Annotated in this window: 58 protein-coding genes, 1 tRNA gene and 2 riboswitches (2 of these 61 only partly in view); of the genes, 41 read left to right on the top strand and 18 right to left on the bottom strand. The window is 61.8% G+C overall.

Features of this window, described 5'->3' with window-relative positions:
• On the top strand, positions 1-430 hold the end of the coding sequence (locus LJE98_RS16775) for an anhydro-N-acetylmuramic acid kinase (protein ID WP_229576362.1). It extends 707 nt beyond the left edge of the window; the window shows 430 of its 1137 coding nt (coding positions 708-1137); its start codon lies off the left edge, out of view; the stop codon is at positions 428-430.
• Between the two features lie 3 nt (positions 431-433).
• On the opposite strand, the gene LJE98_RS16770 is transcribed toward LJE98_RS16775, so the two are convergent.
• The gene (locus tag LJE98_RS16770) at positions 434-1300 is read right to left on the bottom strand and encodes a patatin-like phospholipase family protein (protein ID WP_229576361.1); all 867 of its coding nucleotides are present in this window, start codon (positions 1298-1300) and stop codon (positions 434-436) included.
• Between the two features lie 122 nt (positions 1301-1422).
• On the bottom strand, positions 1423-2100 hold the full coding sequence (locus LJE98_RS16765; RefSeq protein WP_229576360.1) for an alpha/beta hydrolase: 678 nt from the start codon (positions 2098-2100) through the stop codon (positions 1423-1425).
• 205 nt (positions 2101-2305) lie between these two features.
• On the opposite strand from LJE98_RS16765, the gene LJE98_RS16760 reads away from it, so the two are divergent.
• The 13 genes from LJE98_RS16760 (at position 2306) to LJE98_RS16700 (ending at position 12910) form a co-directional block, all read left to right on the top strand.
• Positions 2306-3472, top strand: coding sequence for a cysteine desulfurase family protein (locus LJE98_RS16760; protein ID WP_229576359.1), 1167 nt, complete (start codon positions 2306-2308; stop codon positions 3470-3472).
• A 141-nt stretch (positions 3473-3613) separates the two neighbouring features.
• A complete protein-coding gene (gene sufB, locus LJE98_RS16755) occupies positions 3614-5083 on the top strand; it encodes a Fe-S cluster assembly protein SufB (protein ID WP_229576358.1) in 1470 nt (489 codons plus the stop codon).
• 69 nt (positions 5084-5152) lie between these two features.
• Positions 5153-5908 carry a Fe-S cluster assembly ATPase SufC gene (sufC, locus tag LJE98_RS16750; RefSeq protein ID WP_229576357.1) on the top strand — a complete coding sequence of 252 codons (756 nt, stop codon included), beginning with the start codon at positions 5153-5155 and terminating at the stop codon, positions 5906-5908.
• 30 nt (positions 5909-5938) lie between these two features.
• The gene (gene sufD, locus LJE98_RS16745) at positions 5939-7216 is read left to right on the top strand and encodes a Fe-S cluster assembly protein SufD (RefSeq protein ID WP_229576356.1); all 1278 of its coding nucleotides are present in this window, start codon (positions 5939-5941) and stop codon (positions 7214-7216) included.
• Positions 7209-8453, top strand: a complete 1245-nt coding sequence (locus LJE98_RS16740) for a cysteine desulfurase (protein ID WP_229576355.1) — start codon at positions 7209-7211, stop codon at positions 8451-8453. The genes sufD and LJE98_RS16740 overlap by 8 nt, the downstream gene beginning before the upstream one ends.
• An 11-nt stretch (positions 8454-8464) precedes the next feature.
• Positions 8465-8839 carry an SUF system Fe-S cluster assembly protein gene (locus LJE98_RS16735; RefSeq protein ID WP_229576354.1) on the top strand — a complete coding sequence of 125 codons (375 nt, stop codon included), beginning with the start codon at positions 8465-8467 and terminating at the stop codon, positions 8837-8839.
• Positions 8840-9067: 228 nt separating this feature from the next.
• Entirely contained in the window at positions 9068-9454 is a 387-nt protein-coding gene (gene sufA, locus LJE98_RS16730; RefSeq protein ID WP_229576353.1) for a Fe-S cluster assembly scaffold SufA, read from the top strand.
• A 134-nt stretch (positions 9455-9588) separates the two neighbouring features.
• Complete coding sequence (locus LJE98_RS16725) at positions 9589-10038, top strand: Lrp/AsnC family transcriptional regulator (RefSeq protein WP_229576352.1); 450 nt, start codon at positions 9589-9591, stop codon at positions 10036-10038.
• A 1-nt stretch (position 10039) separates the two neighbouring features.
• Complete coding sequence (locus LJE98_RS16720) at positions 10040-10663, top strand: LysE family translocator (protein WP_229576351.1); 624 nt, start codon at positions 10040-10042, stop codon at positions 10661-10663.
• A 141-nt stretch (positions 10664-10804) separates the two neighbouring features.
• Complete coding sequence (locus LJE98_RS16715; RefSeq protein ID WP_229576350.1) at positions 10805-11545, top strand: helix-turn-helix transcriptional regulator; 741 nt, start codon at positions 10805-10807, stop codon at positions 11543-11545.
• A gap of 74 nt (positions 11546-11619) precedes the next feature.
• Positions 11620-12321 (top strand): acyl-homoserine-lactone synthase, encoded by a 702-nt coding sequence (locus LJE98_RS16710; protein WP_229576349.1) that lies wholly within the window; start codon positions 11620-11622, stop codon positions 12319-12321.
• 1 nt (position 12322) lies between these two features.
• Entirely contained in the window at positions 12323-12625 is a 303-nt protein-coding gene (locus LJE98_RS16705; protein ID WP_229576348.1) for a hypothetical protein, read from the top strand.
• Between the two features lie 27 nt (positions 12626-12652).
• Entirely contained in the window at positions 12653-12910 is a 258-nt protein-coding gene (locus LJE98_RS16700; protein ID WP_229576347.1) for a hypothetical protein, read from the top strand.
• A gap of 176 nt (positions 12911-13086) precedes the next feature.
• On the opposite strand, the gene LJE98_RS16695 is transcribed toward LJE98_RS16700, so the two are convergent.
• The 6 genes from LJE98_RS16695 to gcvT form a co-directional block, all read right to left on the bottom strand.
• Positions 13087-13464 carry a tudor domain-containing protein gene (locus LJE98_RS16695; protein WP_229576346.1) on the bottom strand — a complete coding sequence of 126 codons (378 nt, stop codon included), beginning with the start codon at positions 13462-13464 and terminating at the stop codon, positions 13087-13089.
• A 157-nt stretch (positions 13465-13621) separates the two neighbouring features.
• Positions 13622-13948: a flagellar basal body protein gene (locus LJE98_RS16690; RefSeq protein WP_229576345.1), complete on the bottom strand. Its 327-nt coding sequence runs from the start codon at positions 13946-13948 to the stop codon at positions 13622-13624.
• Between the two features lie 193 nt (positions 13949-14141).
• Positions 14142-14468 (bottom strand): DUF1236 domain-containing protein, encoded by a 327-nt coding sequence (locus tag LJE98_RS16685; protein WP_229576344.1) that lies wholly within the window; start codon positions 14466-14468, stop codon positions 14142-14144.
• Positions 14469-14602: 134 nt separating this feature from the next.
• Entirely contained in the window at positions 14603-17461 is a 2859-nt protein-coding gene (gcvP, locus tag LJE98_RS16680; protein WP_229576343.1) for an aminomethyl-transferring glycine dehydrogenase, read from the bottom strand.
• Positions 17461-17823 (bottom strand): glycine cleavage system protein GcvH, encoded by a 363-nt coding sequence (gene gcvH / locus LJE98_RS16675; RefSeq protein ID WP_229576342.1) that lies wholly within the window; start codon positions 17821-17823, stop codon positions 17461-17463. The genes gcvP and gcvH overlap by 1 nt, the downstream gene beginning before the upstream one ends.
• 21 nt (positions 17824-17844) lie before the next feature.
• Positions 17845-18984 carry a glycine cleavage system aminomethyltransferase GcvT gene (gcvT, locus tag LJE98_RS16670; protein WP_229576341.1) on the bottom strand — a complete coding sequence of 380 codons (1140 nt, stop codon included), beginning with the start codon at positions 18982-18984 and terminating at the stop codon, positions 17845-17847.
• Positions 18985-19134: 150 nt separating this feature from the next.
• Positions 19135-19223: riboswitch (glycine riboswitch) on the bottom strand.
• A 185-nt stretch (positions 19224-19408) separates the two neighbouring features.
• On the opposite strand from gcvT, the gene LJE98_RS16665 reads away from it, so the two are divergent.
• Complete coding sequence (locus LJE98_RS16665) at positions 19409-19780, top strand: hypothetical protein (RefSeq protein ID WP_229576340.1); 372 nt, start codon at positions 19409-19411, stop codon at positions 19778-19780.
• Between the two features lie 71 nt (positions 19781-19851).
• Entirely contained in the window at positions 19852-20907 is a 1056-nt protein-coding gene (locus LJE98_RS16660; RefSeq protein WP_229576339.1) for a DUF1775 domain-containing protein, read from the top strand.
• 81 nt (positions 20908-20988) lie between these two features.
• On the opposite strand, the gene LJE98_RS16655 is transcribed toward LJE98_RS16660, so the two are convergent.
• The gene (locus tag LJE98_RS16655; RefSeq protein ID WP_229576338.1) at positions 20989-21264 is read right to left on the bottom strand and encodes a hypothetical protein; all 276 of its coding nucleotides are present in this window, start codon (positions 21262-21264) and stop codon (positions 20989-20991) included.
• A gap of 195 nt (positions 21265-21459) precedes the next feature.
• On the opposite strand from LJE98_RS16655, the gene LJE98_RS16650 reads away from it, so the two are divergent.
• The 12 genes from LJE98_RS16650 (at position 21460) to cobO (ending at position 33354) form a co-directional block, all read left to right on the top strand.
• Complete coding sequence (locus LJE98_RS16650) at positions 21460-21996, top strand: flavodoxin domain-containing protein (protein ID WP_229576337.1); 537 nt, start codon at positions 21460-21462, stop codon at positions 21994-21996.
• Between the two features lie 60 nt (positions 21997-22056).
• Positions 22057-22434: a fluoride efflux transporter CrcB gene (gene crcB / locus LJE98_RS16645; RefSeq protein WP_229576336.1), complete on the top strand. Its 378-nt coding sequence runs from the start codon at positions 22057-22059 to the stop codon at positions 22432-22434.
• 96 nt (positions 22435-22530) lie between these two features.
• Positions 22531-23520, top strand: coding sequence for an RluA family pseudouridine synthase (locus LJE98_RS16640; RefSeq protein WP_229576335.1), 990 nt, complete (start codon positions 22531-22533; stop codon positions 23518-23520).
• A complete protein-coding gene (locus tag LJE98_RS16635) occupies positions 23517-24170 on the top strand; it encodes an HAD-IA family hydrolase (RefSeq protein WP_229576334.1) in 654 nt (217 codons plus the stop codon). The genes LJE98_RS16640 and LJE98_RS16635 overlap by 4 nt, the downstream gene beginning before the upstream one ends.
• 9 nt (positions 24171-24179) lie before the next feature.
• Entirely contained in the window at positions 24180-24986 is an 807-nt protein-coding gene (locus LJE98_RS16630; RefSeq protein WP_229576333.1) for an ATP12 family chaperone protein, read from the top strand.
• A gap of 63 nt (positions 24987-25049) precedes the next feature.
• A complete protein-coding gene (locus LJE98_RS16625) occupies positions 25050-25871 on the top strand; it encodes a hypothetical protein (RefSeq protein ID WP_229576332.1) in 822 nt (273 codons plus the stop codon).
• Positions 25872-25937: 66 nt separating this feature from the next.
• A riboswitch (cobalamin riboswitch) is annotated at positions 25938-26310 on the top strand.
• A gap of 184 nt (positions 26311-26494) precedes the next feature.
• Positions 26495-27025, top strand: a complete 531-nt coding sequence (gene cobU, locus LJE98_RS16620; protein WP_229576331.1) for a bifunctional adenosylcobinamide kinase/adenosylcobinamide-phosphate guanylyltransferase — start codon at positions 26495-26497, stop codon at positions 27023-27025.
• 3 nt (positions 27026-27028) lie between these two features.
• Positions 27029-28105, top strand: a complete 1077-nt coding sequence (cobW, locus tag LJE98_RS16615) for a cobalamin biosynthesis protein CobW (protein ID WP_229576330.1) — start codon at positions 27029-27031, stop codon at positions 28103-28105.
• A gap of 3 nt (positions 28106-28108) precedes the next feature.
• Complete coding sequence (gene cobN / locus LJE98_RS16610; RefSeq protein WP_229576329.1) at positions 28109-31870, top strand: cobaltochelatase subunit CobN; 3762 nt, start codon at positions 28109-28111, stop codon at positions 31868-31870.
• Complete coding sequence (locus tag LJE98_RS16605; RefSeq protein ID WP_229576328.1) at positions 31863-32282, top strand: GFA family protein; 420 nt, start codon at positions 31863-31865, stop codon at positions 32280-32282. The genes cobN and LJE98_RS16605 overlap by 8 nt, the downstream gene beginning before the upstream one ends.
• The gene (locus LJE98_RS16600) at positions 32279-32725 is read left to right on the top strand and encodes a GNAT family N-acetyltransferase (protein ID WP_229576327.1); all 447 of its coding nucleotides are present in this window, start codon (positions 32279-32281) and stop codon (positions 32723-32725) included. The genes LJE98_RS16605 and LJE98_RS16600 overlap by 4 nt, the downstream gene beginning before the upstream one ends.
• Positions 32722-33354, top strand: coding sequence for a cob(I)yrinic acid a,c-diamide adenosyltransferase (gene cobO, locus LJE98_RS16595; protein ID WP_229576326.1), 633 nt, complete (start codon positions 32722-32724; stop codon positions 33352-33354). The genes LJE98_RS16600 and cobO overlap by 4 nt, the downstream gene beginning before the upstream one ends.
• Positions 33355-33392: 38 nt before the next feature.
• Here the strand turns inward: cobO and LJE98_RS16590 are convergent, their stop codons facing one another.
• The 3 genes from LJE98_RS16590 to LJE98_RS16580 all read right to left on the bottom strand — a co-directional run bounded on the left by LJE98_RS16590 (position 33393) and on the right by LJE98_RS16580 (position 35462).
• The gene (locus LJE98_RS16590; protein ID WP_229576325.1) at positions 33393-34211 is read right to left on the bottom strand and encodes a helix-turn-helix domain-containing protein; all 819 of its coding nucleotides are present in this window, start codon (positions 34209-34211) and stop codon (positions 33393-33395) included.
• The gene (locus tag LJE98_RS16585) at positions 34208-34573 is read right to left on the bottom strand and encodes a nuclear transport factor 2 family protein (protein ID WP_229576324.1); all 366 of its coding nucleotides are present in this window, start codon (positions 34571-34573) and stop codon (positions 34208-34210) included. The genes LJE98_RS16590 and LJE98_RS16585 overlap by 4 nt, the downstream gene beginning before the upstream one ends.
• Positions 34574-34676: 103 nt before the next feature.
• Positions 34677-35462 carry a TSUP family transporter gene (locus LJE98_RS16580; RefSeq protein WP_229576323.1) on the bottom strand — a complete coding sequence of 262 codons (786 nt, stop codon included), beginning with the start codon at positions 35460-35462 and terminating at the stop codon, positions 34677-34679.
• A gap of 347 nt (positions 35463-35809) precedes the next feature.
• Here LJE98_RS16580 and LJE98_RS16575 point away from each other — a divergent pair, with 347 nt between their 5' ends.
• The 8 genes from LJE98_RS16575 to LJE98_RS16540 all read left to right on the top strand — a co-directional run bounded on the left by LJE98_RS16575 (position 35810) and on the right by LJE98_RS16540 (position 44799).
• Positions 35810-37126 (top strand): sirohydrochlorin chelatase, encoded by a 1317-nt coding sequence (locus LJE98_RS16575; protein WP_229576322.1) that lies wholly within the window; start codon positions 35810-35812, stop codon positions 37124-37126.
• A 926-nt stretch (positions 37127-38052) separates the two neighbouring features.
• A complete protein-coding gene (locus tag LJE98_RS16570; protein WP_229576475.1) occupies positions 38053-38694 on the top strand; it encodes a precorrin-8X methylmutase in 642 nt (213 codons plus the stop codon).
• On the top strand, positions 38687-39928 hold the full coding sequence (gene cbiE / locus LJE98_RS16565) for a precorrin-6y C5,15-methyltransferase (decarboxylating) subunit CbiE (protein WP_229576321.1): 1242 nt from the start codon (positions 38687-38689) through the stop codon (positions 39926-39928). The genes LJE98_RS16570 and cbiE overlap by 8 nt, the downstream gene beginning before the upstream one ends.
• Complete coding sequence (gene cobI / locus LJE98_RS16560) at positions 39925-40662, top strand: precorrin-2 C(20)-methyltransferase (protein WP_229576320.1); 738 nt, start codon at positions 39925-39927, stop codon at positions 40660-40662. Before cbiE ends, cobI begins: the two co-directional genes overlap by 4 nt.
• Positions 40662-42500 (top strand): precorrin-3B C(17)-methyltransferase, encoded by a 1839-nt coding sequence (cobJ, locus tag LJE98_RS16555; protein ID WP_229576319.1) that lies wholly within the window; start codon positions 40662-40664, stop codon positions 42498-42500. Before cobI ends, cobJ begins: the two co-directional genes overlap by 1 nt.
• Positions 42497-43282: a precorrin-4 C(11)-methyltransferase gene (gene cobM, locus LJE98_RS16550; RefSeq protein WP_229576318.1), complete on the top strand. Its 786-nt coding sequence runs from the start codon at positions 42497-42499 to the stop codon at positions 43280-43282. Before cobJ ends, cobM begins: the two co-directional genes overlap by 4 nt.
• A 34-nt stretch (positions 43283-43316) precedes the next feature.
• The gene (locus tag LJE98_RS16545) at positions 43317-43769 is read left to right on the top strand and encodes a GFA family protein (protein WP_229576317.1); all 453 of its coding nucleotides are present in this window, start codon (positions 43317-43319) and stop codon (positions 43767-43769) included.
• Between the two features lie 64 nt (positions 43770-43833).
• On the top strand, positions 43834-44799 hold the full coding sequence (locus LJE98_RS16540) for a nucleoside hydrolase (protein ID WP_229576316.1): 966 nt from the start codon (positions 43834-43836) through the stop codon (positions 44797-44799).
• An 88-nt stretch (positions 44800-44887) separates the two neighbouring features.
• Here LJE98_RS16540 and LJE98_RS16535 read toward each other — a convergent pair whose 3' ends face one another.
• Positions 44888-45034, bottom strand: a complete 147-nt coding sequence (locus LJE98_RS16535) for a DUF1127 domain-containing protein (protein ID WP_229576315.1) — start codon at positions 45032-45034, stop codon at positions 44888-44890.
• Between the two features lie 571 nt (positions 45035-45605).
• On the opposite strand from LJE98_RS16535, the gene LJE98_RS16530 reads away from it, so the two are divergent.
• The 4 genes from LJE98_RS16530 (at position 45606) to tig (ending at position 49182) form a co-directional block, all read left to right on the top strand.
• Positions 45606-46715 (top strand): DUF2157 domain-containing protein, encoded by a 1110-nt coding sequence (locus LJE98_RS16530; protein WP_229576314.1) that lies wholly within the window; start codon positions 45606-45608, stop codon positions 46713-46715.
• Positions 46712-47287, top strand: a complete 576-nt coding sequence (locus tag LJE98_RS16525) for a GDYXXLXY domain-containing protein (RefSeq protein WP_229576313.1) — start codon at positions 46712-46714, stop codon at positions 47285-47287. Before LJE98_RS16530 ends, LJE98_RS16525 begins: the two co-directional genes overlap by 4 nt.
• Positions 47288-47434: 147 nt before the next feature.
• Positions 47435-47519: transfer RNA gene (locus tag LJE98_RS16520), tRNA-Leu, on the top strand.
• Positions 47520-47703: 184 nt separating this feature from the next.
• A complete protein-coding gene (gene tig / locus LJE98_RS16515; RefSeq protein ID WP_229576312.1) occupies positions 47704-49182 on the top strand; it encodes a trigger factor in 1479 nt (492 codons plus the stop codon).
• 221 nt (positions 49183-49403) lie between these two features.
• On the opposite strand, the gene LJE98_RS16510 is transcribed toward tig, so the two are convergent.
• Entirely contained in the window at positions 49404-50615 is a 1212-nt protein-coding gene (locus LJE98_RS16510; RefSeq protein WP_229576311.1) for an MFS transporter, read from the bottom strand.
• Positions 50616-50709: 94 nt separating this feature from the next.
• Positions 50710-52134 carry a Si-specific NAD(P)(+) transhydrogenase gene (gene sthA / locus LJE98_RS16505; RefSeq protein ID WP_229576310.1) on the bottom strand — a complete coding sequence of 475 codons (1425 nt, stop codon included), beginning with the start codon at positions 52132-52134 and terminating at the stop codon, positions 50710-50712.
• A gap of 309 nt (positions 52135-52443) precedes the next feature.
• On the opposite strand from sthA, the gene LJE98_RS16500 reads away from it, so the two are divergent.
• Entirely contained in the window at positions 52444-53592 is a 1149-nt protein-coding gene (locus LJE98_RS16500; RefSeq protein ID WP_229576309.1) for an acyltransferase family protein, read from the top strand.
• Between the two features lie 51 nt (positions 53593-53643).
• Here the strand turns inward: LJE98_RS16500 and radC are convergent, their stop codons facing one another.
• The 3 genes from radC to sfsA form a co-directional block, all read right to left on the bottom strand.
• Positions 53644-54417, bottom strand: coding sequence for a RadC family protein (gene radC, locus LJE98_RS16495; RefSeq protein WP_229576474.1), 774 nt, complete (start codon positions 54415-54417; stop codon positions 53644-53646).
• 209 nt (positions 54418-54626) lie between these two features.
• Positions 54627-55451, bottom strand: coding sequence for a type I methionyl aminopeptidase (gene map / locus LJE98_RS16490; protein WP_229576308.1), 825 nt, complete (start codon positions 55449-55451; stop codon positions 54627-54629).
• Positions 55452-55491: 40 nt separating this feature from the next.
• Positions 55492-55724: the 3' portion of a DNA/RNA nuclease SfsA gene (gene sfsA, locus LJE98_RS16485; protein ID WP_229576307.1), read on the bottom strand. 487 nt of this gene lie beyond the right edge of the window; 233 of the gene's 720 nt are visible here — the last part of the coding sequence; its start codon lies beyond the right edge, outside the window; its stop codon occupies positions 55492-55494.

The following is a 55724-nucleotide window of genomic DNA, read 5'->3' as shown; positions in this document are numbered from 1 at the left end:
CCTCGACAATACCTTCTTCACGGCCAAGACCCGGCGCGCGCTCGACCGCAATGATTTTCGTCCGCCGCAGGGCCACGAGGCCGAGCTTTCAGATGGTGCCCGCACGCTCGCCTATGTCTCGGCAGCCGCGATCCTCAAATCTGCAGGCCATCTGCCGGGTTTTCCGAAGACCTTCGTGATCTGCGGCGGCGGCAGGCTCAATCGCACCATCATGGGTGATCTGTTGCGTCTCGCCGGCGAACGAGGAGCGATGGTGCTGTCCGCCGAGCAGGCGGGTTTCGACGGTGACGCCATGGAGGCGGAGGCCTGGGCCTATCTCGCCGTGCGTTCCGCAAAGGGGCTCCCGCTCACCTTTCCCGGGACGACGGGCGTGAAGTCGCCCGTGGGCGGCGGGGTGCTCGCCCGCGCAGCCGGGACGCAGAAGGTCTGATCGTCAGGAGACGGTTAGGGAGGCGAGCCCTTGCTTTGCAAAATCCAGCCCGTCCCTTAGCCCCACCTCATAGGCGTGCCGGATACCGGCGGCGTCGCCCACGGCAAACTTGCTCACCGGAATGTCCTCGCTCGGGCCAACAACGATCCGGTTGGGGGCCGATGGCGGTTTGCGGCCGTAGCGGGTGGTGAGCAGGAGCGTGTGCCAGCCCTTGTCCTCGACCTCGCGGAGTTTCATCAGCGGCGGATTGTCCACAAGTCCGCCGTCGAGATAGGCGCGGCCCCTGACGCGGCCGACCGGCATGAAGGGCGGCACAGAAGACGTGGCCATCAACGCGTCGACGAGTTCGGCGGGATAGTCGATGTTGTGCGTCGAGACCCAGACGGGGCGCAGTCCCATGCGAGCGCCGGCCCGCGAATGTGCGCCGTCGGTCAGGAGTTTTTCGACCTGGTAAGCGCCGATCGATCCGATTGCGCCCAGCGCGCCCGGCATCCAGTCGGGCACACCGGACAACTGGATCAACATCGGCGGTGCGGCCTTCAGCGTTTTCAGTTCCTCGTCGCCGAATTCGCTCGCGAGCAACTGGCGAAAGAGCGATCCGACGACCAGCGGCGATTCCCGCCGTCTGATGGCACGCCAATCCAGGCCGCGAAGTCCCTTTTCGGCAAAGGCGAAGGCCGATGCACGGATACGGTCCCCGACGCCGGCGAGAAACATGGCGCCGTGATAGGCTCCGGCAGAGACGGACACGTAGAAGCGCGGGCTGAGGTTCTGGTGCTCGCTATAGGCCTTCAGAAAGCCGCTCTGCCAGTAGCAACGGTTTCCACCGCCCGCGAGGCCCACGGCATCAAAGTTGGGGGTTGAGGTCATGGTCGGCAGCACTCCATGAACGCCGCATGCGATACATCGCCAGACAAATTGACCGAGACCGCACGTGTTGAAAACCAAATGGCGCGGAAGTGATCCGCGCCATTCGTTTGAGGCTCTTGAATTTACCGGATCCGCTTGGCGGCCGGCTCGGGGACCAGTTCGCCGTCGAGGCGGCGGTCGAGATAGTCCTCGCATTCGGCCATCAGCGTTTCCACCTGGCCGTTGAAGAAGTGGTTGGCACTCGGTACCGTTTTATGGGTGATCAGAATGCCCTTCTGCGTCTTGAGCTTGTCGACGAGTCCGAGCACATCCTTTTCCGGCGCAACCTTGTCGCCGTCGCCGTTGATGATCAGGCCGGATGACGGGCAGGGGGCGAGGAAGGAGAAGTCGTAGATATTGGGCTGCGGCGCGATCGACATGAAGCCTTCGATCTCGGGGCGGCGCATCAGAAGCTGCATGCCGATCCAGGAGCCGAAGGAATAGCCGGCGACCCAGCAGCTTTTCGAATCCGGATGCAGGCTCTGCACCCAGTCGAGAGCGGAGGCGGCGTCGGAGAGCTCGCCCGCACCATGGTCGAACTCGCCCTGACTGCGGCCGATGCCGCGGAAGTTGAAGCGAAGCGTTGTGAAGCCCCGCTTCTGGAACATGTAGAACAGCTGGTAGACGATCTGGTTGTTCATCGTTCCGCCGAATTGCGGATGCGGATGAAGGATGATCGCGATCGGTGCGCTCTTTTCCTTGGAGGGTTGATAACGGCCTTCGAGACGACCCGCGGGGCCGTTGAAAATCACTTCGGGCATAAGGTTCCGGTCCCTGACATTTTTGCGGTTCGTCAACACCAAATCAGAAAGCTGACTTGACGAAGTCAGTCAGCTTTTCTAGAACGAAGTTTAGAACCGTTCGAAACTGGATGGCATCGCATCCGGGGTGAAGGTGTCATAAGGCAAGCCCGGCGGAAATTTCAAGGAAAATGCGCCGCCGAACGCAGGGGAGACCAAAGCCAGGATGGCTGTTGAGCGCATCTATCTCGACTGGAACGCCACCGCACCCCTTCTGGGCGCGGCGCGCGAGGCCGTGCTCGATGCGCTCGCCATGCCCGGCAACCCCTCTTCCGTGCACGCCGAAGGGCGTGCGGCCCGTGCTGTCATCGAGAAGGCGCGCCGCGATGTGGCCGGCCTTGTGGGTGCCGAGCCGGCCCATGTGACCTTCACGGCCAGCGCCACCGAAGCCGCAAACCATGTCCTGTCTCCCTTTTACCGCATGGGTAAGGCCCGGGTAGCGATCGGCCGGCTCTTTGTCTCGGCGATCGAGCATCCTGCCATTCGCGCCGGCGGGCGTTTTCCGGCGGACCGGGTGAGCGAAATTCCAGTCATGCGCTCGGGTGTCATCGATCTTGAGGCGCTTGCTGCGTTGCTGGCCGATCATGATCCGGCGGACGGGCTGCCACTGGTGGCGGTCATGCTGGTCAACAACGAAACCGGCATCGTCCAGCCGATCCAGGACGCGGCGGCCATCGTAAAGAAGTTCGGTGGGCTGCTGGTGGTCGATGCCGTACAGGCGGCAGGCCGTATTCCGCTGTCGATATCCGAACTCGGCGCCGACTTCCTGATTCTGTCGGCCCACAAGCTCGGCGGTCCCAAAGGCGTTGGTGCGTTGGTGTCGCGAGGCGAGACCTTGATGCCGGAACCGCTGGTGCGCGGCGGTGGGCAGGAGAAGGGCCACCGGGCCGGGACGGAAAATCTCGCCGCGATCGCCGGCTTCGGTGCTGCGGCACGGGAGATGACAGCGGATCTGGTGAAGCGCAATGTAATGATCACCGCGTTGCGTGACCGCGCCGAAGCGGGACTGCGTGCGGCCGCTCCGGACGCTGTCATCTATGGTGACGGCAGCGAGCGGGTCGGCAATACCAGCTTCTTCCATCTGCCGGGGCTCAAGGCGGAAACCGGACAGATTGCCTTCGACCTTGAAGGTGTTGCTCTGTCGGCCGGAGCCGCATGCTCGTCCGGCAAGGTCGGCGCGAGCCATGTGCTGACCGCAATGGGCGAAGATGCCGCGACAGGTGCACTGCGCCTGTCGATCGGGCCGTCGACGACGGAGGCGGAAATCGACCGCTTCGTCTTGACCTTTGCCAAGATCGCGGCACGACGAAAATTGGCGGGAAAGGCCGCCTGAGGCGGTAAAAATACGCGCCGACCATCGTTTTTCCCTTGCCAAGAGGGGTGAAAAGATGGCTCGGGAACCTTAAGTATGGCGGATCACCGCCCAACGTTAACAAGCTGCCGGAATTTGGCCCGGCAAGATTGGAGAACGACCATGGCTGCTGTGCAGGAAACGATCGATCAGGTCCGCCTCATCGACGTCGACCAGTACAAGTACGGTTTTGAAACCACGATCGAAGTCGACAAGGCCCCGAAGGGTCTGTCGGAAGACATCGTCCGCTTCATTTCGGCTAAGAAGAACGAGCCCGAATGGATGCTCGAATGGCGCCTCGACGCCTACCGGCGCTGGCTGACAATGGTCGAGCCCACCTGGGCTCGCGTCGACTATCCGAAGATCGACTTCAACGACATCTATTACTATGCGGCACCGAAGACGGCTGCCGGTCCGAAGTCGATCGACGACGTCGATCCGGAACTTCTGAAGGTCTATGAGAAGCTCGGAATTCCCCTGCGCGAGCAGGAAATGCTGGCTGGTGTCCAGACCTCGAAGATCGCCGTCGATGCCGTTTTCGATTCCGTCTCGGTCGTGACGACCTTCAAGGCCGAGCTGATGAAGGCCGGCGTGATCTTCATGTCGATTTCGGAAGCGATCCGCGAATATCCGGATCTGGTGAAGAAATATCTCGGCTCGGTCGTCCCTGTCACCGATAACTATTATGCGACGCTGAACTGCGCAGTCTTCACGGACGGATCCTTCGTCTACATTCCGAAGGGCGTTCGCTGCCCGATGGAACTGTCGACCTATTTCCGCATCAACGAGAAGAACACCGGCCAGTTCGAGCGTACGCTGATCGTCGCCGAAGAAGGGGCCTATGTCTCCTATCTCGAGGGTTGCACGGCACCCCAGCGAGACGAGAACCAGCTGCATGCAGCCGTGGTCGAACTCGTTGCCATGGACGACGCCGAGATCAAGTACTCGACCGTCCAGAACTGGTATCCGGGCGACAAGGACGGCAAGGGCGGCATCTATAACTTCGTCACCAAGCGTGGCGATTGCCGTGGCGACCGCTCCAAGATTTCCTGGACCCAGGTCGAGACCGGCTCTGCGATCACTTGGAAATACCCGTCCTGCATCCTGCGCGGCGACGACAGCCAGGGTGAGTTCTACTCGATCGCCGTCTCCAACGGCCACCAGCAGGTCGACAGCGGCACCAAGATGATCCACCTCGGCAAGAACACCAAGAGCCGGATCATCTCGAAGGGCATCTCGGCCGGCGTGTCGCAGAACACCTATCGTGGCCAGGTCTCGATGCACCGCAAGGCGGAAAACGCCCGCAACTTCACCAATTGCGATTCGCTCCTGATCGGTGACACCTGCGGCGCGCATACCGTGCCCTACATCGAGGTGAAGAACTCGACGGCCAAGGTGGAGCACGAGGCGACGACCTCGAAGATCTCCGAGGACCAGAAGTTTTACGCCATGCAGCGCGGCATCCCGGAAGAAGAGGCAATCGCCCTGATCGTCAACGGCTTCGTCCGCGACGTCATCCAGCAGTTGCCGATGGAATTCGCGGTTGAAGCACAGAAGCTGATCAACATCTCGCTCGAGGGTTCGGTCGGCTGAGGTCGACCACCCGCTCACTTATTTCGCTGCGCCTGGCGCGTGACCCCATTCGTCCGAAAGGATTTGTCCATGCTTGAAATTCGCAATCTCCATGCCCGCATCGCCGAAGACGGCACCGAAATCATCAAGGGCCTGAACCTGACCGTGAAGGCCGGCGAAGTCGCTGCCATCATGGGCCCGAACGGCTCTGGCAAGTCGACGCTGTCCTACATCCTCGCAGGCCGCGAAGACTACGAAGTCACCGAAGGCGATATCCTTTACAACGGCGAGAGCATTCTGGAACTTGACCCGGCCGAGCGCGCCGCCAAGGGCATTTTCCTTGCCTTCCAGTATCCGGTCGAAATCCCGGGCGTTGCCACCATGCAGTTCCTGAAGGTCGCGATGAATTCGCAGCGCAAGGCGCGTGGCGAGGACGAATTGACGACGCCGGAGTTCATCCGTCGCGTCAAGGAAGCCGCTGGCGAACTGAAAATCAACCCTGACATGCTGAAGCGTCCGCTCAATGTCGGCTTCTCCGGTGGCGAGAAGAAGCGCGCCGAAATCCTGCAGATGGCGCTGCTCGAGCCGAAGCTCTGCATCCTCGACGAAACCGATTCCGGCCTCGACATCGACGCCCTGAAGATTGTCGCCGATGGCGTCAACGCGCTGAAGCGTCCTGATCGTGCGACCGTCGTCATCACCCACTACCAGCGCCTGCTCGATTACATCGTGCCCGATAGCGTGCATGTTCTCTACCGGGGCCAGATCATCAAGTCGGGCGACAAGAGCCTGGCGCTGGAACTCGAAGCCAACGGCTATGCCGACATCACCGGTCAGGCGGCCTAAGCGGTTTCAAGTTTTAAAGGAGTTGCAACGATGACATTGCAAGCGGCCAACCGGCTCACCGTAGCCGAGACCCAGATCATCGACGCCTATAACAACCAGATCGGCAGCCTCCCCGGGGATGGCGCCGTTGTTCTGAAGCGCGATGGTCTGTTCGACGCGCTGAAGCGTCAAGGTCTGCCGACGCGCCGCGTCGAGACCTTCCACTACACGGATCTGAAGGCGCTCCTGCGTGCGCTTCCGGCCGAAGAGCTGCAGGGCGTTGCCAAGGCGGTCAAACCGCTGGTGGCGGGCGCAACCGTGCTCAATGTCCTGCAGGGCGTGGCCCAGACGCCGGCATCCTTGCCGGAGGGGGTGAGCGTTTCGCTTTATCGCGAGGCTCTGTCGAATGGTGCTGCGGCTGCGGGTCTGACCGCCTTCAACAGCGACGACACGATCGGTCGCCTCAACGGCGCCTTCGTGCGTGACGGTTTCACGCTCGATGTGGCCGACAACGCCGACGTCGAAGGCCCGATCGAGCTGCAATCGGTGCATGCCGCCGGCCAGTTGCACCTGCGCTTCCCGGCGACCTTCGGCAAGGGTTCGAAGGCAACCGTCATCGAGCGGCATGTCGGCCAGAGCGGTTCGGCAGCACTTGCCTCCGTCGTCGCGGATCTGAAGCTTGGCGAAGGTGCCGAGATCACCTGGATCATCCTGCAGGGTGAGGGCGATGCCGATACCCATCTTGGTCAGATCCGCGTCGAACTGGGCACTGATGCCAGGTTCCGCCTCTTCGTCATCAATGCCGGTGGCAAGCTGGTGCGCCAGGAAATTCACGTGAAGACGGTTGGCGAAGGCTGTGACTTCATGCTGCGCGGCGTCAACCTGCTCGGCGGCGACACGCATACGGACGTCACCATGACGCTCGGCCACGACGTGCCGAACACGACATCGACGGAAATCATCCGCAATGTGGTGTTCGACCGGGCCAAGGGTGTCTTCCAGGGCATGATCAGGGTCGCCCCGAATGCCCAGAAGACTGATGCCCGCATGGCCTGCAACACATTGCTCATGTCGGATGATTGCGAATTCTCGGTCAAGCCGGAGCTCGAAATCTTTGCCGACGACGTCCAGTGTGCGCATGGCGCGACGGTCGCCGACATCCACAAGAGCCATCTTTATTACCTGATGTCGCGCGGCATTCCGGAAAAGAAGGCGCGGGCGCTGCTGATCAACGGCTTCGTCGCCGAAATCGTCGAGGAGCTCGAAAACGAGCCGCTCGTCGAAGCTCTGGAAGAGATCATCACCGACTGGCTGGAGCATCATGGCTGACACGATCGCGGCACGCACAGGTTACGACGTTGAAGCCGTCAGGCGGGATTTCCCGATCCTGTCGCGCGAGGTCTATGGCAAGCCGCTGGTCTACCTCGACAATGCGGCTTCTTCGCAAAAGCCGCAGAGTGTGATCGACGCGGTGTCGCATGCGTATTCTCACGAATATGCGAATGTGCATCGTGGCCTGCATTTCCTGTCCAATGCCGCGACCGATGCCTATGAAGCAGCACGCGAAAAGGTGCGCCGATTCCTGAATGCTCCGTCGATCGACGAGGTGATCTTCACCAAGTCCTCGACGGAAGCGATCAACACGGTCGCCTATGGCTGGGGCATGAAACATATCGGCGAGGGCGACGAGATCGTCCTGTCGATCATGGAGCACCACTCCAACATCGTGCCCTGGCATTTTCTGAGGGAACGCAAGGGTGCCAAGCTCGTCTGGGCACCGGTTACCGATGATGGCGCTTTCGACATGGAGGCCTTCGAAAACTGCCTCACCGAGCGCACCAAGCTGATCGCCATCACCCACATGTCGAACGCGCTCGGCACCGTCGTGCCGATCAGGGAAGTCTGCCGCATTGCCCGCGAGCGTGGTATCGCCGTGCTGGTCGATGGCAGCCAAGGCGCCGTCCACATGCCGGTCGACGTCCAGGATCTCGGCTGCGACTGGTATGCCGTCACAGGCCACAAGCTCTATGGCCCCTCGGGCATCGGCGTGCTCTGGGGTAGGATGGACCGTTTGAAGGATATGGACCCCTTCATGGGCGGCGGCGAGATGATCATCGAGGTCGCCGAGGACTATGTCACCTATAACGAGCCGCCGCATCGCTTCGAGGCCGGCACGCCGCCGATCGTCCAGGCGATCGGTTTGGGTTATGCGCTCGACTACATGGAGAGCCTCGGTCGCGAGGCGATCGCCGCCCACGAGGAGAGCCTGCGCGCCTACGCGCATGAACGGTTGTCGGCGATCAATTCGCTGAGGATCATTGGAAATGCGCCGGGCAAGGGAGCGATCTTCTCCTTCGAACTTGGCGGCATTCACGCCCATGACGTGTCCACCATGATCGACCGTCGCGGTGTCGCGGTCCGTGCGGGCACGCATTGTGCCCAGCCGTTGCTTGCTCGCTTCGGCGTGACGTCCACTTGCCGCGCTTCGTTCGGCCTTTACAATACCCGCGAAGAAGTCGATGCGCTGGCCGACGCGCTCGATTATGCGCGCAGCTTCTTTGCCTGAGGAAAGATGCCATGACAGAGATTGAAACCAAGCCGGATGTCCGCGAAGGCATTATTCACACCGCCATTCCGCCGGAAGAAGTGGCGCGCCTGTCGGACGACATCGTTGCGGCGCTGAAGACGGTCTATGACCCGGAAATTCCCTCCGATATCTTCGAGCTCGGTCTGATCTACAAGATCGACATCGAGGACGACCGCACGGTGAAGATCGTGATGACGCTGACGGCACCGGGTTGCCCAGTCGCCGGCGAGATGCCGGGCTGGGTCGAAAATGCGGTTGGGGCGGTCGAGGGCGTTGCGGGCGTCGAGGTGGAGATGAGCTTCGATCCGCCGTGGACCCCGGACCGCATGTCCGAAGAGGCGCAGGTCGCCGTCGGCTGGTACTGAGAGAATCTGGCAGTGAACGAACGGCCCGCCTCGCGTGGGCCGTTTCGCGTTCGGTCTGGCCTGATGGGCAAACGGTGCGACAGGCATGCAAGCATCGCAATGGCCTCGTGCAGAGCGGTTTGATCGGCTCGCATAGCGCTGGCGCTATTGAACGACCGGGGCGTGTCCCTTACATTGATTGACAGAAACGCCGGACCTTGAACCCGGTCGTTGTTGGAGACTGTGCCGATGGGCTTTGAGGTAATGACCATGAGCGATGCGGCTGCCGCACGTGTCAGGGCAATCGTCGAGAATTCCGCTCCCGGGACCAAGGGCATCAGGGTCGGGATAAAGAAGGGTGGCTGCGCCGGGATGGAATACACCATTGACCTGGTGACCGAGCCTAATCCCCGGGATGATCGCGTCGAAAAGGATGGCGCGGCCGTCTGGATTGATCCGGCTGCTGTCCTCTATCTTCTCGGGACGGAGATGGGCTTCGAGACGACGACACTGCGTTCCGGTTTCACCTTCCACAATCCGAACCAGACCTCGGCCTGCGGTTGCGGCGAATCGGTCGAACTGAAAGCTGCCGATCTGGCTGAACTCGCCCGACAACGCGAGAGTGCTACTGCCTGAGTGATGTACGGGGGCCGTCAATCCGACCGCACAGCGTGATGGCTCATCGTCTCGGCGAGCCGATTCGTTGTTTTCCTGCGGTTGCTCAAAAAAATATCTTGCGGAATGCAGGTTTCGGCAAATAAGCTGCGGCCATGGATACCAGTGACCGCAAAATAATCGATCTTCTCGCCGAAGACGCCCGTCGCTCCCTCGCAAGCATTGGGGATGTGGTAGGGCTTTCGCCCTCTGCCGTCAACGAACGCATCAGGCGTCTGGTGGCGTCGGGCGCCATCAGGCGCTTCACGCTGGAGGTGGATCCGGCAGCGATCGGACTGCCGATCACCGCCTTCATACTGGTGACGCTACCGCAGGATACCGAACAGGCTGCCTTCCGGGACTATGTGGAGAACCATCCGGCGGCACTCGAGTGTCACCACGTGACCGGCAGTTGGTCCTACATGGTGAAGATCCGAACGGCCGATCTGACCGGGATCGAGGCCTTCCTGGCCGACCTCAAGGGCGAACGATTGATTGCCCGCAGCGAGACAATGATTGCGCTGTCGACCACGAGCGAACGCAGCTACGTGATCGGGTCCGAGTGAGATGGACACCGTCGTCTTCGGCAAGGGGCTCGTACTGGGCATTGCCATTGCGGCGCCGCTTGGGCCGATCGGCGCGCTCTGCATCAACCGCACCCTGGAACGCGGCTTCTGGGCCGGCGTCGCAGGTGGCCTTGGAACCGCGATTGCCGACGGCGTCTATGCACTCATGGCTGCGGCCGGATTTACGGCTCTCGGGGCCGTTCTCGGCTGGATCGAACTGCCGCTGCAGGTCTTCGGCGGCTTCTTTTTAATCTATCTTGGTATCAAGGGATTGAAGCCTCGTCTGCAGGTCTCGGCCGCATCGGTCGACGCGCGCGGATTGCTGTCGACCACGGCGGCGACCTTTCTCCTGACCATCGCCAATCCCGCAACCATCCTGTCTTTTGCAGCGATCTTCGCTGGATTGGGGCTGGCGGCCGGGCAAGGCGGCGCGACCGCGGCCCTGCTTGTCGCGGGTGTCTTTCTGGGGTCGCTGGGGTGGTGGTTCTTTCTCAGCGGCCTGGTGAGCCTCTTGCGCACGCGATTGCCGGACGGCTTTTCTGCAGTGGTCGGCCGGGTGTCGGCGATCATTCTGATCGTCTTTGGCCTGACTGCACTCCTGCATAGCTTGTCTGCCGTGCTCTGACGGATCGAGACTGCGTGTGCTCCTGGCTCGCCCGTGTCATGCGAGACACTTTTCATTGGAAATCCAATGTTGATCAGGCCGCTGCGCCGTTCCTCATGCTAGATGTGACGCATGTCACAGCGGGGATGATGCGGGGTATCGATGTCAGACAGGCAGGCCACATCCAATGCGATGTTCGATTTCATCACGGAGTCGTCGCGGGCCCGCGACAACAATGAGGTCCTTGCCTGCCTGGATACGGCGGCCAAGGCCTTTGGCATGGACTGTTATGCGATCTCCGGCATACCGCTGCCCAGTGAGCGCATCGACCCCTATTTCATGCTGAATGCCTGGCCGGATGGTTGGTTCGAACGCTATGTGCAGGAGAACTATGTCCATGTGGATCCTGTCATCTACCGCACGAAAATGTCCGATGAGGCTTTCGTCTGGTCGGAGGCACTCGCCGACAAACCTGTCACCCGGGCCGCAAAGCGAGTGATGAACGAGGCCACGGAATTCGGAATGTATGACGGTTACAGCGTTCCGCTGCATTCCGTCGGAGGATTTCAGGCGATCGTGACCTTTGGCGCCCGAAAGGTGGATCTGTCCCAGGAGCAGCGCGGAGCGCTGCACATCATTTCAATCTATGCGCACAACCGGTTGCGTGCCTTCCTGTCGGAGGGCCGGGAGAAGGCTGTCCCGGATGTCGCAAAGGTCACGCCACGTGAGCGCGAGGTGATCCTGTGGTGTGCTGCCGGAAAGACCAATTGGGAGATCGGCCAGATCCTCGGAATCTCTGAGAAAACGGTTCAGCATGAGATTGCCTCCGCCAGCCGCAAGTTGAATTCCGTCAATCGCGCGCAACTGATTGCCGAATCGATTCGGCTTGGCATCATCAGATAAATAGGCAGAACGGCCTATATTGAATTCGCCCCCCATGCCCCACTGTTCACCCGGGCTTATTTAGGGGGGGCAGCATGCTTGCGACGATCCTGGGCGCAGCGACGCATGACTGCTTTGACATCATGGAACGGGTCTGGCGTTTCCGCCATCGCCAGTTTGTCGAAAGACTTGGCTGGGACGCGTGCCGCCGGGCTGACGGTCGCGAGATTGACCAGTTCGACGGAGAAGAGGCGATCCACCTGCCACTGCTCGTCGCCAGCGACGTCGTCGGATACAGCCGGCTCCTCCCGACACTGAAGCCGCATCTGTTGTCGGACGTTTATCCCCATCTCATGGATGGAGCCGACTGGCCGCGCGGCGAACGGATTTTCGAATGGACGCGTTGCATCGCCGAGGTCTCCGACCAGACCATCGCGGGCGTGCCGATCTCTCACATCCTGATGACCGGGGTGATGGAGTATTGCCTCGTCTCGGGGATCGAAATGCTGCTCGTCGAAACCCATCCGAAGCTGGTCAACCTCTTGATGACCACCGGGTGGGAGGTAATGCCTCTTGCCGCCCCGAGTGTCCTGGAGGGTTCGCTGATCCTACCGATCACGGCCAGGCCATCCATGGCCGGCCTTCTGAAACACCACGAACTCTACGGCATCACTGGAAGCGTCCTCGACCTCGAACTTGCGCCGGGCAACCCTTTTGGCCCGTCGCCACTCGCGCGTCTCGCCTTCGCCGACGAGCCGCATGGAACACACCAATATCCAAGAATGGCAGGAGAATGACATGACGGATGGCCAATTCCCATCCTCCGATATCTACGTGCGCTCGATCGTGGAGGAGCAGGTGCGTAGCCTGAGAGAAATCATCAAGGGCGTTTCGCAGAAGGAGCCGCTCAGTGACGACGCGCTCTTCCTGGACCATCTTCTGCAGATGGTTTCGCTGGCCGCGGCAGACGGACTGGAGCGTCGCAGGAGCGGCGGTGGTCGCACGCGGACATTGTCAGTAGCCGACGGCAGTCTGGCGGACATTCATCTCGACATGGCAAAGATGGAGTTCGTCCCGGAGCGCTTCGATCGCGCCCAGTAGGTAAGTCCGGATATCGAGGCTCTCACCATGGCTTTCGCAGAGCCGTTCGAGAGCCTCGTCGATCTGGAAGAGACAGTCCTCAATGTAGTCATTGCTCTCGACGAAGCTGACTGCCGTCTTCAGATGCTGCCGAAAATGGGTCTTCAAGCGGTCGCAATCACGGATGTCGGCGGGGAAAATCTGAGTTTTCAGGTGGTTCAGTGTGTCGTTATACATGGAATCCCTGATGCAACCGTTTACAACTTGGGAATGTGGCCAGAAGTTTCCGCCAATTGCAATCGTTGAATGACCCTGCGACAACGCATTCGCCTGTTTTCGTTGAACAAGCCCAAAATTTGCCCAAGCCGCACGCATGGCCCGGGTCGTGCGTTCGGCTTGTACCCAAGTCGCGCCGAAGCTGGACGAACATGCTTCCTCTCAGCCGACGAGACTGTCCCGCCGGCCAGAAGTGAGCGAGCTGATCAGTTCGAACGGCAGCGACCGGTCTTTGTCGTTTCCTTGTCGCCGTCGTCATAGGCGATGCCGATCTTTTCGCCTGACAGCGATGCGATCGTGCCGGGATACCAGTCGCCCTTGCCCTTGAAATTGCATTCGACCTTCATGCCGATCATCCAGTCATAGGGACGAACGTTGCGGGTCGAAACGGTCTCGCGCTCTCCGTCGTCATAGCGGATGGTGACCTTGCCACCAGCGACCTTCTCGGCGATGCCGGGGAACCAGTAGCCGGCACCCTTGTAGTTGCCAAGAACCCAGTCACCCTGGGTCTGAGCCTGGGCAGCGCTGGCGCCAGCCAGCATCGGCAAACTTGCGGCAAGTGCGATGATCAGTTTGAAGCGCATAACAAATCCTCTCGATACGACAAAGAGACCCGATCGGTAGCAACCGGGCCTGCGCAGTGATGACTGGCGTCTGATCCCTAGATGAGTCGTAGGTTCGGTCAGGTACTATTATAGGTGAGGCTGAGGACGCGCGTTGGCGGCCGGAGAAGGAAATGCCTCAGTCGCGCTTGATGCTCATCAGCACGTCCCACATGTCGGCTCCGGTTTCCCAGACGCTCGCATTGGCCTTGAAGCCGAGTTCGCTCTGAACCAGCGATATCATTTCCGAAGCGAGATCCACATTCGAACCGTCGCCGAAGGTCGCAGCGCCGGATGGGCTGGCGGAGACGGCCACACCGCCTTGGGTCGAACTGGAGTATCTGGTTTCGAGCCGATCATAGGCTGGCGTCATGGCATTGGCGACATTATCAGCCGATGCGGCAAGACGCGTCTGCTGTGCTTTCATGCCCGAAAGCGAAATGCTCATGACGGCCGAAATACTCATGGCGTGATCCTGCGTTCAAACCCAACTTCAGAACATCAGAATAGGCGGTGCGAGTTAGCAATGTCCGAACGTGCATGGTTTCGGCTTGAGGAAGAGGTATTCTGCCAATGCCCTGATTTGAGACACCAGCGCCGCTGGAACGAAAGAACCCGGCGCTCGGCACCGGGTTCTTCAGCTTCTGCGTCCGTCAGGCTTATTCAATGATCTGAATAATCTGCCGTGTCTGCGGATCGACGATCACGCGCCGCTCGTTGACCACTGTATAGGAATAGCCGTCATAGCCATCGACCGGATAGAGTTCGACGGGGTCTTCGATAACGCGGCCGATCATCACGTCGCCTTCGTAGGGCACCGAGCGCACTTCGCGCTGCATGACATAAGTTTCGACCGGGGCTGGCACGACAATTGTCGACTGTGTCGCGACCGGGGCCTGCTGGATGATGACAGTTTCCTGCGCATTGGCCGACGCCGAGAGCGTCATGAGGGCCGCTGCACCGGCGAGGATGAGAGTGTTGCGCATGTCTGTTCTCCTGTGTTGAGCAGCAGAAGAACGGACATTGCCGCATTCCGTTCCATCACAGGCTTTTTCGATCTGTCACCACAAATGATGAACGCCGCCTCAAGGGCGGCGTTCCTGTGTCGATACTGAGGCCGTTACTCGGCGGCTTCTGCATAGGCTTCCATGGGCGGGCAGGTGCACACCAGGTTGCGATCGCCGTAGACATTGTCTACGCGGTTGACCGAAGACCAGTACTTGTCGACCCGGAAGGCGCCCGGCGGATAGCAGGCCTGTTCGCGGCTGTAGGGACGAGTCCATTCGCCGACCAGGTCTTCCACCGTATGCGGGGCGTTCTTCAGCGGGTTGTTGGTCTTGTCCATCCGGCCGTCTTCGATGTCGCGGGCTTCCTCGCGGATCGCCAGCATCGCTTCGCAGAAACGGTCGATCTCGGCCTTGGTTTCCGACTCGGTCGGCTCGATCATCAGCGTACCTGCCACCGGCCAGCTCATGGTCGGCGCATGGAAGCCGCAATCGATCAGGCGCTTGGCAACGTCGTCGACGGTCACGCCGGCAGACGCCTGCAGCGGACGGGTGTCGATGATGCATTCATGCGCCACGCGGCCCGAGGCCGACGTGTAGAGCACGTCATAGGCACCCTTGAGGCGCGCCGCGATGTAGTTGGCGTTGAGAATCGCCACCTTCGTCGCCTGCGTCAGGCCTTCGCCACCCATCATCAGGCAGTAGGACCAGCTGATCGGCAGGATCGAGGGCGAACCGTAAGGACCGGCCGAGACCGCACCCGGACGACCGTCGGTCGAGACGTGCCCGGGCAGGAAGGGCGCAAGATGCGCCTTGACGCCGATCGGGCCCATGCCCGGACCGCCGCCGCCATGCGGAATGCAGAAGGTCTTGTGCAGGTTGAGGTGGGAAACATCCGAGCCGATGTCGCCGGGACGGGACACACCGACCATGGCGTTCATGTTCGCCCCGTCGAGATAGACCTGGCCACCGAACTGGTGGGTGATCTCACAGATCTCCCGCACCGTCTCCTCGAACACGCCATGCGTGGAAGGATAGGTGATCATGCAGCAGGCGAGATTGTCTGCATGCGCTTCCGCTTTCGCGCGGAAATCATCGAGATCGACGTCGCCGTTTTCCTTCGACTTTACCGGCACGACGGTCATGCCGACCATCTGGGCGGAGGCCGGGTTGGTGCCATGGGCCGAGGTCGGGATCAGGCAGACGGTGCGGTGGGTGTCGCCGCGCCCTATGTGATAGGCGCGGATTGTCAGGAGGCCCGCATATTCGCCCTGAGCTCCAGAATTCGGCTGCATCGAGATCGCATCGTAACCGGTGACCGCGCAGAGCTTCTCCGAGAGGTCGTCGATCATCTCCTTGTAGCCCAGCGCCTGATCTTGAGGGGCAAAGGGATGGATATCGGAGAATTCCGGCCAGGTGATCGGCAGCATTTCGGCCGTCGCGTTCAGCTTCATCGTGCAGGACCCGAGCGGAATCATCGCCCGGTCGAGGGCCAGGTCCCGGTCCGACAGCCGGCGGATGTAGCGGGTCATCTCGCTTTCCGCGCGGTTCATGTGGAAGATCGGATGCGTCAGGTATTCGCTGGTACGCAGCAGTTCCTTGGGCAGCCGGTAATCGGCTTCGAACTCCGAGACATTGAACTTGCCTCCGAAGGCACGCCAGACGGCCTCGAGCGTGGCCGGACGTGTGCGTTCGTCGAGGGCAATGCCGACCTTGGTCTCACCGACCTTGCGCAGATTGACCCCTTCCGCAACGGCGGCCCGCATGACGAGCCCCTGCATGTGGCCGACCTCGACGGTGATCGTGTCGAAGAAGGTCTCCGGCTCGATCGTATAGCCGAGCTTTTCCAGCCCCTTGGCGAGCAGAACGGTCTTGCGGTGCACCTGCTGGGCAATCGCCTTCAGGCCTTGCGGCCCATGGAAGACCGCATACATCGACGCCATGACGGCGAGCAGCACCTGGGCGGTGCAGATGTTCGACGTCGCCTTTTCGCGGCGGATATGCTGTTCGCGGGTCTGCAGCGACAGGCGATAGGCGCGGTTGCCGCGTGCATCGACGGACACACCGACGAGGCGGCCGGGCATGGAACGCTTGATGGCATCCTTGACCGCCATATAGGCCGCATGCGGACCACCATAACCGACAGGTACGCCGAAACGCTGGGTCGATCCGATGGCGATATCGGCGCCCATTTCACCGGGCGACTTCAGAAGCAGCAGCGCGAGAATGTCGGCGGCCACTGCAGCAAGAGCGCCGGTCTGGTGAAGGCGGGCGATCAGGCCGGAAAAGTCACGGACGTGTCCGTGCGTGCCCGGATACTGGAAGATCGCGCCAAACACATCGGTCGGGTCGAGATCGGTGAAGGGGTCTCCGACGGTGACGGTCCAGCCGAGCGGCTCGGCGCGGGTCTGGATGACCGCGATGGTCTGCGGATGGCAGTCCTTGTCGACGAAGAAGCCGGTCGCCTTGGTCTTGGCGCTGCGCTGGCACAGTGCCATGGCTTCGGCAGCAGCCGTTGCCTCGTCGAGCAGCGAAGCATTGGCCACGTCGAGACCGGTGAGGTCTGTCACCATGGTCTGGTAGTTGAGGAGCGCCTCCAGGCGGCCCTGGCTGATTTCCGGCTGGTAGGGCGTATAGGCCGTGTACCAGGCCGGGTTTTCCAGGATGTTGCGCTGGATGACCGGCGGCGTGATCGTGCCGTAATAGCCCTGGCCGATCAGCGAGGTCAGGACCTTGTTCTTGTTGGCCGTCTCGCGCAGCTTGTCGAGCGCCTCACGCTCGGTCATCGCCGCACCCCAGGTGAGCGGCACCTTCTGGCGGATCGAGCTGGGTACGGTGTCGTCGATCATCTCGTCCAGCGAGTGATAGCCGATCACCTTCAGCATCTCCGTCATTTCGGCCGGCGAGGGGCCGATATGGCGCCGATTGGCGAAGTCGTACGGATCGTAGTCCGTGAACTGGAATTCCGTCGTCATCAGGCAATCAGCTCCTTGTAGGCGGCCTCGTCGAGCAGCGCGTCTGCGTCGGAAGGATTGGCGAGCTTCAGCTTGAAGAACCAGGCGGCACCTTCTGGATCGGAATTGACCAGCGACGGATCGTCGACGATGGCCTGGTTGATCTCGACGATCTCACCATCCAGCGGGCAGTAGACGTCCGAGGCTGCCTTGACGCTCTCGACGGTCGCAGCGGTGCCATCCTTCTTGAATTCCGTGCCTTCGTCCGGCAGTTCGACGAAGACGAGATCGCCGAGCTGGCCGGCGGCATGGGCCGTGATGCCGACGGTGGCAACGCCGTCTTCGATCTTCAGCCATTCGTGTTCAGCGGTGAATTTCAACATGGTTCTCTCCGGAGATTTTTTTCAGCGTTTATAAGTGGTGGTGACGAAGGGAAGGGCGGTGACGGTAAGGGACAGGAACCTGCCGCGCACCTCTGCGAAAACCTGGGTGCCGGGGACGGCCATCTCGGTCGGCACATAGCCCATCGCGACGGGGCCTTCGACAGAAGGGCCGAAGCCACCCGAGGAGACATGGCCAATTTCGGTCTTGCCCTCGGCATCGGCAAACAGCTTTGCCGGCGGACGCACGGGCGCCTTGCCCTCGGGCTTCAGGCCGACGCGGCGGCGGGAAACACCATTCTCGAGTTCACCAAGAATGCGTGTCGCACCGGGGAAGCCGCCTGCGCGCGCGCCACCCGTGCGGCGGACCTTCTGGATCCCCCATTCGATGGAGGCTTCGATCGGAGACGTCGTGGTGTCGATGTCGTTGCCATAGAGGCACAGGCCCGCTTCGAGCCGGAGCGAATCACGGGCGCCGAGACCGATCGGGGCACAGTCCGGCTGGTCGAGGAGCGCCTTGGCGAGGTCGGTGGCGCGGTCAGCGGGCACAGAGATCTCGAACCCGTCTTCGCCGGAATAACCGGTGCGCGAGACGATGGCGGAAATGTCGCCGAGCGAGACTTCGCGCACATCCATGAACTTCATGAATGCGACATCGGAGGACAATGCCGCCAGAACCTCTTCTGCCTTCGGCCCTTGCAGGGCGAGAAGCGCGCGGTCGTCATGCACGAAAACCTGCACGCCATCCGGAAGCTTGGCCCGCATATGCGCAATGTCGGAATCCTTGCAGCCGGCATTGATGACAACCAGCAGGCGTTCGCCGAGGCGGGTGATCATCAGGTCGTCGAGAATTCCACCCTTGTCGTCGGTGAAGAAGCCATAGCGCTGACGGCCGTGCTTCAGGCCGAGGATGTCGACCGGGACCAGGGTTTCGAGTGCGCGTGCCGCGTCTTCGTACGTGCGGGAAGCCGCGATCAGTTCGACCTGTCCCATGTGCGAAACGTCGAACAGGCCCGCAGCGGCGCGGGTGTGAACATGTTCCTTCAGCACGCCGGCTGGATATTGCACCGGCATGTCGTAGCCGGCAAAGGGCACCATCTTGGCGCCGAGCGACACATGAAGATCGTAAAGGGGGGTGCGTTTGAGTTGGGTCTGGTCGTTCAAGACGTCGCCTCCGGGTTTTGAGCGCTCGCGCGCTTGCTCAAGTCTGGGCACGGGTGTGCCGCTTCATGAGCCCCCTCTGTCCTTGTGCCTGAGATTGTTATCCCTTCGGCTTGGCCCGCTTTGGAAACAGGCCTCTCTCCAGAGTGCAGTCGACGCCTTGTGGTCCTTTTGCCTGAGAGTTTCCGGGGCGGTTGCTCCTTCGGCTCCGGATTGAACCGGTTTCTCCCAACAAGGTCTTAAAGGCATTATCCGGCAGTGTGGCGGCTTGGCAAGAGGCCGCGTCGCTCCGAAGCAAATAATTGTCGCGCAGGCGTGGTGTTTGCGCTGGCGCAAGCTATCGCATGGTTGCCCGGTCCCTGTGGCATCTCGCCCCTTGGCTTGATCGCGGCATCGCGATAAGGGATCGGGTGCAAAGGGGGACAGGATGAAGCCGAAGGTCAAGACAGCGACGATGATCCTGCGCATGTTCTGCGCCATGGTCTTCCTGTCTGTCGGATTCGGGCATCGCATGCCGGCGGCAATGGCAAGCCAAGTGCAGTCTTTTGCCTATGCGCTGCCTGACGGCACCTTTGCCGATCTCTGCATCGGCGATCAGGGACGCAAGCATGTGAAGCCTGCGAGCGGTTGCGAGGCCTGCCGCCTTGCTGGCGCTGCTCTGTTGCCCGAGCCTGCAGACCAATCCTGGCTCCTCGGTCAGTTCGGGAACCTGGGTGAGATTGTCCCGGTCGAACCGGTAGTCCGCTCTGGCCATCTCCTCCATCGCCCGCGTCTTCGCGGCCCGCCGCGCTTCGCCTGATTGTATTTATCATCCGACGAAGACTGACGACAGCCGACGGCCAAGAAGGACCGCGGCAAGGAGAGATAGCCATGAAGACCCAATTGCTTGTCGCAACCGCGATCACCACGCTTGCCTCGACCTCATCCGTATTCGCCCATGCGACCTTTGCGAATCAGCCCGCAAAGATCGGCTCCTACGTCGCCGCCACACTGCAGGTGCCGCATGGTTGCGACGGCAAGGCGACCAACGAGGTGCAGATCAGGCTGCCTGAAGGCTTTATTTCTGCCAAGCCCATGCTGAAACCGGGCTGGGAGATCGAAGTGATCACCGGCGACTACCAGAAGGGCTATGACAATCACGGCAAGGAAGTGAAGTCCGGGCCGGTCGAGATCCGTTTCAAGAGCGGCGATCTGCCGGACAGTTTCTACGACACCTTTACAGTTTACGGTAAGATCGCTGCGGGCGACCCGGCAACTGGCCTCGCATTCCCGACGATTCAGCTTTGCGGCGCGGATGCCAAGGTCGCCTGGGATCAGGTGGCAGCACCCGGTCAGGACCCGCATGATCTGGATGGTCCAGCGCCAGTCCTGAAGCTAGTGGCGGCTGAGGAAAATCCGCATGCCGGCCATGGTGCCCACGGTACCCATGCCGGTCAGGGAGCTCCCGCCGCGCAGGCTGCTGCCGGTGGTCATGGCGCGCATGCCGGCCACGCGGCCCATGGCGATCATATGGCCGCGATGGACCCGGGCGGCTTTATGCCGGTGACGGCAGGAGACCTCGAGCTCACGGCAGGATTTGCCAGGGCCATGCTGCCCGGTCAGCCGGTCGGCGGCGGGTTCGTCACCATCACGAACAAGGGCGGCGACGAGGATCGCCTCGTGTCTGTCACGTCTTCTGGGGCCGGCGAGGTCCAGATGCACGAAATGGCGATGGAAGGCGACGTCATGAAGATGCGCCAACTGAACGACGGCATCGTCATCCCAGCCGGCGAAACGGTTGAACTGAAGCCGGGTGGCCTGCACCTGATGTTCTACAAGGTTTCCGAGCCCTTCAAGGAAGGTGCGACGGTCAATGTCACACTGACATTCGAGAAGGCCGGTGCCGTGGACATGGTTCTGCCGATCGGTCCGGCCCGAGGCAACTGAACAAGGCACCTCCGTTGAAACGAAAGAAGCCGCGACCGTTCATCGGTCGCGGCTTTCTTCATGTGCCTCGTGAGGCCAGTCTCACGTCATGGAGTTCTTGTAAGCCTCGATCGTTTCCTGGAGCGTTGCCTGCTCGAACTGTTGTTGCGTCGAGGTGAGGAAGTAGAGTGACAGCGCCGGCGGCTGAACGATGGCAACGAGCGCCCGCAGCCGCAAGTCTTCGCTTTGTGCAGCCTGCTGTGCCAGCATGCGAGTGTGCTCTTCCACATAGGAGGCACGCGACGCGCGCTGCGGCGGTTTCACCGATTCCATCGCATAAGCTGCGGTTTGGGCTGAGACTGTGACAACCTGTGTCATGAGCGCTTTTCCAGATATTCCATAACGACATTAGCATAAACTACGGTTATCTATGCATCTTTAAGTAGAATGAGTGTATTTGAATAAAACTCAACGGATCCCGGGTTTGTCCGAGAGGCCTTCTCTTGCGCCAGATCAATGCGCGGCCCGGCTGCCTCCCTCATGATGGCGGCAGATTGGAAGAGGAGCACAGACATGATCATTCTCGTCGGGTATGCGACGGTTGAAGGACAGACGCGCAAGATCGCGGACGCGGTGGCCACCGCCGTCGAGGCACGAGGGGACCGGGCCTTGCTGTTCGACATCACTTCGGGTGGCGAATATGCGGTTGCCCATCCGGAAGCGGCGATCCTGTGTGCCCCGGTGCACGCGGCGCGTTACCCGGCCGCTTTCTCAGGTTTCGTGCGACAGGAGGCATCATGGCTGAACAGCGTGCCCTCGGCTTTTGTCTCCGTGTCGCTTCTCATCCGCAGCGAATTCGAGGAGGAGCGAGAGGAGGCCATGCACTTCCCGGACGCTCTGATCAGCGAGAGCGGCTGGCGACCGGCCATGATTCATCATGCCGCCGGCGCCCTGCGCTATACGGAATATGATTTCTTCAAGCGCTGGATCATCCGCCGCATGGCGGAGGTCGAAAATGCCCCGACCGATGTCAGCCGTGACCACGAATTCACCGACTGGTCGCTGCTCACGCGCTTCGTCGGAGATTTCCTTGCGGCGGCCAAGGCTTGACGGGCTTGTTCCAACCGGCTTGAACGGCAGTGACAAGAGCCGTTTGAGCCGGAGGCATCCATGTTCCATATACTGCTGGTCGCAATCGGTGGCGCGACCGGGTCGGTGGCCCGCTACCTGACCGGTGTTGCCATGACGCGATTTCTCGGGCCAGGATTCCCCTGGGGCACCATCACCGTCAACATCGTCGGCTCGTTTGCGATCGGCCTCCTGACGGAGTTCGTGGCGCGCAAGCTGTCCGCCCCGATGGAGGTGCGCCTATTGCTCGTCGTCGGTTTTCTCGGCGGGTTCACCACGTTTTCGTCCTTCTCTCTCGACACCATGGCACTTGCCGAGCGGGGTGCGATCTTAGCAGCCTTCGGATATGTCGCGGCCAGCGTGACGCTGTCGCTCGCGGCCGCATTTGGCGGCCTGGCACTGGGGCGCAGCCTGTTCTGAGCCCGGTCCCTGCATTTCCGCTTTCCCTTTCGGGCCGAAATCTACTAAAGGCACGGGATAAGTGGGTGGAGAACCCGAGCACGAAAGAATTCCCTGATGGCAGGCATCGAACATATCACCGTGGAAGCCGACGAGGCGGGCATGCGGCTCGACCGTTGGTTCAAGATCCACTACCCGGGTCTCGGCTTCGGCGCCCTGCAGAAACTGCTGCGCTCCGGGCAGGTGCGTGTGGACGGCGGTCGCGTCAAGACCGATGCCCGCGTCCAGCCCGGCCAGGTCGTGCGTGTGCCCCCCATGGACGTCGACGCCAAGAAGACCGGCCCGATTGCAAGCCATGACCTCAAGCATGGCGACGACCACGAGCTTCTGTCGCGCATGCTGCTGCACGAAGACGAAAAGGTCTTTGTGCTCAACAAGCCGGCCGGACTTGCCGTGCAGGGCGGATCCGGTCTCAACAGACATATCGACAAGATGCTCGAGGCGTGGACCAGCAGGAAGGGCGAAAAGCCGCGTCTGGTGCACCGCCTCGACCGCGACACCTCGGGCGTGCTCGTTGTGGCCCGGACGCGCGGCGCTGCCCAGAAACTGACGGCCGCCTTCCGCGAGCGCGATACCAAGAAGATCTACTGGTCCCTGGTGAAGGGCGTGCCGCGCAAGCACGAGGACAAGATTTCGACCTGGCTGACCAAGGACCAGACCGATGAGGGCGACCGCATGCGGGTCTGCAAGCACGGCGAGGACGGCGCAGACCACGCCATCACCTATTACCGTGTAATCGACACTGCAGCCCAGAACCTCGCCTGGCTGGAGATGGAGCCCTATACGGGACGCACGCACCAGCTGCGCGTTCATGCGCTGCATATCGGCCATCCGATCATCGGCGATCCCAAGTATTTCGTCGATGATCACAACTGGGATTTCCCCGGTGGCGTCCAGAAGCGGCTGCATCTGCACGCCCGTCAGATCGACCTTCCGCATCCCAATGGTGGTCGCCTGAAGGTGACGGCACCGCTGCCGCCGCACATGGTCCAGACCTGGAACCTGCTTGGTCTCGACCAGCGTGACGGTGACAGGGACGGCGAATGAAGCTTGTTCTTTTCGATTGCGACGGCACGCTGGTCGACAGCGCGGGCCTGATCCATGAGGTCATGCGCCACACCTTCATCGCCTTCGGCAAGTCCGAGCCCGCCCTCGAGACGACCAAATCGATCATCGGCCTGACGCTCGATATCGCGATCGCCCGCATGGACGGCAAGCCGCATGCCGATGACGAGGCGGTCGCAATGGCGGCGCACTACAAGTCGATCTTTGCCGATGTGCGGCAGACCTCAGGCTTCGGCGAGACCATGTTCGACGGCATCCGTGAAGTGCTCGACGCGCTGATTGCCCGCGACGATATCTGGCTCGGCGCTGTCACAGGCAAGTCGCGGCGCGGATTGGAATTGATCCTTGAAGGCCAAGGCCTGACGCCCCATTTTCTCTTCTGCCGGACGGCGGATGACTGCCCCTCCAAGCCGCATCCGGCCATGGTCAACGAATGCTGCGACGAATCGGGCATCGCGGCACGCGAGACCATTGTGATCGGGGATGCGATCTACGACATGCAGATGGCGAAGGCCGCCGGCGCGACCGCGATCGGTGTTGCCTGGGGGTATGCCACGCCGGACGAGCTCTGGAAGGCCGGCGCCGATGCCGTGGTCGAACGACCCGCCGACCTTCTGGCCTATATCCACTAGGAGCCTAAGATGCGCGACGAACTCAATCAGGACATTTTCGGGACCTTTGTTCCGGAGCACAGTCACGAGGATCCCGTGCGCCGGGCGCAGATCCAGATGAAGCGCCCGCTTCCGAAGCGCTTCTACGAGAGCGTCGGTATTGATGAGCGCGACGGAGGCTTCTCGATCACGCTCGATGGCAAACCGGTCAAGACGCCGGCCAAGAACCTGCTGCAGCTGCCGACCCGCGAGGCGGCCGAACTCGTGGCAGCGGAATGGGCAGGGCAGGGCGAACACATCGACCCCGCGACCATGCCGGTCACCAAGCTCGCCAACACGGCGATCGATGCCGTCTCCAATAGCCTCGCGGAAGTTTTCGACGAAATCGTCCGCTTCGCCGGGACGGACATGCTGTGTTACCGCGCAGATGGCCCGAAAGAATTGATCGACCGCCAGGCGGCCCGCTGGGATCCGGTTCTCTCCTGGGCGACGACGGCTCATGGCACCCGCTTCTTCCTGGTGGAAGGCGTCATGCATCAGGAACAGCCGGCAGAAGCGATTGCCGCCTATACAAGGGCACTCGAGCGTTATCGAGACGCTTTCCTGATCTCATGTCTCAACGTGGTCACGACGTTGACCGGCTCGGCGGTTCTGGCGCTTGCCTATGCCGACGGCGCCTGTGACCTGGATGAAGTCTGGTCGCTCGCGCATATCGACGAGGACTGGGCAGTCGAGCACTGGGGCACCGATGCCGAAGCGGAGGCGCGTCGCGACGCCCGATACGCCGAATATGCGTCGGCAGCCGCCCTCTTCCAGGCGCTTCAGCCGCAAAGTTAACCCTCCACTAACCATAAATGACGAATTGTCGGATTGGTCCAGAATCACCAGTCCGGGGTTGTCATGATCGCTCGCAGTCTCCGTTTCGCCGCAGCCATCGGGCTCCTTTTGGTGCTGGCATCGTGTACACTGCTGCATGGACGCAGCATCGACCGGCCACTGGTCTATTACGTTCGCAATGTCACCGTCATGGCCGATGCACGGATCCCGCTCGACCTGATCGGCGGCATTGACCGCCGTGTGTCGGCAGCAATCGCAGCAACCCGGGCGCCTCAGGGTGCGGAACGTGTCGTGCTGCTGGTCAAGATCGACCGACTCGGCTTCGGCGAGGGTGCACGACGCCACCTGGCTCAAGCGAAGTTCACGGTGACGGCGACATCCGTCGAAACGGGTGAGCCGGTGGCGCAAGGGTCCTTCACCGTCAATAGCCCGACCGACGACCCGCGCTGGGTCCGTCAGGCGCTGGCCGAGGAAATCGCAGCCCGAATCCGTTTCGCCTTTTCGCTGACAACGCCCCGTATTCGCAGGGCCGCACCACCCGCCCGAACCATTTCGACGCGCCTCAAGACCGATCCGGCATCGTTGGTCGTGCCAAATACGTCTCCGGTTCCGCCGCGGGCCGCAGCCGCGCCGAAGGCTGCGCCGCAGAAGCCTGTCATTGCCGCAGCGCCGGTTGCTGCGACGCCACCTCCGCCAAAGGAAATGGCAGTCCCTCCGGTGGCTGCCACCGCCCAGCCGACGTCTCCGAGAGCCCCGGCGCAACCCGCTCGGCGCGCGGCCGATATCGGCTCTGGAACGCCGGTGGAGCAGGGTGCAAGCGGTACGATCCGGCTTCGCGCCGAATGCGATCCGGCCGTGACGTCCAACTGCACGGCAGCGCCGTGATCATCCCCGCGGCGCAAAGGCGCATCGCCGCGCCGCAGCCGTGATTGACTCGACACCGACCTCGGCCTAATCCTCGTCATGGATGGTTTCCGGACGGCAGAGATGCGGTCCGGAGAGCAAAAGGGAATGCGAAGGCGTGGACCCAGACCGGGCATGCCGAACGCAGCCGACCCCGCGACTGTATTGCAGCGAGGGTTCTCCATCCGCTCTGCCGTTTCAGGTGGTGACGGGTCGCAGGTGCGACCGGCTTCTCGAAAACGGCAGGACGGAAAAGCCACTGGGGTGGCAGCACGATCAGCCGGGGCAGGACGCCTCTTTCTCTACGAATCGTCCGCTCTTTCGTGTTGCCGGAACACCCTGGGAAGGTGAGGAGAATCCGACGGCTTTCAAAAGCCACGACCTGCGAGCCAGGAGACCTGCCATCCACGGGCATGGTGCCCACACTGGGGAGGTTTCCCCGTTGCCAGCACGGAGGTTGTCGTGGCGACGTTTTGCATCAGCGGGTCCTTGAGGCCCCGCCGGTGCCGGGCCGTATTGTCGGTCCAGGCATCGATCCCTGTTTCGTGCATTCTGCATCCGTGTGGTGCTGCAGATCTGCATACGGTTGGAGGCGTCGGCACTCCATGACCGAATTCCATCCACGATCCATTCTGGTTCTCGGCGGCGCCCGTTCGGGAAAGTCGCGTTTTGCAGAAGGATTGGCCCGCGACACCGGCCTCGAGAAGATCTATCTTGCGACGGGCCGCGCCTGGGACGACGAGATGCGCGCCCGCATTGCTGCCCACAAAGCCGACCGCGCGGATGACGGCTGGACCACCCATGAGGCACCGCTGGACCTAATCGGCGCGCTGAAGACGCTTGATCAGCCGGGCCGGGTCATTCTCGTCGATTGCCTGACACTCTGGGTCACCAATCTGATGATGGAAGAAGGCCGTGACGTCGACGCAGACGGCGGGGCACTCGCCGCCAGTCTCAGCGAACTCCAGGCCACCGTCATCTTCGTCTCTAATGAAGTCGGGCTCGGGATTGTCCCTGAGAACAGGATGGCTCGCGCCTTCCGCGACCATGCCGGTCGCCTCCACCAATCGATCGCCGCAAACGCGGCTGAAGTCTATTTCGTTGCGGCCGGATTGCCGCTGAAAATGAAGGGTTGAACCATGTTGCAGCAAAAGATCCCCGCCACCGTCATCACCGGCTTCCTCGGCGCGGGCAAGACCACCATCATTCGCAACATGCTGATGAATGCCGGCGGCAAGAAGATCGCACTGATCATCAACGAATTTGGCGACCTCGGGGTCGATGGCGACGTGCTGAAGGGCTGCGGCGCAGACAACTGCACCGAAGACGACATCATCGAGCTCACCAATGGCTGTATCTGCTGCACCGTTGCCGATGATTTCGTGCCGACCATGCTGAAGCTGCTCGACCGAGACGTGAAGCCTGATCACATCGTCATCGAGACGTCTGGGCTCGCCTTGCCGCAGCCGCTGGTCGCCGCCTTCAACTGGCCGGATATCCGTACCCGCGTGACGGTCGATGGTGTCGTGACCGTTGTGGACAGCGCCGCAGTCGCCGCAGGCCGTTTTGCCGATGACCATGACGCCGTCGCCGCCCAGCGCGCCGAGGACGATAGCCTCGACCACGAGAGCCCGATCGAGGAACTCTTCGAGGACCAACTGACCTGCGCCGACCTCATCGTCCTCAACAAGGCGGATCTGCTGGATGCTGCCGGTATTGCCGCCGTGCGCGCCGAGGTGAGCGGTCGCACCAGCCGCAAGCCATCGATGATCGAGGCGAAGAACGGCGAGGTGTCCTCGCTCGTGCTGCTCGGGATCGGCGCCAGCACCGAAGACGACATCGCAAACCGCAAGTCGCACCACGAACTGGAGCACGAAGCATTGCATGCCTCGGGCGAGGACCACGACCATCATCACGACCACGACGAATTCGAAAGCTTCGTCCTGAAGCTCGGCGCGATCAAGGACCCGGCAGACTTCATCGACAGCCTGAAGCCGGTCATTGAGAAACACGACATCCTGCGCCTCAAGGGTTTCATCGACGTGCCCGGCAAGCCGATGCGCCTTGTCGTCCAGGCGGTCGGCACCCGCATCGACACCTATTTCGACCGCCCCTGGGCATCGGGCGAAAAGCGCGAGACCCGCATTGTCGTCATCGGCCTGCACGATTGGGATTTCGGCGCAGTGGTCGCCGACGTCCAGGCGGCGGCTGGCTGAGCCATGCATCTGCTTCTCGCCCAGAAGGGATCGATCAGCGACGGCGACGAGGCGATCGATCTCGGCCAGACGCCGGGAGACATCCTGTTCCTGTCGGCGGCAGACACGGAGCTGGCTGCCATCGCAGCCGCTGTGGAGGCGCGGGGCGAGCATAGGCTGAACTGGCGGCTCGCCAGCCTGATGACCCTGAAACACCCGATGTCGGTCGACACCTATGTCGAACGCACGGCAAGGCATGCGCGGCTGATCGTGGTCCGGGCGCTGGGTGGCGCGAGTTACTTCCACTATGTCCTGGAAGCGCTCCATGCCGCTGCATGCCGCAATGGCGGGGCACTCGTCGTTCTGCCGGGTGACGACAAGCCGGATGAGGGTCTCACGCCTTTCCAGAGCTGTGCCGTCGACGATCGGCAGGCGCTGTGGACCTATCTGACGGAAGGCGGCGCCGGCAATGCCGAAGCCTTCGTCTCCTATGCCGAGGCTGTGCTGGGCGAGGGCGAACGTCCGGAACCGGCGCGTCCATTGCTGAAAGCCGGCATCTGGTGGCCCGGCAGGGGCGTGATCGGGGTCGAGGAGTGGGAGAGGCTGGCACTTGAAGCGCCCCTCTCTGGCCCGCAAGCCATCACCCCCCTCTGCTTCTATCGGGCCCTCGTCCAGAGTGGCGAAACGGCACCCGTCGAAGCCATGGTCGAAGCCTTGAAGACTGAGGGACTGACCCCGCTACCGGTCTTTGTCTCGAGCCTCAAGGATCAGGTTTCGGTCGATATGCTGCGCGCCATCTTTTCCCGTTTCCCGCCGGCTGTGGTCATCAACACGACCGGTTTTGCCGTCTCGACGCCGGGGGCGGAGAAGCCGTCGACCGTACTCGACGAGACGGGTGCGGTTGTCCTTCAGGCGATTTTTTCCTCCTCGCCGCGCGCCACCTGGGAGAGCTCAACGCAAGGCCTCAGCGCGCGCGATCTCGCGATGAGCGTCGCCCTGCCGGAGGTCGATGGGCGTGTGCTGACCCGCGCCGTCTCCTTCAAGTCCAAGGCACGCTTCGACGAGCGGGTCGAGGCCAATCTGGTTAGCCACGAGCCTGATGCTGGTCGCATGCGCTTCGTCGCCGAACTGGCGGCCAACTGGGCGAGGCTTCGCGCAACCGCACCCGCCGATCGCCGGGTTGCGCTGATCATGGCCAATTATCCGAACCGCGACGGGCGCCTCGGAAATGGTGTTGGACTGGATACGCCAGCCGGCACAATCGAAGTCATGCGCGCCATGCGGGATGCGGGCTATGACATCGCTGATCTGCCCGCCGACGGCGACGGGCTCATGCAGGCGCTGATGGTCGGGCCAACCAACGCGGCCCAGGACGAACGTGTTGTTCGGGAAGTGCTTTCCATAAGCGATTACAAATGTTTCTTTGGCCTTCTTCCCAAAGAGGTTCAGGATCGCATCACCGCCCGTTGGGGCGCGCCGGAGAGCGATCCCTTCCATCTCGACGGGGCTTTCGCGCTGCCCCTGATGCGCTTTGGAAAACTCATGATCGGTATCCAGCCGGCCCGCGGCTACAACATCGATCCCAAGGAAAGCTATCACTCGCCCGATCTCGTGCCGCCGCATGGCTATCTCGCCTTCTATGCGTTTCTCAGACGGGAATTCGGCGCCCAAGCCGTGATCCACATGGGCAAACACGGCAATCTCGAATGGCTGCCGGGCAAGGCGCTGGCGCTGTCGGAGACCTGTTTTCCGGAGGCAGTGTTCGGCCCGCTTCCACATCTCTATCCCTTCATCGTGAATGATCCCGGCGAGGGCACGCAGGCCAAGCGCCGCAGCTCCGCTGTCATCATCGACCACCTGACCCCGCCGCTGACACGGGCTGAAAGCTATGGTCCGCTGAAGGACCTGGAGGCGCTGGTCGACGAATACTACGAGGCCTCGGGCGGGGATCCGCGCCGGCTGGTGCTCTTGAAAAAGCAGATCCTCGAGCTGATCGCCGATATCGGCCTCGATCAGGATGCCGGCATTTCCAAGGGCGAAGCCGAAGATCAGGCGCTGGAAAAGCTTGATGCCTATCTCTGTGACCTGAAGGAAATGCAGATCCGCGACGGCTTGCACATTTTCGGGCTCGCTCCGGAGGGACGTTTGTTGACCGATCTTGTCGTCGCGCTCGCGCGTGTGCCGCGCGGTCAGGGCGAGGGCGGTGATGCGAGTTTGCAGCGGGCGATTGCGGGCGACCTTCTCAAGACGGCAGGCTTCGATCCTCTCGACTGCGTCATGTCCGATCTGTGGGCAGGTCCAAAGCCGGATCTCCTCGCCGATCTCACCGATTCCCCGTGGCGAACGGCGGGCGATACAGTCGAACGCATCGAGCTTCTCTCCGCCAAACTCGTCTCCGGCGATGTCGGCTGTGAAGACGGTTGGACCCGCACGCGCGCAGTCCTCGCTGAAATCGAGACGCGCCTCAAACCGGCCATCGTCTCCTCCGGTCCCGCCGAAATCCACGGCCTGCTGAAGGGGCTGGCGGGCCGTTTCGTGCCCCCGGGACCCTCCGGCGCCCCGACGCGCGGTCGACCGGACGTGCTGCCCACGGGCCGCAATTTCTACTCCATCGACAGCCGCGCCGTGCCGACACCGGCGGCTTACGAACTCGGCAAGAAATCCGCCGAGCTTCTGATCCAGCGTTATGTCCAGGACCACGGCGAATGGCCAACCTCCTTCGGCATCACAGCCTGGGGCACATCCAACATGCGCACCGGCGGCGATGATATTGCACAAGGTCTGGCGCTTATCGGGGTCAAACCGCTCTGGGACATGGCCTCCCGCCGTGTGACCGGCTTCGAAGTGGTTCCGATGGCGATCCTCGGACGCCCGCGTGTCGATGTGACGCTGCGCATCTCAGGTTTCTTCCGCGATGCCTTTCCGGAACAGATCGCGCTCTTCGACAAGGCGGTGCGCGCCGTGGCAGGCCTCGACGAGGACGAGGGTGACAATCCGATCGCGGCGCGCGTGCAAACCGAGATCGAGAAGCTGAAAGGCGAAGGGCTGGACGAGAAGCAGGCCGCACGGCGGGCCGGCTACCGTGTCTTCGGCTCAAAACCGGGCGCCTATGGTGCCGGCCTCCAGGCCTTGATCGATGAGAAGGGCTGGCGCGACCGGGCGGATCTTGCCGAAGCCTATCTCGTCTGGGGCGGCTACGCCTATGGTGCCGGCGAGGAGGGCAAGGCGGAACGAGGCCTGTTCGAGGAGCGGTTGCGCTCGGTCCAGGCGGTGGTGCAAAATCAGGACAATCGCGAGCACGACCTGCTCGACAGCGACGACTACTACCAGTTCGAAGGCGGCATGACGGCGGCAATCGAGCACGTGGCGGGTGCTCGCCCGAAAGTCTACCACAACGACCATTCCCGGCCGGAAAAACCGGTCATCCGGAGCCTTGAGGAAGAGATCGGCCGCGTTGTGCGGGCCCGTGTCGTCAACCCGAAATGGATCGAAGGCGTCATGCGCCATGGCTACAAGGGCGCTTTCGAGATCACGGCGACGGTTGATTACATGTTTGCCTTCGCCGCGACGACCGGGGCCGTGCGCGACCACCATTTCGAGGCCGTCTACCAGGCCTTCATCCTCGACGAGCGCGTGCGTGACTTCATGGCCGCGAAGAATGCACCAGCGCAAAAGGAGCTGGCGGACCGTTTGATCGAGGCAATCGACCGGGGCTTGTGGACGCCGAAGAGCAATTCGGCCAAGTTCACCCTCGTGGAGATGACGCAGGGAGAGCAGCATGCCTGACATTCAAACCGGAAAGTCGATGGCTCTGAGCGGCCATTGCCTGTGTGGCAGTGTTCGCTTCAGCACGCCCGGCCCTGTCCGCAGTTCCGGCCATTGCCATTGCGAAAGCTGCCGACGCGCGGCCTCTTCCCCTGCGACAACGTTTCTGACCGTTCCGCGCGACAGCGCCACGCTGGAAGGCGAGAGCCTGCGCTTCTATGCCTCTTCACCGGGTGTGCGACGCGGCTTCTGCGGCAATTGCGGATCACCCATGTCGTTTGAGACGGAGCGGCGGCCTCAAGACATCGACTTTTATGTCGCGAGCCTTGATGACGGGCTCTCCGTCCCCATTCGCGAGCACTGGCATTGGGACGAACGCGTGGACTGGTTGCATGTCGCCGACGATTTGCCAAAAAGCGAGGGCGGCGTGTGACGAGCGGGATACGGATCGAGCTTGCCGAGACCGAGGGAGAGGCCCTGACAGGGGCAGTCGACGCCATTCTGGACGAGGCGGCGGTCGCGATGGGTTATGCCTTCGAAAAGCGGAAGGTGCATCTGCGCGCAGTTGATGGCGAAGGAAACATCATTGGCGGCCTGGTCGGCGCGCATCTCCAGGGCTGGTTTTACGTCAAGCTGCTGGCGGTAGCGCCCGAGGCACGAGGCAACGGTATCGGAGCGCGGCTTCTCGCCCGCGCGGAAGTGATTGCGCGCGAGGAAGGCTCGGCCGGCATCTACCTCGATACGTTCGAGTTTCAGGCGCCAAGGTTTTACAAGCGCGAGGGCTACCGCGAAATCGGCCGCTTGCCGAAGATTGGCGCCGCGCCACAGCGGATCTGGTTTGCAAAAGAATTCAACGACACCGGGAGTATGACATGACCGAGGAAACCACTGCCACGGGCGAGGCAGATCTCGCCCGCCACGCGGAGAAGATGGCCAAGAAGAAGGCTGCCCGCGACAAGATCATGGCCACCAAGACCGGTGAAAAGGGTTTGATCATCGTCCATACCGGCAAGGGCAAGGGCAAGTCCTCGGCCGCCTTCGGGATGATCTTCCGCCACATCGCCCATGGGAAGAAATGCGCTGTTGTGCAGTTCATCAAAGGCGCCATGTCGACGGGCGAGCGGGATATGATCCTCAAGCATTTCTCCGACTTGTGCGAATTCCATACCATGGGCGAGGGCTTTACCTGGGAAACGCAGGACAAGGCGCGCGACATCGCCATGGCAAAAGCCGCCTGGGAAAAGGCGAAGGAACTGATCCGGGATCCGGCAAATTCCATGGTGCTGCTCGACGAGGTGAACATCGCCATACGCTACGACTACATTGATCTCGCTGAGGTGCTCGAATTCCTGGCCACCGAAAAGCCGGACATGACCCATGTCGTCTTGACCGGTCGAAACGCCAAGGACGAGCTGATCGAGCTCGCCGATCTGGTGACCGAGATGGAGCTGGTGAAGCATCCCTTCCGCTCTGGCATCAAGGCGCAGATCGGGGTGGAATACTGAGAGCATCGCGTTGTTGGCACGATCACGGACGTGGTTCTTCAGCGTGACGCTTTCGTTGCCATCAGGCATTTGAGGCGTTCTGCCGTTGGGGGATCAGCCGGGAAGAAGGATTCGATCGCCAGTTCCGACAGGGTGATATCAACCGGCGATCCGAACACGGTTGTGGTCGACAAAAACGAAAGAACACCGACTTTCGTCCTCAACTGCAGAGGGACGGCGAAGTCGGCTTTATCGCCGATTGGCGAGCTGCCTCCAGCGACTTGTGCCTCGGGATGCGGCAGGTCCTGAAATTCATGCCGCAGCGCTCTCAGCACCGGATCGCCGCTGGCTGCAATCTGCTGTTGAAGGCGATCAAGCAGGTGGTGCCGCCATTGCCCGAAATTGACGATGTCAGGCGCCAGGCCGGACGGATGCAGGCTGAGACGCAGGACGTTGACGGGCGGCCTCAGCAATTCGGGGTCTCGAACGGCGGTCAGCAAGAGCTCCAGCGCGCCATTCGCTGCGACAAGCGTCCAGTGTCGATCGACGGCCAATGCCGGGTGTGGTTCATGACCTTTCAGGATCAAGTCCACCGTCTGTCGCGCAACGGCCAGTGCCGGTTCATCCAGAGATCGCTGCAAGTAGATCGGGGCGAAGCCGGCGGCCACGAGTATGGGATTGCGCTCACGCAGCGGAATGGCAAGCCTCTCGGTCAGTCGCAGCAGCATTTCCCTGCTGGGCGAGGCCCTGCCGCTTTCGATGAAACTCAGGTGCCGCTGGGAGATATTTGCATCAAGCGCCAGGTCCAACTGGCTCAAGTGGCGGCGTTGCCGCCACTCTCGCAAGAAGTCACCCAGACTTTGGCTTGCCCCGATCATGCCGTTGCCGGTATCCGATCAAGAAAGCCGTCGACGCTGCGCAGACGCCCGTCTTCGACCACCGCGAAATCGGTGCCCTTGATCATGTCGTCGTTGTCGGCAGGCCCGAGCTTCCACGAAAAGCGCAATCGGCTGCCATATCCATCTGGCTTGCCTACCAACGCGAAGCGAAAGCCAGGAAACCTCTGATGGACTGCGCCGACCAGCGCATGAAGTTCGCTTGGCCCGTCGGCGGCCATCAAAGGGTCGATATAGGTTGTGTCATCGGTGAAGGTTTCGGCAATGAGCTTGGATCGTTCGTCGGCGTCAGTCTCGTTCCAGACGGCGATGTAGTGCTCTGCGATCCTCTGTGCATTGTCCATTGTCATACTCCTTTGATCGTGTGCCGTGAACAGGCAACGCGATCATCGCGGGCTGGCATCAGACTATCAATTACGCCGGAGGTAATCAAAACGCGGCGGGAGCCTAAAACCCTAGCCACATCCGGATCGGATTGGTGGGGTCGGCGAGCAGCTTGGTGGCGAGCGCCACGCAGGTGACGACCAGCAAGGGCTTGATGATCCTGGCTCCCTGGCGCATGGCAAAACGCGAGCCGGTCTGGGCGCCGAGGAACTGACCGACGCCCATCAACAGGCCGACCTTCCACAAGACCACTCCGCTTGCAACGAAGACGAGGAAGGCGCCGAGATTTGAGCCGAGGTTCAAAAGCTTGGTATGCGCAGTCGCCTTCAGCATGCCGAAACCGGCGAGTGAGACGAAGGCCAGCATGAAGAAGGAGCCGGTTCCGGGGCCAAAGACGCCATCATAGAGGCCGATCAGCGGCACGAGCGTGACGCCGAATACGAAGGGCGTCATGCGTTGATGGCGGTCTTCGTCGGAAATATTCGGCTTCAGGGCGAAGTAGAGCGCGATGGCAACGAGCAGGAAAGGCATCAGCACCCGCAGAATGTCCCCGGGAACGACGGTCGCGATCAGGGCACCAACAGCGCCGCCGAGAACGGCCATGGCTGCCATTGGCAACTGCTTCTTCAGGTCGACATGGCCCTTGCGCGCATAGGCGAGGGTCGCAGAACCCGCGCCGAACATTGACTGCAGCTTGTTCGTGCCCAGGGTTTCGAGCGGTGGGATACCGGCGATGAGCATGGCCGGAATGGTGATCAGCCCGCCGCCGCCGGCAATCGAATCGATGAAACCGGCAATGAAGGCAGCGACGAACAAAAGCAGCAGGGCTTGGAAGGCGAGATCGACCACGGGGAGACTCGTGAGGAGGGGGTGAAATGTGCCGCCCTTGTGGACCAATCATGGCGGCTCCGCAACTGGCCAGGGCCGTCGCGCGTGTCGCGGGCGGGACATTCTGTGAACTGCCGCATCCGTCATACAAAGCGCCGCAATCCGGTTTGACCGCTGGGTGAGGCTTCGATAAAGCTCACAGTAATGTGCGACGGCGCCTGTTCGACAGGCTGGAAATAGTCCGGTGCGGCCGACCCAATCAGGGGGCCAATTCCGGAGCTGTCCCAAAGGCCATGGACCACGCCTGAAATGGCAGAAGGTTCGGCGCTTCGTACAGAAAAAGAAGCGAAGCAGGGAGGCCTTTGTCTATGGCGGAAAAACTCGGAATCATGGTTTGCGGCCACGGCAGCCGCAATCAGAATGCGGCCAAGGAATTCGCCGTGATCGCGGAAGCGCTGCGCGCCCGCAACCCGGACCTGCCCGTTGAATACGGCTATCTCGAATTCTGCAATCCGGTGATTTCTGCCGGTCTCGACAGCCTGCGCGAGCAGGGTGTGACCCGGGTGCTGGCCGTTCCCGGCATGCTCTTTGCGGCAGGACATGCCAAGAACGACATTCCCTCTGTGCTCAACACCTACCAGGCACAGAATCCGGGCATGGTCATCAATTACGGTCGCGAACTCGGCATCGACCTGAAGATGATCCGAGCTGCCGGCGACCGGATCCAGGCAGCCGTCGACGAAGCCAATGACACGCTCGGTTTCATCGAAAAGCACGAGACGCTGCTGATGGTGGTCGGCCGAGGCTCGTCCGACCCGGACGCCAATTCCAACGCCACCAAGGTCATGCGCATGCTCTGGGAAGGCATGGGCTTCGGTTGGGGCGAGACCTGCTACTCGGGCGTGACCTTCCCGCTGGTCGAGCCGGGGCTGACCCATGCCGCCAAGCTCGGCTACAAGCGCATCATCGTCTTCCCGTATTTCCTGTTCACCGGCGTGCTGGTGAAGCGCATCTACAGCTATACCGACGAAGTGGCGGCACGGTTCCCGGAGATCCAGTTCGTCAAGGCGAGCTATCTCAACGATCACCCGCTGGTGCTCGATGCCTTCCAGGATCGCGTCAAGGAGATCCTTGAGGGGGCAGCCGTGATGAACTGCCAGATGTGCAAGTATCGCGAACAGGTCCTCGGCTTCGAGGCCGATGTCGGCCAGCCGCAGGAGAGCCATCACCATCACGTCGAGGGCATCGGCGGGGGACTGGAAGACTGTCCCTGCAAGGGCGACTGCGATGCATCCTGCCGCGATCCGGATTACTGTCGTGAGCACGGTCTTCCCTGGACGCCTGTGCACAGCCACGCCGAACCGGCACCGCTGCAAGTCGTCGCGCTCGAGCCCGCATTCGATTATGCGGCGTCCTTCACGCTCGGCGGCAAATATGCTGCCTTGAAGGACAAGACGCCGGACGCCGACTTGCAAGCCGTGATGGATGCGCCGTCCTCGGGCAAGTCCGCGCAGCACGAGCATGGACCGAACTGCGGCTGCGGTCATCATGATCACCACGACCACGACCACGACCACGATCATCACCATGGACATTCCCACGATCATGGTCACGATCACCACCACGCGCCCTATCCCCATGCCGATCATCCGCTGGGGCCGAAGTCGATGCAGAAGAAAAACTGATGCCGCTCTTCGATCGCATCCTGATCGTCGACTGGTCCGGTGCCGGGCAACCGGTGACGGGCACGAACTCGCTCTGGGCCTGCCTCGCCCGGCGCGAGGGCGATCGGCCCGTGATCGTCTGGATCGAGAATTTTCCGACCCGGCATGCCTTCATGTCGCGCCTCGACGCAGTGGTGGGGTCTGCCTTGGCCGCCGGTGAACGTCTCCTCTGCGGCTTCGACTTCGCCTTCGGTTATCCCGCAGGCACAGCCGAGCGTCTGACGGGCCGGCCAGACTGGCGCTCGCTCTGGCGTCTGATCGCATCCGAGATTGAAGATGGCGATGACAACCGGAACAACCGCTTCGACCTTGCTTCGCTTTGGAACGCGGCACATTTTCCAGGCGAGCCCCGCTTCTGGGGGCGGCCGCATCAGCACACCTATCCCGACCTGTCCGACAAGAAACCTGCCGCGCCACAATCGGCGCCCTTTGCCTTCCGTCGTTCGGAACAGTTTGCCAAGGGGGCGAAATCCGTCTGGCAGCTCACCTACAATGGCTCGGTCGGCAGCCAGACCCTCCTCGGCATCGCGCGCTTGTCGCGCTTTCTTGACGAAAGCGGTCACGGCGAAAAGGTTGCCGTTTGGCCCTTCGAGACTGGTTTTGCCAGCGCTTTCGAAAAGCCGGTCATCTTTGCCGAAATCTACCCCTCGCTCTTCACTGTGGCCGCTGGTGACGACGTGAAGGACCAGGCGCAGGTCCGCACCGTCGCCGAAGCCTTCGCCCGGTATGATGCCGAGGGCAGTCTGGCTCAACTGCTTGAACGTCCGCCGATGCTGGCGGAGGACGAGGTGGCAACGTCGATCACCGAGGAGGGCTGGGTGCTCGGCATCGGTCATCGCGATCTCACAAGTGCTGCATTGCCTGCTGCAAGTGCGTCTGCTGGCCAGATGGCACCCCTCGACTACATCCGCGACCCCGCTGAAATCTATCGCCAGTCCTTCGCCACCATTCGCGAGGAGGCGGCTCTCGACCGCTTCCCAACCGTCCTGCAGCCGCTGGTCATCCGCCTCATCCATGCCTGTGGCATGGTCGATCTCGCCGACGATATCCGCTGGTCGGACGGCGCTTTCGAGGCCGGGGCCGCAGCCCTTGAAAGAGGCGCATCCGTGCTTGTCGATGTCGAGATGGTGCGCCATGGCGTGATCCGCCGCCTGCTGCCGGCTGACAACGAGATCCTTTGCTTGTTGAACGACGATCGCGTGCGCCCGAAGGCGGCGGAGATCGGCAACACACGCTCGGCCGCCCAGGTCGATCTCTGGGACGAGCATCTGGACGGTGCAGTGGTCGCGATCGGCAATGCGCCGACGGCACTCTTCCGGCTGCTCGAGCGCATCGACGCAGGGGCACCGAAGCCCGCGATCATCCTGGGCTTCCCGGTCGGCTTCGTCGGTGCCGCCGAAAGCAAGGATGCCTTGATCGCTGATAGCCGCGGCATCCCATACATTGCCGTCCGTGGCCGTCGGGGTGGCTCCGCGATGGCCTCGGCCGCGGTGAATGCGCTTGCGGGAGGCCTCGGTACCAATGTCTGACCACGCGCATGGCCCCTGGCTGACCATCATCGGGATCGGAGACAATGGGCTCGAAAGCCTCACCCCCGAGGCTCAGGCTGTCGTCTGGCAGGCGGAGACGCTCGTCATTGGCGAGAGGTTGGATGCCGTCATCGACGGATCGAACCTGCCCGCGCTGAAGCGCATCCTCACCTGGGGTGCCGGGTTTCGCGAGACACTTGCCGAGATCCTGAAATTGCGCGGGACCCCCGTTACGATCCTGGCCACCGGCGACCCCATGCATTTCGGCATCGGGGCGACGCTGCAACGCTATGTGGCGGCGGAAGAAATGGACGTCCTGCCCAGCCCGTCCGCCTTTTCGCTCGCTGCCGCCCGGCTGGGATGGCCGCTGCAATCGGTCACCCAGATTTCTCTGCATGGTCGTCCGCTCGCCTTCCTCAACCGCCATGTCCTGCCGCGCGCGCGCATCCTGGCGCTGACATCGGACGCCTCGACGGTGCAGGCCGCCTCTGTTCTGCTGGCCGAACGCGGCTTTGGCGCCTCCGTGCTGCATGTGCTGGAACACATGGGCGGACAGCATGAGCGCATCCTGCGTTTGTCAGCGTTGGAAATGGCTGAAACCTGCCCCCCCATGTCGGACTTCAACACGCTGGCGATCGACTGCGCCTGGGACGGACCGATCCTGGCGCCGGTGCCCGGCCTGCCCGACGAGGCCTTCCGTCATGACGGCCAGTTGACCAAGCGCGAGATCCGCGCGGCAACGCTTGCCCAACTGGCACCCTTTCCGAATGCCCGTCTCTGGGATGTCGGTGCCGGCTGCGGCTCGATCGCCATCGAGTGGATGCGCGCAGGCATGGGGTCCAGGGCGATTGCGATCGAGGCGAAGCCCGAGCGGCTGGCAATGATCCGCGAGAATGCCGAGACCCTCGGCGTGCCCGATCTTGACATTGTCGCAGGCGAGGCGCCGGCGGTGCTCGCGGGCCTCAAGACGCCCGATGTCATCTTCATTGGCGGCGGCATCAGCGGCGAGGGGCTGTTCGACGCCTGCTGGGCCGCCCTTCCGCCCGGCGGAAGGCTGGTGGCCAATGCGGTGACCATAGAGGGCGAGGCCAGGCTCGTCGATCTGCGCGGTCGCCATGGTGGGGATCTGACCCGCATCCAGGTGGCACGCGCTGCCCCGGTCGGGCGCTATTGCGGCTGGAAGTCACTGATGCCGGTCACGATGTGGACCGTTGTGAAGGGAGAGGTCGAATGACCGGTACACTCTATGGTCTCGGCCTTGGTCCAGGCGATCCTGAGCTCTTGACGCTGAAGGCACATCGCATTCTGACGCAATGCCCCGTCATTGCCTATCCGGCACCCGATACCGGTCCGAGCTTCGCCCGTCAGATCGCGGCCCCCTATCTGACCGCTGCCCAGCTGGAGGTCCCGATCGTCGTGCCGATGCGCGTCGAGCGCTTCCCAGCGCAGGACATCTACACGAAGGCGGCGGAGACGCTGTCGCATCATCTCGATGCCGGGTCCGATGTTGCCGTGCTCTGCGAGGGAGACCCCTTCTTTTACGGCTCGTTCATGTATCTCTTCGAGCGGCTTGCTGATCGATACCCGACGCAGGTCGTGCCGGGCGTTTCCTCGATGATGGCGGCCGCCGCCGGTCTCGGACGTCCGCTTGCTGCCCGCAATGACGTCCTGACCGTTTTGCCCGGTCCGCTGCCGGATGACCAGCTGAAGGCCCGCATCGACGCCTCCGGTGCCGTTGCCATCATCAAGCTCGGCCGGCATTTTGCCCGCATCCGCACGCTGATTGAAAGCCTGGGGCTGACGGCGCAAGCAGGTTATGCCGAGCGTGTCAGCCTTGCCGAAGAAAAGCTCACGCCGCTCTCCGAGGTCGCAGGCGACACAGCTCCCTATTTCTCGATGATCCTGATCTACAAGGGAGAGGAGCGCTGGCATCCGGCGCTCGCCAAGACCCTTGGAAGTGGGGTCTGATGGGTATCGAGGCCTCTCCCGGAATTCCGGTCGTTGTCGTTCTGACCGAGACCGCCGCACGGATCGGTCGTCGCGTCGCCTCGGAGATCTCAGGCGAACTGCATGGCGCAGCCTTACGCGTCACGTCGGCCGATCTCCACTTCGGCTCCGCAAAGGAGCATGTGCAAGCACTGTTCTCGGCCGGCCGGCCGATCGTTGCCGTCATGGCTTCGGGCGCTCTCATCCGCCTTCTCGCACCGCTCCTCTCCGACAAGCAGACAGAACCGCCGGTGCTGGCCGTTGCGGAAGACGGTTCCTGCGTTGTGCCGTTGCTTGGCGGCCACCACGGTGCCAATGATCTCGCGCGCAGCATCGCTGCAGCACTCGGCGCGCATGCTGCGATCACCACAGCGGGCGACCTCAAATTCGGCGTGGCGCTCGATCAGCCGCCGGAGGGTTACGTGCTCGCCAATCCAGACGCCGCAAAGGCGGTGATGGCAGAGCTCGTGGCAGGCACCGGCGTCAGACTCGACGCATCATCCGCCACTTGGCTCACCCAATCCAGACTTTCATTTGAACAAGAGGCCCGCGTGACGCTCACCGTGACCGACCAACAGAAGACCGCCGGCGAGCTGGAGCTCGTCTATCATCCCAAGACGCTCGTGCTCGGTATGGGCTGCGAACGGCATGCCAAGCCCGAGGAAGCGATTGCGCTTGCCGAGGACGCGCTGGCGAAGGGTGGCTTTGCGCGGGAAAGCCTAGCCGCAATCTGCTCGATCGACCTGAAGGCGGACGAAACGGCGCTCCATGCCGTCGCCGCCCATTTCGGCGTGCCGGCGCGGTTTTTCACGGCCGCCACACTCGAAGCTGAGGCGCCCCGGCTCAAGAACCCTTCCGAGGTGGTCTTCGCCGAAGTCGGTTGCCATGGCGTTGCTGAAGGGGCGGCTTTGGCTGCCGTCGGACAGGCGGGGGTACTGGCGGTCGAAAAGATCAAGTCGAGGGGTGCCACCGCTGCGATCGCCGAGGCGCCGGATGTCGTCGATCCCAGGACACTAGGTCGCGCACGAGGCACCCTCTTCGTGGTCGGGATCGGTCCCGGTTCGGACGACTGGCGGTCGCCGGAAGTGTCGCGCATGGTGTCATCCTCCACGGATCTCGTGGGCTATTCGCTGTATCTCGATCTGCTCGGGCCCCTGGCCGACGGCAAGGTCCGCCATGATTTCGACCTGGGCAAGGAAGAGGCGCGCGTCGTCCATGCGATGGAACTGGCGGGGCAGGGCAGGACGGTGGCACTCGTCTGCTCTGGTGACGCCGGCATCTATGCGATGGCGACGCTCGTTTTCGAACTCTTCGACAAGGGCGGCATCACGGATGGCGCGAACCGCATCGAAGTGCAAGTTTCGCCGGGAATCTCCGCACTTCAGGCCGCGGCCGCCCGCATCGGCGCGCCTCTTGGCCACGACTTCTGCACAATCTCGCTCTCGGACCTGCTGACCCCTTGGGAGCATATCCAGCGTCGGGTGAAGGCCGCAGGCGAGGGCGATTTCGTCATTGCCTTCTACAATCCCGTTTCGATGAAGCGCCGCACCCAACTGGCCTATGCCCGCGACGAACTGTTGAAGTACCGCCCGGCCACGACGCCAGTCATCCTTGCCACCAATCTCGGCCGCGAGGGCGAACATGTGCGCACCGTCCCGCTTGGTGAATTGAATGTCGACGATGTCGACATGCTGACAGTCGTGGTCGTCGGATCCTCGGAAAGCCGGACGGTGACGACCGGTGACGGAAAGACCTGGGTCTACACACCGCGCGGCTATTCGGGCAAGGCAGACACTGGCATGAAGGGAAGTGAAGCATGACCGTCTATTTCATCGGTGCCGGGCCGGGTGCCCCCGATCTCATCACTGTGCGCGGCCTTCGGCTCATCGAGCGTTGCCCGGTCTGCCTCTATGCCGGTTCGCTGGTGCCGGAAGAGATCGTTGAGGCAGCACCGGAAGGCGCCATCGTCAAGGACACGGCCCCCATGCATCTCGACGAGATCGTCGCGGAAATGGTGGCTGCCCATGCGCGGGGCGAGGATGTGGCGCGCGTGCATTCCGGCGACCCGTCGATCTACGGCGCAATCGCCGAACAGATGCGCCGCCTTGATGCGGCAGGCATTCCCTATGACGTCGTACCCGGAGTGCCGGCCTTTGCCGCGACAGCCGCGCGTCTCAAGACCGAGCTCACCCTGCCGGAGATCGCCCAGACGGTCATCGTCACGCGCACCGAAATGAAGGCATCCTCCATGCCGGAATTCGAGACGCTGGAGATTCTTGGAAAATCGCGGGCGACGCTGGCCATCCACCTGTCGATACGCAATCTCGGTCACATCCGCGACACGCTGACGCCCTACTACGGCGAGGACTGCCCCGTGGTGATCGCCTATCGCTCGACCTGGCCGGATGAGCTCTTCATTCGCACGACGCTCAAGGACATGGCCGAGGAGGTGCGCAAGGCCAAGATCACCCGGACAGCCCTGATCATGGTTGGCAAGGTCTTTGGTCATGTGGAGTTCCGCGACAGCGATCTCTACAACTCCGACTTCAGCCACGTGCTTCGCAATGTCGGGAAAAAGAAGAAGGTCGCCAAGGCAGGTTGAGCGGAAGATCGCCTGACTACGAGAGGAAACGGTCGTGGAAAGTGGAGACGAGGATCACGGCAGCTGCCGATGCGGGCAGGTGACGCTGAAGGTGAAGGGCCGCCCGCTGATGACCATGGCGTGCCACTGCAAGGGATGCCAGCGGATGACGGCAAGTGCCTTTTCGCTCAGCGCTCTCTTTCCGCAGGACTGCGTCGAGATCAGTGGCCTTGAGCCGGTCATCGGCGGCATGCATGGCGAGCTGCATCATTACTTTTGCCCCCACTGCCTGAGCTGGATCTTCACCCGCGCGGAGATGCTCGGCCCGCTCGTCAATGTAAGGGCGACCATGCTCGACAGTACGGCCAATCTGCCGCCCTTCATCGAGACCTGCGTCTCGGAGAAACTTGCCTGGGCCTCGGTCCCGGCGAGGCACAGCTACGAGACGTTTCCGGCGATGGAAGACTTCCCGAAGCTTCTCGGCGAGTTCGCCGAAGTCGCGCCCTGAATGCTTCCTTGTTCCATAGGTTTGCGATATGGAACCCGCTTCCTCAGACAGGACGACCAAGTTCATGCATAAAGTCATTTTCGATACGGATCCCGGCGTCGACGACGCCATGGCGCTGCTCTTCCTGCACCACCATCCCGAGATCGACCTCCTCGGCATCACGACCGTCTTCGGCAATGCGGAGATCGACATCACGACTCGCAATGCGCTGTACCTCAAGCGCGAGTGGAAGATCGATTCGCCAGTGGCCCGTGGTGCCGGCGAAACCTTCATCCCGCACCGTGTGAGCCACGAGCCGCCGAAATTCATCCATGGCGATGACGGTCTTGGCAATATCGGCGTGCCCGAAGTGACGGACGTCCATCCCGATCCGCGTCCGGCTCATCGCTTCATCGTCGATACGGTCCGCGCCAATCCGGGCGAAGTCACCATTGTCGCCGTCGGCCGCATGACAAATCTGGCCAATGCGCTGAAGGAAGATCCCGCGATTGTCGACCTCGTCAAGGAGATCGTCATCATGGGCGGCGCCTTCGACGTGAACGGCAATGTCACGCCGGCGGCAGAAGCCAATATCCACGGGGATCCGGAAGCGGCCGACGTGGTGATGACGGCAAGGTGGCCGGTTGTCGTCGTCGGTCTCGACGTGACGATGCAGACGGTGATGACGCGTTCGCAGCTCGCCGATATCAGGGACGCTGCCGGCACCAGCCGGGCCCGTCTGCTCTTTGATCTCTCACAGTTCTATATCGATTTCTATGAGGGCCTGGTCGACGACGGCATGGTCGTGCACGACAGCTGCGCCTGCGTCTATGTCGTGGCGCCGGAGCTATTCAAGACCCGCAGCGGCGTCATTCGCGTTGTCTGCGGTGGCATCGCCGATGGCCAGACCATCCAGAAGCCTGACGGTCGTGGCTTTGGCCCTTCCGACTGGGATGGCGAGCTGCCAAGCCAGAAGATCTGCACCGAGATCGACGCGCCTGCCGTGCTCAAACTGATCCATGACGTGATCATAGCAGTCCGCGAAGACTGATCAGCGCCTTTCGGCGAACAAAGAAAAACCCCGGATCTGGGAGGAGATCCGGGGTTTTTCTGTTTGATCCGACCGTGGTCGGGACCGATCAGCCGTTGACGGCGTGACGGGCAACGCGACGGATGTCTTCGCGGCCGATGCCGAGGTCATGCAGTTCGCGGTCCGACATGCGGCCGAGTTCCGTGATGGTCTGACGGTACTTGCGCCAGTTGGTGAGCGAGCGAGCAATGTTCATTGGGTCTACCTCTTTGGTGGTTTGGACCCATCCGTGGGCCCCTTCGAATTTCTTGAGGTGAATATATGCTGCGTTGCGAAATGTTTGAAGACATAATGCGGCAGATCACCTATGCGCGACGTGCATAACGCTCGATTTAACCCGTTGTTAACTGGCGATTTTTTGTGCGTTTGCCTCAGGCTGCGTCGTGCACTGCATTTGGGCAGCTCAAGGCACCTGGCGGGGGGATCTATTCGGCGGGGAGGATCAGGTCAAAAAAATAACGCTCACCGGGGGAGGAGGTCCGGTGAGCGTCATTTGTGCAGACCAACGACTGGGAGGAGGAGTGTCGTTGGTCAATCGAGCCCGCATTGGGAGGAGGTAACGCGGGTCGAAGAAGAAGCGCCAGAAGTTCTGTCGCTCTGTTGAGAATGAATATAGGCGAGACCTGTCGGTTTGTGCAGTGCAATATTGACATGGAAGGCATGCGTTTCTGCATGGGCGCAGAAGCCATCGGTCCGGGTGATTTCCACCGCTTGTCTTTCCGTGGCGCGCGTTCCAGATTGCAGGCGGGATCAAAGGGGAGCAGCCCATGTACAGAGGCAGGTTGAAGCGCGATTTGGACGACTGGGTCGCGCGCGGACTGATCGATAAAGCGACGGCAGCAAGACTGCTGGCAGATGTCGATCGCCGCCGCGCTGGCTTCGGCATAGGCGGCATCCTGTCGATGTTTGCGGCTGTCCTGATCGCCGCATCGCTCCTCATGCTGATAGCCGCCAACTGGGAGGCGATACCGAGAATAACCAAGGTTGTCGGGATCATCGCCCTGATCTGGATTTTTCATGGGGCGGCACTGCTTGCACGATCCAGGAGTGCAGATCGGTTGGCTGCCGCAGCGCTCGTTCTCGGCTCCGCAGCCTTCGGCGGCGCGATTGCGCTCATCGGACAACTCTATCATCTCTCGGGCGACACCTTCTCGGCGATGCTGCTCTGGTTCGCGGTGACGGCCGGCTCCGCGCTGGTCTTTCGCTCCGGCGCACTGACTGTCGTTTCCGGCGCCCTTTTACTGGTTGCCTTCGGGAGCGGCTTTGAAAATTTGGGCTGGGAGGCCGATGGCCATGGCCTATGGGCCTATTGGCCACCTTTCGGCGCAGCAGCCGTCCTTGCCCTGTCCCGCTTGAACGGCACCGATCGGGCAAAGCATTTTGCCTATATCCTGCTCGTCGGCTGGATCTGGTGGATCCTCATTCTCGACCGGGACGAAGCCTACGCCTTCACTGTGGCAGTCGTCGCAACGATCTTGTTTCTGGCGCTTGTCGCGCCGCGCTCTCCGCTCGAGGCGATCCATCGGAAGCTCGGCACCTCCGTCAGCTTCTATAGTCTGGTGATGGCGCTCACGGGTTTCGCCTATGTGCAAGGCAATGCGCTCGACGTCCTATCGACCGCGGCTCTCGGGATCGTGATCCTCGCCTTGTCGATTGCTTCGATCGCGCTTGAAGGTCGGGACAATGGCGCTGTGCGTTATCTCGCCTATGGGGCCTTCGCTGCGGAGGTCCTCTACTTATCCTATGAGACGATTGACAGCATTCTCGGAACCTCGGCCTTCTTCCTGCTCTCGGGCCTGGTTGTTGCCGTGCTGGCCTTCGTCGTGGTCCGTCTTGAAAAACGCTTCTCCCGCTCGACCGTGGAGGTGATGTCATGATCGGCACCAAAGCATTTGCCGCAGCAGCCCTGCTGGTGTCGCTCGGCCAGACAGCAATCCTCGGCTACATGATCGAGGGGCGCGCTTCCATTTTAAGGTCGGGAACCGAAGTGCTCCTGAAGACGGCGCCAGTCGATCCGCGCGACCTATTGCGCGGTGATTACGTCATTCTCACCTACGATATCTCAACGATCCCGACGACGTCTATTGCCGGCGCACGGCCGGAAGCCGGTTCGCCGGCGCAAATCAATGTGCGCCTGAAACCGGGTCCGGATGGCTATTGGATCGTGTCGGAAGCCTCGTTCGATCGCCTGTCCGGGGAAGCAGGCAGCGTCGTGCTGGTCTCCCAGCCCATGGCGATCAACGACTGGGAGTGGTCGAACGCCGGAAATCTCACGGTCGCCTACGGTATCGAAACCTTCTACGTGCCAGAAGGCGAGGGCAAGCCAATCGAAGACGGGCGCAACCAGGGCCGGGTGTCGGTGGCAGCACGGGTATCCGATGACGGCCAGGCGCAGATTCGCGCCCTGATGCTGGATGGCGAAGCGCTCTATGAAGAACCGCTGTACTGAGCGCCGTCCCTTGCCCGCTGCAAAGCCTGTGCGGCGGGCTGCGGGTGCCCTGCAATGGTGTCATTTTTCCTTTGCGTGGGGGAAAACGGGTGTTATAGAGACGCGCGCTCCGGAGGGGCCATGCGCGAGCAGCATGCGCTTTTGGACGCGGGTATGGTGAAATTGGTAGACACGCCAGATTTAGGTTCTGGTGCCGCAAGGCGTGGGAGTTCAAGTCTCTCTACCCGCACCAGCTGAGCCGCGCGGGATCGATGAGAGAACACCGAGGTGTGGCTCCCGTCAGTCCGGCGCCGTTTTGCTTGGCAGATTGTTGACGAATTGCGACGCAGCCACGTCCGGGAAAATCAATTCCGGCGTCGTGCTCAGGGAAAACACCGGCTGTCCGAGCACGGCCGCCACGACATGAAGGTAAGAACATGCAGGTTATCGAAACGCTCGCTGAAGGGCTGAAGCGCGAAATCAAGGTCGTCATTCCGGCCAAGGACATGGAACAGCGCATGAACGAGCGTCTGGCCGATGTGAAGGACAAGGTCCGCATCAACGGCTTCCGCCCGGGCAAGGTGCCGGTCTCTCATGTCAAGAAGATGTACGGCAAGTCGATCATGGCTGAACTCGTCAACGAGATCATCCGCGACCAGCCCACGGCCATCCTGTCCGAGCGCGGCGAAAAGTCGGCGACCCAGCCGGAAATCGTGATGACCGAAGACGAGAAGGAAGCGGAAAAGATCCTGTCGGCTCAGGCCGATCTTGAGTTCACGCTCTCCTACGAAATCATCCCGGCGATCGAACTGAAGTCGGTTGATGGCATCAAGGTCACCCGCGAAGTTGTCGACGTCTCGGAAGAAGAAATCACCGAGCAGATCGAAAAGATCGCTGAAAGCGCCCGCACTTTCGAAGCCAAGAAGGGCAAGGCCGCTGACGGCGACCGCGTCACCATGGATTACCTCGGCAAGGTCGATGGCGAAGCCTTTGACGGCGGCAAGGACGAAGACGCAGAACTGGTCATCGGTTCGAACCGCTTCATCCCGGGCTTTGAAGAGCAGCTGGTCGGCCTCAAGGCCGGTGACGAAAAGGTCATCACCGTGAACTTCCCGGCCGACTATCCGGCCGCCAACCTCGCCGGCAAGGAAGCCACCTTCGACATCACCGTCAAGGAAGTGGCAGCACCTGCAGCAACCGAAATCAACGACGAACTGGCCACCAAGCTTGGCGTCGAATCGGTCGAGAAGCTGAAGGAAATCGTCCGCGGCCAGATCGAGAGCCAGTACGGCAACGTGACCCGTCAGAAGGTCAAGCGTCAGATCCTCGACCAGCTGGACGCTCTCTACAAGTTCGAGTCGCCTTCCAAGCTCGTCGATGCCGAGTTCGAAAACATCTGGCGCCAGATCAACACTGATCTTGCACAGTCGGGCAAGACCTTCGCTGACGAGGACACGACCGAAGAAGCAGCCCGCGAAGAATACCGCGCGCTTGCCGAGCGTCGCGTCCGCCTCGGCCTCGTTCTCTCCGAAATCGGCGAAAAGGCCGGCATCGAAGTGACCGAGGAAGAGATGCAGCGTTCGCTCTTCGCCCAGCTTCAGCAGTTCCCGGGCCAGGAAAAGCAGATCCTCGACTTCTTCCGCAACACGCCGGGTGCTGCCGCTTCTCTGCGCGCGCCGATCTTCGAAGAGAAGGTCATCGACAAGCTGCTGGCTGAAGTTGCCGTCACCGACAAGAAGGTGAGCAAGGAAGAACTTCTCGCCGACGACGCCGAAGACGGCGACAAGCCGGCCAAGAAGGCTGCTCCGAAGAAGAAGGCTGCTGCCAAGGCTGACGACGCTGCCGAAGGCGAAGAAGCCGCTCCGAAGAAGAAGGCCGCTCCGAAGAAGAAGGCCGCCGAAGGCGACGCCGAATAAATTCGGTCGATTTTTTGAGTTGAGAGAAAGCCGTCCCTCGGGGCGGCTTTTTCATGTTCGGGGGAAGGCCATGCTTGCCCCTACACTCCGGCTTGCCGATCCGGACCGATGCGTCCTCACGGCCTCTCGATGCGGTTAACCACGCGGCAGTCTTGCGCCGATTTCCATTCCGCCGCGCGAGATCGATTGTCGAGCAATCGTCTGTCGCCCTTTCCGGCCCGTCAGGCGCGCTTCTGATGAGTGGCGCCTTCGACCAAGAGAAGTCCGGCCACGCCGCTGAGAGCCAGCGCCAGACCCAGCCAGGCGGTTCCGGAATATCCGAAATAATGTGAGCCGATCGCGAATGTACCGGCGCTGACAGCATTGCCGAGGAATGAATTGATCGGCATGAAGGCTGTTCCGAGACCTGGTCGGCTCGGAAAGAGATCCTGGAAATAGGTGATTGGTAGGGAAAGCAGACCCGCCGCGGTCGCAGCGCCCGGGACTGCCAGCGCATAGAAGTGCCATGGCGCTGTCGCAAAGGCGAAGCCCACCATATGCAGGCCATAGAGAAGCGCAGAGACGATGATGAGCGCAACCAGGCTGAAGCGCTTCAACAGCGTTGCCGCGAGCAGCATGAAGGGGATCTCGATGAGGGCAATGAGGGCCGCGATGAAGCCGACATCCCGTGTTGAACCGCCGAGCTCCAGCGTGAGGATCAGCGGCCAGATCATCATGGCAAGCCGCGTCGTTCCCGTCACGGCAGCCATCGCGACCATTCGCACGAGCATCTCGGCACGTACGAGCTCGCGCAGCGCCTCGAGGAAGACGGTTCCACTGGTGCCGGCCGATAGCCCCTTTTGCTTCGCAGGTGCCAGCAGAAGCAGAGAGGCGATTGCAACGAGGAGCGTGCAGCCTGCCGCAGCACCCCATGCTCCGATCATGTTTGCGGACTGCGCAAGAAGCAGCCCAAGGACCGCCGGCATCACCACCCAGGACGCCGACATGAAGGAGCGCACGATCGTGTTCACGGCGGCCGCATCCCGCGGGGACAGGGCGCTGGTCTCGATCCGCGCCGATGCGAAGAGCAGCGAATGCACTGCCTGGCCAAACGGTATGATCAGTGCCGTGGCAAGGATGAAGACGGGGATGCTGGGCAAGAGAAAGATCGCGCCGTAGCCGATTGTGCCGGCGAGCGCCAGCAGCGCGATCATCCGACGCCGGTCACCCATGCCGTCGGAGAGAATGCCGAGTGAAACGCTGATCGCCACCGTCATGACCGAGGCGACGACCGTCAGTGCCGAATAGGCCTCGTCGCTCATCCCCAGCGCGCCGATGGCCGTGACGCCGAGATAGGGCAGGGTAGCACCATAGGCGCAGCCCTGCACGAAGATCATCATCGAGAGGATGACCAGTTGCGGACGCGCCGCGATCTGGCTGAAGGACGACGACATGGGCGACTCGGGAAGCGGCGGGGACAGAACCTGCTTAACAGGTGATCTGCACCCCGTCTCCAGTGTGAATCGGCAGGTCTCTTTTAAAGCCCAATCACTCGGCTGCCCGACGCTCGACCTTTTCGACCTTCAGCTCACCCATGCGGTTCCACGCGTCGAGACCGGCAATCTTGTAGGCCTCGGCAAGCGTCGGATAGTTGAAGGTGTTCTCGACGAAGTATTCGACCGTTCCCTTCAGGTTGAGCACCGCCTGGCCGATATGCACGAGTTCGGTGGCACCTTCGCCGACGATATGCACGCCGAGAAGGCGGCGGGTCTTGAGCGAGAAGATCATCTTGAGCATGCCGCTGTCGAGGCCCATGATATGGCCGCGCGAAGTCTCCCGGAAATGCGCGATCCCGGTCTCGTAGGGTATGGCCCGTTGAATGACCTCTTCCTCGGTGAGCCCGCAGGTCGAGATCTCCGGCACGGCATAAATACCATAGGGGAAGAATTGCGGCGGCTCGTGCGCCGGCGCGCCGACGGCATGGCGAGCAGCGATTCGCCCCTGTTCCATCGAGGTTGAGGCGAGGGAAGGAAACCCGACGACGTCGCCGGCGGCATAGATATTCGGCACGGAGGTCTGGAACGTGTCGGGGTTCACCTTCAAGCGACCGCGATTATCCGCCTCAAGGCCTGCGGCTTCCAGGTTGAGCGTGTCGGTCGCACCGACGCGGCCGGCGGCAAAGAGCACCATTTCGGCCGTCAGCACCCGTCCGTTCTTCAGCGTCACACGGCACTTGCCGTCAACCTTCTCAACGCCCTCGACCGTCTGGCCGAAGATAAGTTTCATGTTGCGGTCGCGCAGCTGGTAAGTGAAGTCCTCGACGATTTCCTTGTCGATGAAGTCGAGCATCGTGTCACGCGGTTCGACCACGGTGACGACGGTATCGAGCGCCGAGAAGATCGTCGCATATTCGATACCGATGACGCCGGCGCCGATGACGATCATCGAGCGCGGCAGTTCCTTGATCTCGAGGATTTCGTCGCTGTCGATGATGCTCGCGCCGTCGAAGGGAATATGCGAGGGCTTGAAGGGGCGCGTACCAACGGCGAGAAGAACAGACTTGGCCTGCACCTGCAGCACCTCGCCATCCTCCTTCGAGATTTCGATCGTATGCGCATCGAGGAAACGCGCGGTGCCACGCATCTGCTGCACGCGGTTGCGGGAGAACTGGTGTTCGAGCACTTCGACCTCGTGGTCGAGTGTGATGAGCAAGCGGCGACGCAGGTCGTCGGCGTTGATTTCCTGCTTCACGCGATAGCTGCGACCGTAGAATCCGCGCTCGCGCCAGCCGGTCAGGTTTAGCGCGGTCTCACGCAACGTCTTCGATGGGATCGTCCCTGTGTGAACCGAGACGCCGCCGACGCGGGTGCCCTTCTCGATGACGAGAACCTTCTTTTCCAGCTTGGCAGCCTGGATCGCCGCACGGCGTCCTGCCGGCCCGCTGCCAACCACGACGAAGTCATACTGGTTCATGAGGTGCCTCTGTTTTGCCTGCCGCCATGCTGCAGTGCACATTTATTCACATGCAGTATGACAGTTCAACGTCACCGTTTCGTTATCACCGACGGTCAGGTGGGCGACTCTAGCCGCCCACAAGGCCCCCGGCTGCCCTTGCGATCGCGCAGGTCGACAGCCGCCCCAGGCGGTGGTGGGTAGCCTTGAGCTGCTTTCTGGCGGAAATTGAATGGCTTACCTCAAATGAATGAAGTCGATGGGCCGGTTTGCCTATTTTGGTTGGCATGCATTGCTTGTTAAACTTCGCTTTTGGTAGTGGAATTTGCTGTGCATGAAAACGTTAGAAATTCTGTCTCGGCTGGTGTGCGGAACTATCGTTCGGACATAGATGGTTTACGTGCGCTCGCCGTGGTTGCGGTCATCGTCTTTCATTATTTTCCTACCTGGTTACCGGGTGGTCTGGTGGGGGTCGACATCTTCTTTGTGATCTCCGGCTATCTGATCAGCGGCCATATCGTGCAGCAGATGCGGGCGGATCGATTTAACCTTCTCGACTTCTATAGCCGCCGCGTACGCCGTATCTTCCCCGCGCTGATCGTGGTCCTCGTCGCCAGTCTTTGTTTTGGCTGGATGGTCATGTCCGTCGATGCCTTCGGCTTGCTCGGCAAACACGTAGCAGGCGGGGCGGACTTCGTTGCCAACCTCGTGTTCTGGACTGAGCGTGACGTGAGGGTGGACGAGAGCAATTTCAATCCCATGCTGCATCTCTGGTCACTTGGCGTCGAGGAGCAGTTTTACATCGTCTGGCCGCTCATGGCCTGGTTTGTCTGGCGAAGGGGCCTGAATGTCCTGGCCACGATCGCGACGGTTGCACTGGTGTCGATGATTGCCAATCTGGTAATCGTCAACATCGACCGTGTTTCCGCGTTTTACCTGCCGGTCAGCCGCTTCTGGGAGCTTCTGGCGGGGGCGGCTCTGGTCGAGATAGAGCGGCAGTATGGCAACATGCCGAGTTCACTGGCGCCGTACGCAGCGGGAACGGGCATGTTCCTGCTCGGGCTGAGCTTCGCTCTGGTCCGGGTCGAACAGATGTTCCCCGGCGTGATCGCCCTCTTGCCCGTCATTGGAGCGGTCCTGGTCATTGCATCCGGACGGGACATAGGCCTGAAGAAACTGGTGTTCGGCAACCGGCTCGCCATTGCCATCGGCTTGATCAGTTATCCGCTCTATCTCTGGCACTGGCCGCTCGTGTCGTTCGGCTATGTTCTCGAAGGTGGCACGCCCGGAAAAGCGGTTCGCATCGCGTTGATCGCGCTGTCCTTTCTACTGGCCACATTGACCTACTTCCTAATCGAGAAGCCCATCCGCTTCGGGGCCTTCAAGCGGTCGCAGGTGGCGTTGCCGCTCTGTGCTGCCTTGGCGATCATCGGCCTGTGCGGCATTGGTATCTATGTCTGGGCGGGTTTCCCTGCCTAGCTCGCTTCCGTGCTCCGATCCAAGGCATTTCTCGCGCACGAAATGATGGCTTCAGATCAAGCGCAGGCCCTTGAGGCTTGCATGGCCGTCCTTGCCGATGATGATGTGATCGTGGACCGTGATGCCGAGCGGTTTGGCCGTCTCAACGATCGTCCGGGTCATGTCGATGTCTGCACGCGAGGGGGTTGGGTCGCCACTCGGATGATTGTGCACGAGGATGATCGCCGTCGCCGACAGTTCGAGCGCACGCTTGACCACCTCGCGCGGATAGACGGGCGTGTGATCGACTGTACCGCGCCCCTGTATCTCGTCGGCGATCAGGACATTGCGCTTGTCGAGGAAGAGGATGCGGAACTGTTCCGTCGTTTCATAGGCCATCGCGGCATGGCAATAATCGATGACGTGTGACCAGGACGACAAGACCTGCTTCTCGCGCAACTCGCTTTTCAGCATGCGCTGAGCGACGCTCGAAATCAGCTTGAGATCGAGTGCCACCGTCTCGCCGACACCCTTCACTTCCTGCAAGAGCGCTGGTGGCGCTCCGAGCACGCTGGCCAGAGTCTGGAACCGGGAGAGCAGAGCCTTCGCGATCGGTTTCGTGTCGCGTCGCGGGATGAGGCGAAAGAGCAGAAGTTCAAGGATTTCGTAATCGGCCAGCGCCGATTCTCCTCCGTCGCGGAAGCGGCTGCGCAACCGGTCGCGATGACCGAGGTAATGGGCCTCCGGCTGCAATGCGGCCCGGGTGGAGGCGGCCTTGGCGAGGTTTGTTTCCCGAGTCGGCTGGTCGGCGAAAAAACATCTCTCGTCGACGCCAGCATCCGACATGGCGTCCGCAGGACCGAATAGATCAGTGCTGTCGGGACTTGCCGGACCATCGCGCCGCGGCGGTTCGTCGGAGTACGGAAGCTTGTTCGTCATGCCACCCCAATCCTGACCATCATGGTCGAGCGGCTCTGCGGCCGCCCGGATATAGTGACACGACTGCCGCAGCACGCAAGTTGAAGTTGCGGGAAGATGTGCTGGTGCGCTCCTTGTCAGCCGAGGCCGGGACGATCCAGGCCCTCAGGCGACAGTGTGAAGATCTCGCAGCCTTCGGAGGTGACCCCGACCGTATGTTCGTACTGCGCCGTCAGCGAGCGGTCGCGGGTCACGGCGGTCCATCCGTCGGAGAGCACCTTCACATGCGGCTTTCCGAGATTGATCATCGGCTCGATGGTGAAGATCATGCCTTCGCGCAGTTCCGGACCTTCGTTGGCCTTCCCGTAATGCAGGATGTTCGGGGCGTCGTGGAAGAGGCGACCGACCCCATGGCCGCAGAAATCGCGGACCACCGTGCAGCGCTCCGCTTCCGCATGGTTCTGGATAGCCTCACCAATGGCGCCGGTTCGAGCACCCGGACGCACAGCGCCGATGCCACGCATCAGGCATTCATAGGTGACTTCCATCAGTCGCTCGGCGGCCCGCTTGATATTGCCCACCGGATACATGCGGCTCGAATCCCCGTGCCAGCCATCGAGCAGGAAGGTGACATCGATATTGACGATATCGCCGTCCCGGAGCGGTTTGTCGTCGGGCATGCCATGACAGACGACGTGATTGATCGAGGTGCAGACGGAATATTTGTAGCCGCGGTAGTTCAAGGTCGCGGGCACAGCGCCGTGGTCGGCACCGAATTCGAAGACGAATCGGTCGATGGCAGCCGTCGTGACGCCGGGCTTCACCATCGGCACGAGGGCATCCAGGCAACGGGCAGTCAACTGGCAGGCGCGGCGCATGCCTTCAAAGTCGTCTGCGCCGTAAAGCCGGATTGCACCGGTGTTTTTGAGCGGCGCCGACGCCGCGTCGATATAGGTGACCATAGGGTGGCTTTCGGAACTTCTAATCCAGGATCTTGGCCGTTCATAACCGACCGAGACCGTCTTCGTCTATCCGGATGAGGCTTTCGGGCACGATTTTGACCGTGTCGAGGTGACAACGGACCGCGTAGGCCTCGACCCCGCGGGAAATGGCGCGGGCAAAGGCCCGGCCATAAGCGGCATCGAGATCGGCACAGATCTTCATGCGGTTGCAGTCGGCGCGCTGGACGATGAAGAGCATCGCCGCCCGTTTTCCGGTTTCGACAAGATCGCCCA

This window comes from Rhizobium sp. 'Codium 1' (assembly GCF_020889605.1).
Lineage (GTDB): Bacteria > Pseudomonadota > Alphaproteobacteria > Rhizobiales > Rhizobiaceae > Allorhizobium > Allorhizobium algae.
Note: the sequence above shows the minus strand (reverse complement) of the source record. Positions and strands in the feature narration are given on the sequence as shown.

What these genes read in the sequence shown, in the direction of transcription:
- LJE98_RS16525 (WP_229576313.1), top strand. Translation starts at nt 46,712, where the DNA reads ATGATCGGCACCAAAGCATTTGCCGCAGCAGCCCTGCTGGTGTCGCTC.
- LJE98_RS16740 (WP_229576355.1), top strand. Translation starts at nt 7,209, where the DNA reads ATGGCTGACACGATCGCGGCACGCACAGGTTACGACGTTGAAGCCGTC.
- cobJ (WP_229576319.1), top strand. Translation starts at nt 40,662, where the DNA reads ATGGGTATCGAGGCCTCTCCCGGAATTCCGGTCGTTGTCGTTCTGACC.
- LJE98_RS16705 (WP_229576348.1), top strand. Translation starts at nt 12,323, where the DNA reads ATGACGGATGGCCAATTCCCATCCTCCGATATCTACGTGCGCTCGATC.
- LJE98_RS16540 (WP_229576316.1), top strand. Translation starts at nt 43,834, where the DNA reads ATGCATAAAGTCATTTTCGATACGGATCCCGGCGTCGACGACGCCATG.
- cobN (WP_229576329.1), top strand. Translation starts at nt 28,109, where the DNA reads ATGCATCTGCTTCTCGCCCAGAAGGGATCGATCAGCGACGGCGACGAG.
- tig (WP_229576312.1), top strand. Translation starts at nt 47,704, where the DNA reads ATGCAGGTTATCGAAACGCTCGCTGAAGGGCTGAAGCGCGAAATCAAG.
- cbiE (WP_229576321.1), top strand. Translation starts at nt 38,687, where the DNA reads ATGTCTGACCACGCGCATGGCCCCTGGCTGACCATCATCGGGATCGGA.
- LJE98_RS16715 (WP_229576350.1), top strand. Translation starts at nt 10,805, where the DNA reads ATGTCAGACAGGCAGGCCACATCCAATGCGATGTTCGATTTCATCACG.
- LJE98_RS16510 (WP_229576311.1), bottom strand. Translation starts at nt 50,615, where the DNA reads ATGTCGTCGTCCTTCAGCCAGATCGCGGCGCGTCCGCAACTGGTCATC.
- cobO (WP_229576326.1), top strand. Translation starts at nt 32,722, where the DNA reads ATGACCGAGGAAACCACTGCCACGGGCGAGGCAGATCTCGCCCGCCAC.
- LJE98_RS16605 (WP_229576328.1), top strand. Translation starts at nt 31,863, where the DNA reads ATGCCTGACATTCAAACCGGAAAGTCGATGGCTCTGAGCGGCCATTGC.
- LJE98_RS16695 (WP_229576346.1), bottom strand. Translation starts at nt 13,464, where the DNA reads ATGCGCTTCAAACTGATCATCGCACTTGCCGCAAGTTTGCCGATGCTG.
- LJE98_RS16720 (WP_229576351.1), top strand. Translation starts at nt 10,040, where the DNA reads ATGGACACCGTCGTCTTCGGCAAGGGGCTCGTACTGGGCATTGCCATT.
- LJE98_RS16700 (WP_229576347.1), top strand. Translation starts at nt 12,653, where the DNA reads ATGGCTTTCGCAGAGCCGTTCGAGAGCCTCGTCGATCTGGAAGAGACA.
- LJE98_RS16535 (WP_229576315.1), bottom strand. Translation starts at nt 45,034, where the DNA reads ATGAACATTGCTCGCTCGCTCACCAACTGGCGCAAGTACCGTCAGACC.
- crcB (WP_229576336.1), top strand. Translation starts at nt 22,057, where the DNA reads ATGTTCCATATACTGCTGGTCGCAATCGGTGGCGCGACCGGGTCGGTG.
- LJE98_RS16710 (WP_229576349.1), top strand. Translation starts at nt 11,620, where the DNA reads ATGCTTGCGACGATCCTGGGCGCAGCGACGCATGACTGCTTTGACATC.
- LJE98_RS16665 (WP_229576340.1), top strand. Translation starts at nt 19,409, where the DNA reads ATGAAGCCGAAGGTCAAGACAGCGACGATGATCCTGCGCATGTTCTGC.
- LJE98_RS16735 (WP_229576354.1), top strand. Translation starts at nt 8,465, where the DNA reads ATGACAGAGATTGAAACCAAGCCGGATGTCCGCGAAGGCATTATTCAC.
- sthA (WP_229576310.1), bottom strand. Translation starts at nt 52,134, where the DNA reads ATGAACCAGTATGACTTCGTCGTGGTTGGCAGCGGGCCGGCAGGACGC.
- LJE98_RS16650 (WP_229576337.1), top strand. Translation starts at nt 21,460, where the DNA reads ATGATCATTCTCGTCGGGTATGCGACGGTTGAAGGACAGACGCGCAAG.
- LJE98_RS16765 (WP_229576360.1), bottom strand. Translation starts at nt 2,100, where the DNA reads ATGCCCGAAGTGATTTTCAACGGCCCCGCGGGTCGTCTCGAAGGCCGT.
- LJE98_RS16590 (WP_229576325.1), bottom strand. Translation starts at nt 34,211, where the DNA reads ATGATCGGGGCAAGCCAAAGTCTGGGTGACTTCTTGCGAGAGTGGCGG.
- LJE98_RS16530 (WP_229576314.1), top strand. Translation starts at nt 45,606, where the DNA reads ATGTACAGAGGCAGGTTGAAGCGCGATTTGGACGACTGGGTCGCGCGC.
- LJE98_RS16770 (WP_229576361.1), bottom strand. Translation starts at nt 1,300, where the DNA reads ATGACCTCAACCCCCAACTTTGATGCCGTGGGCCTCGCGGGCGGTGGA.
- LJE98_RS16630 (WP_229576333.1), top strand. Translation starts at nt 24,180, where the DNA reads ATGCGCGACGAACTCAATCAGGACATTTTCGGGACCTTTGTTCCGGAG.
- LJE98_RS16570 (WP_229576475.1), top strand. Translation starts at nt 38,053, where the DNA reads ATGGCACCCCTCGACTACATCCGCGACCCCGCTGAAATCTATCGCCAG.
- cobU (WP_229576331.1), top strand. Translation starts at nt 26,495, where the DNA reads ATGACCGAATTCCATCCACGATCCATTCTGGTTCTCGGCGGCGCCCGT.
- LJE98_RS16725 (WP_229576352.1), top strand. Translation starts at nt 9,589, where the DNA reads ATGGATACCAGTGACCGCAAAATAATCGATCTTCTCGCCGAAGACGCC.
- gcvH (WP_229576342.1), bottom strand. Translation starts at nt 17,823, where the DNA reads ATGTTGAAATTCACCGCTGAACACGAATGGCTGAAGATCGAAGACGGC.
- radC (WP_229576474.1), bottom strand. Translation starts at nt 54,417, where the DNA reads ATGTCGGATGCTGGCGTCGACGAGAGATGTTTTTTCGCCGACCAGCCG.
- LJE98_RS16585 (WP_229576324.1), bottom strand. Translation starts at nt 34,573, where the DNA reads ATGGACAATGCACAGAGGATCGCAGAGCACTACATCGCCGTCTGGAAC.
- cobI (WP_229576320.1), top strand. Translation starts at nt 39,925, where the DNA reads ATGACCGGTACACTCTATGGTCTCGGCCTTGGTCCAGGCGATCCTGAG.
- LJE98_RS16655 (WP_229576338.1), bottom strand. Translation starts at nt 21,264, where the DNA reads ATGACACAGGTTGTCACAGTCTCAGCCCAAACCGCAGCTTATGCGATG.
- cobW (WP_229576330.1), top strand. Translation starts at nt 27,029, where the DNA reads ATGTTGCAGCAAAAGATCCCCGCCACCGTCATCACCGGCTTCCTCGGC.
- cobM (WP_229576318.1), top strand. Translation starts at nt 42,497, where the DNA reads ATGACCGTCTATTTCATCGGTGCCGGGCCGGGTGCCCCCGATCTCATC.
- sufD (WP_229576356.1), top strand. Translation starts at nt 5,939, where the DNA reads ATGACATTGCAAGCGGCCAACCGGCTCACCGTAGCCGAGACCCAGATC.
- LJE98_RS16575 (WP_229576322.1), top strand. Translation starts at nt 35,810, where the DNA reads ATGGCGGAAAAACTCGGAATCATGGTTTGCGGCCACGGCAGCCGCAAT.
- LJE98_RS16640 (WP_229576335.1), top strand. Translation starts at nt 22,531, where the DNA reads ATGGCAGGCATCGAACATATCACCGTGGAAGCCGACGAGGCGGGCATG.
- gcvP (WP_229576343.1), bottom strand. Translation starts at nt 17,461, where the DNA reads ATGACGACGGAATTCCAGTTCACGGACTACGATCCGTACGACTTCGCC.
- sufA (WP_229576353.1), top strand. Translation starts at nt 9,068, where the DNA reads ATGGGCTTTGAGGTAATGACCATGAGCGATGCGGCTGCCGCACGTGTC.
- LJE98_RS16660 (WP_229576339.1), top strand. Translation starts at nt 19,852, where the DNA reads ATGAAGACCCAATTGCTTGTCGCAACCGCGATCACCACGCTTGCCTCG.
- sufB (WP_229576358.1), top strand. Translation starts at nt 3,614, where the DNA reads ATGGCTGCTGTGCAGGAAACGATCGATCAGGTCCGCCTCATCGACGTC.
- sufC (WP_229576357.1), top strand. Translation starts at nt 5,153, where the DNA reads ATGCTTGAAATTCGCAATCTCCATGCCCGCATCGCCGAAGACGGCACC.
- map (WP_229576308.1), bottom strand. Translation starts at nt 55,451, where the DNA reads ATGGTCACCTATATCGACGCGGCGTCGGCGCCGCTCAAAAACACCGGT.
- LJE98_RS16690 (WP_229576345.1), bottom strand. Translation starts at nt 13,948, where the DNA reads ATGAGTATTTCGGCCGTCATGAGCATTTCGCTTTCGGGCATGAAAGCA.
- LJE98_RS16760 (WP_229576359.1), top strand. Translation starts at nt 2,306, where the DNA reads ATGGCTGTTGAGCGCATCTATCTCGACTGGAACGCCACCGCACCCCTT.
- LJE98_RS16685 (WP_229576344.1), bottom strand. Translation starts at nt 14,468, where the DNA reads ATGCGCAACACTCTCATCCTCGCCGGTGCAGCGGCCCTCATGACGCTC.
- LJE98_RS16635 (WP_229576334.1), top strand. Translation starts at nt 23,517, where the DNA reads ATGAAGCTTGTTCTTTTCGATTGCGACGGCACGCTGGTCGACAGCGCG.
- LJE98_RS16625 (WP_229576332.1), top strand. Translation starts at nt 25,050, where the DNA reads ATGATCGCTCGCAGTCTCCGTTTCGCCGCAGCCATCGGGCTCCTTTTG.